This is a genomic window from Sinorhizobium sp. BG8, assembly GCF_016864555.1.
GTDB lineage: Bacteria > Pseudomonadota > Alphaproteobacteria > Rhizobiales > Rhizobiaceae > BG8.
Map to the genome: position 1 here is coordinate 3776871 of NZ_CP044011.1, position 56682 is coordinate 3833552.

General features: G+C 61.5%; 52 protein-coding genes, 1 tRNA gene and 3 pseudogenes (2 of these 56 running past the window's edge). 17 read left to right on the plus strand and 39 right to left on the minus strand.

Annotated elements, in window-relative coordinates; translation table 11 throughout:
• From F3Y30_RS17700 to F3Y30_RS17720, 5 genes and pseudogenes are all read right to left on the minus strand, one after another.
• A pseudogene (locus tag F3Y30_RS17700) lies at positions 1 to 1396 on the minus strand (sulfatase) (it extends 124 nt beyond the left edge of the window).
• Between the two features lie 2 nt (positions 1397 to 1398).
• Positions 1399 to 2469: a sn-glycerol-3-phosphate ABC transporter ATP-binding protein UgpC gene (gene ugpC / locus F3Y30_RS17705; RefSeq protein ID WP_203424010.1), complete on the minus strand. Its 1071-nt coding sequence runs from the start codon at positions 2467 to 2469 to the stop codon at positions 1399 to 1401.
• 8 nt (positions 2470 to 2477) lie between these two features.
• A complete protein-coding gene (locus F3Y30_RS17710; protein ID WP_203424011.1) occupies positions 2478 to 3308 on the minus strand; it encodes a carbohydrate ABC transporter permease in 831 nt (276 codons plus the stop codon).
• Positions 3301 to 4230 (minus strand): sugar ABC transporter permease, encoded by a 930-nt coding sequence (locus F3Y30_RS17715; RefSeq protein WP_203424012.1) that lies wholly within the window; start codon positions 4228 to 4230, stop codon positions 3301 to 3303. Before F3Y30_RS17715 ends, F3Y30_RS17710 begins: the two co-directional genes overlap by 8 nt.
• 14 nt (positions 4231 to 4244) lie before the next feature.
• Positions 4245 to 5612 (minus strand): extracellular solute-binding protein, encoded by a 1368-nt coding sequence (locus F3Y30_RS17720; protein WP_203424013.1) that lies wholly within the window; start codon positions 5610 to 5612, stop codon positions 4245 to 4247.
• A gap of 126 nt (positions 5613 to 5738) precedes the next feature.
• Here F3Y30_RS17720 and F3Y30_RS17725 point away from each other — a divergent pair, with 126 nt between their 5' ends.
• From F3Y30_RS17725 to F3Y30_RS17735, 3 genes are all read left to right on the plus strand, one after another.
• Positions 5739 to 6647, plus strand: coding sequence for a LysR family transcriptional regulator (locus F3Y30_RS17725; protein ID WP_203424014.1), 909 nt, complete (start codon positions 5739 to 5741; stop codon positions 6645 to 6647).
• An 80-nt stretch (positions 6648 to 6727) separates the two neighbouring features.
• Positions 6728 to 8110, plus strand: coding sequence for a sulfatase-like hydrolase/transferase (locus F3Y30_RS17730; RefSeq protein ID WP_246752782.1), 1383 nt, complete (start codon positions 6728 to 6730; stop codon positions 8108 to 8110).
• A complete protein-coding gene (locus tag F3Y30_RS17735; protein WP_348649850.1) occupies positions 8097 to 9104 on the plus strand; it encodes a formylglycine-generating enzyme family protein in 1008 nt (335 codons plus the stop codon). The genes F3Y30_RS17730 and F3Y30_RS17735 overlap by 14 nt, the downstream gene beginning before the upstream one ends.
• 142 nt (positions 9105 to 9246) lie before the next feature.
• Here the strand turns inward: F3Y30_RS17735 and F3Y30_RS17740 are convergent, their stop codons facing one another.
• Positions 9247 to 10167, minus strand: a complete 921-nt coding sequence (locus F3Y30_RS17740) for a fatty acid desaturase (RefSeq protein WP_246752783.1) — start codon at positions 10165 to 10167, stop codon at positions 9247 to 9249.
• A gap of 335 nt (positions 10168 to 10502) precedes the next feature.
• Here F3Y30_RS17740 and F3Y30_RS17745 point away from each other — a divergent pair, with 335 nt between their 5' ends.
• Genes F3Y30_RS17745 through F3Y30_RS17765 form a run of 5 tightly spaced genes read left to right on the plus strand, consistent with a single transcriptional unit; the run spans position 10503 to position 15864 of the window.
• On the plus strand, positions 10503 to 12065 hold the full coding sequence (locus tag F3Y30_RS17745; protein WP_203424016.1) for an ABC transporter substrate-binding protein: 1563 nt from the start codon (positions 10503 to 10505) through the stop codon (positions 12063 to 12065).
• A 42-nt stretch (positions 12066 to 12107) separates the two neighbouring features.
• The gene (locus F3Y30_RS17750; RefSeq protein WP_203424017.1) at positions 12108 to 13085 is read left to right on the plus strand and encodes an ABC transporter permease; all 978 of its coding nucleotides are present in this window, start codon (positions 12108 to 12110) and stop codon (positions 13083 to 13085) included.
• A 3-nt stretch (positions 13086 to 13088) separates the two neighbouring features.
• Positions 13089 to 13922 (plus strand): ABC transporter permease, encoded by an 834-nt coding sequence (locus tag F3Y30_RS17755; protein ID WP_203424018.1) that lies wholly within the window; start codon positions 13089 to 13091, stop codon positions 13920 to 13922.
• Positions 13919 to 14896 (plus strand): ABC transporter ATP-binding protein, encoded by a 978-nt coding sequence (locus tag F3Y30_RS17760; RefSeq protein ID WP_203424019.1) that lies wholly within the window; start codon positions 13919 to 13921, stop codon positions 14894 to 14896. Before F3Y30_RS17755 ends, F3Y30_RS17760 begins: the two co-directional genes overlap by 4 nt.
• Entirely contained in the window at positions 14893 to 15864 is a 972-nt protein-coding gene (locus F3Y30_RS17765; RefSeq protein WP_203424020.1) for an oligopeptide/dipeptide ABC transporter ATP-binding protein, read from the plus strand. The genes F3Y30_RS17760 and F3Y30_RS17765 overlap by 4 nt, the downstream gene beginning before the upstream one ends.
• Here the strand turns inward: F3Y30_RS17765 and F3Y30_RS17770 are convergent.
• Both F3Y30_RS17770 and F3Y30_RS26745 read right to left on the minus strand, forming a co-directional pair.
• Positions 15846 to 16376 carry a PhnD/SsuA/transferrin family substrate-binding protein gene (locus tag F3Y30_RS17770; protein WP_348649851.1) on the minus strand — a complete coding sequence of 177 codons (531 nt, stop codon included), beginning with the start codon at positions 16374 to 16376 and terminating at the stop codon, positions 15846 to 15848. The two genes, F3Y30_RS17765 and F3Y30_RS17770, sit on opposite strands and share 19 nt — an antisense overlap.
• Positions 16259 to 16675, minus strand: a pseudogene (locus F3Y30_RS26745) (hypothetical protein); the annotation flags it as partial. The gene F3Y30_RS17770 and the pseudogene F3Y30_RS26745, both read right to left, overlap by 118 nt.
• A 69-nt stretch (positions 16676 to 16744) precedes the next feature.
• On the opposite strand from F3Y30_RS26745, the gene F3Y30_RS17775 reads away from it, so the two are divergent.
• Together F3Y30_RS17775 and F3Y30_RS17780 are read left to right on the plus strand one after the other, a co-directional pair.
• Positions 16745 to 18355 carry an FAD-binding protein gene (locus tag F3Y30_RS17775; protein ID WP_203424021.1) on the plus strand — a complete coding sequence of 537 codons (1611 nt, stop codon included), beginning with the start codon at positions 16745 to 16747 and terminating at the stop codon, positions 18353 to 18355.
• A complete protein-coding gene (locus tag F3Y30_RS17780) occupies positions 18355 to 18675 on the plus strand; it encodes a ferredoxin family protein (protein ID WP_203424022.1) in 321 nt (106 codons plus the stop codon). Before F3Y30_RS17775 ends, F3Y30_RS17780 begins: the two co-directional genes overlap by 1 nt.
• 97 nt (positions 18676 to 18772) lie before the next feature.
• On the opposite strand, the gene F3Y30_RS17785 is transcribed toward F3Y30_RS17780, so the two are convergent.
• The 13 genes from F3Y30_RS17785 to F3Y30_RS17845 all read right to left on the minus strand — a co-directional run bounded on the left by F3Y30_RS17785 (position 18773) and on the right by F3Y30_RS17845 (position 30435).
• On the minus strand, positions 18773 to 19774 hold the full coding sequence (locus tag F3Y30_RS17785; protein ID WP_203424023.1) for a helix-turn-helix domain-containing protein: 1002 nt from the start codon (positions 19772 to 19774) through the stop codon (positions 18773 to 18775).
• Positions 19771 to 20334 carry an isochorismatase family protein gene (locus tag F3Y30_RS17790; RefSeq protein ID WP_203424024.1) on the minus strand — a complete coding sequence of 188 codons (564 nt, stop codon included), beginning with the start codon at positions 20332 to 20334 and terminating at the stop codon, positions 19771 to 19773. The genes F3Y30_RS17785 and F3Y30_RS17790 overlap by 4 nt, the downstream gene beginning before the upstream one ends.
• Before the next feature lie 126 nt (positions 20335 to 20460).
• Entirely contained in the window at positions 20461 to 20649 is a 189-nt protein-coding gene (locus F3Y30_RS17795; protein WP_203424025.1) for a hypothetical protein, read from the minus strand.
• Positions 20650 to 21038: 389 nt separating this feature from the next.
• A complete protein-coding gene (locus tag F3Y30_RS17800; RefSeq protein ID WP_203424026.1) occupies positions 21039 to 22088 on the minus strand; it encodes an AbrB family transcriptional regulator in 1050 nt (349 codons plus the stop codon).
• A 2-nt stretch (positions 22089 to 22090) separates the two neighbouring features.
• Positions 22091 to 22390, minus strand: coding sequence for an antibiotic biosynthesis monooxygenase family protein (locus F3Y30_RS17805; protein ID WP_203424027.1), 300 nt, complete (start codon positions 22388 to 22390; stop codon positions 22091 to 22093).
• The gene (locus F3Y30_RS17810) at positions 22387 to 22815 is read right to left on the minus strand and encodes a cupin domain-containing protein (RefSeq protein WP_203424028.1); all 429 of its coding nucleotides are present in this window, start codon (positions 22813 to 22815) and stop codon (positions 22387 to 22389) included. The genes F3Y30_RS17805 and F3Y30_RS17810 overlap by 4 nt, the downstream gene beginning before the upstream one ends.
• Positions 22816 to 22827: 12 nt before the next feature.
• Positions 22828 to 24198, minus strand: a complete 1371-nt coding sequence (locus F3Y30_RS17815; protein ID WP_203424029.1) for an NAD-dependent succinate-semialdehyde dehydrogenase — start codon at positions 24196 to 24198, stop codon at positions 22828 to 22830.
• Complete coding sequence (locus F3Y30_RS17820; RefSeq protein WP_203424030.1) at positions 24195 to 25025, minus strand: TIM barrel protein; 831 nt, start codon at positions 25023 to 25025, stop codon at positions 24195 to 24197. The genes F3Y30_RS17815 and F3Y30_RS17820 overlap by 4 nt, the downstream gene beginning before the upstream one ends.
• Positions 25025 to 26101, minus strand: a complete 1077-nt coding sequence (locus tag F3Y30_RS17825) for an Ldh family oxidoreductase (protein WP_203424031.1) — start codon at positions 26099 to 26101, stop codon at positions 25025 to 25027. Before F3Y30_RS17825 ends, F3Y30_RS17820 begins: the two co-directional genes overlap by 1 nt.
• 36 nt (positions 26102 to 26137) lie before the next feature.
• A complete protein-coding gene (locus tag F3Y30_RS17830) occupies positions 26138 to 27649 on the minus strand; it encodes a tripartite tricarboxylate transporter permease (protein ID WP_203424032.1) in 1512 nt (503 codons plus the stop codon).
• A gap of 64 nt (positions 27650 to 27713) precedes the next feature.
• Positions 27714 to 28211: a tripartite tricarboxylate transporter TctB family protein gene (locus F3Y30_RS17835; protein ID WP_203424033.1), complete on the minus strand. Its 498-nt coding sequence runs from the start codon at positions 28209 to 28211 to the stop codon at positions 27714 to 27716.
• Between the two features lie 29 nt (positions 28212 to 28240).
• Positions 28241 to 29104, minus strand: a complete 864-nt coding sequence (locus tag F3Y30_RS17840) for a tripartite tricarboxylate transporter substrate-binding protein (protein WP_246752784.1) — start codon at positions 29102 to 29104, stop codon at positions 28241 to 28243.
• Between the two features lie 239 nt (positions 29105 to 29343).
• Positions 29344 to 30435 carry an isocitrate/isopropylmalate dehydrogenase family protein gene (locus F3Y30_RS17845; protein WP_203424035.1) on the minus strand — a complete coding sequence of 364 codons (1092 nt, stop codon included), beginning with the start codon at positions 30433 to 30435 and terminating at the stop codon, positions 29344 to 29346.
• A gap of 235 nt (positions 30436 to 30670) precedes the next feature.
• On the opposite strand from F3Y30_RS17845, the gene F3Y30_RS17850 reads away from it, so the two are divergent.
• Complete coding sequence (locus tag F3Y30_RS17850) at positions 30671 to 31561, plus strand: GntR family transcriptional regulator (protein ID WP_246752785.1); 891 nt, start codon at positions 30671 to 30673, stop codon at positions 31559 to 31561.
• Between the two features lie 22 nt (positions 31562 to 31583).
• Here the strand turns inward: F3Y30_RS17850 and rraA are convergent, their stop codons facing one another.
• The 9 genes from rraA to F3Y30_RS17895 all read right to left on the minus strand — a co-directional run bounded on the left by rraA (position 31584) and on the right by F3Y30_RS17895 (position 40958).
• Positions 31584 to 32057 (minus strand): ribonuclease E activity regulator RraA, encoded by a 474-nt coding sequence (rraA, locus tag F3Y30_RS17855; protein ID WP_203424036.1) that lies wholly within the window; start codon positions 32055 to 32057, stop codon positions 31584 to 31586.
• A gap of 10 nt (positions 32058 to 32067) precedes the next feature.
• Positions 32068 to 32706 carry a 3-oxo-tetronate 4-phosphate decarboxylase gene (gene otnC, locus F3Y30_RS17860; protein ID WP_203424037.1) on the minus strand — a complete coding sequence of 213 codons (639 nt, stop codon included), beginning with the start codon at positions 32704 to 32706 and terminating at the stop codon, positions 32068 to 32070.
• A complete protein-coding gene (otnK, locus tag F3Y30_RS17865) occupies positions 32703 to 33974 on the minus strand; it encodes a 3-oxo-tetronate kinase (protein WP_203424038.1) in 1272 nt (423 codons plus the stop codon). Before otnK ends, otnC begins: the two co-directional genes overlap by 4 nt.
• A gap of 1 nt (position 33975) precedes the next feature.
• The gene (locus F3Y30_RS17870) at positions 33976 to 34665 is read right to left on the minus strand and encodes an arylsulfatase (RefSeq protein ID WP_203424039.1); all 690 of its coding nucleotides are present in this window, start codon (positions 34663 to 34665) and stop codon (positions 33976 to 33978) included.
• Between the two features lie 63 nt (positions 34666 to 34728).
• Positions 34729 to 35805: an ABC transporter ATP-binding protein gene (locus tag F3Y30_RS17875; RefSeq protein WP_203424040.1), complete on the minus strand. Its 1077-nt coding sequence runs from the start codon at positions 35803 to 35805 to the stop codon at positions 34729 to 34731.
• Positions 35798 to 37558: an iron ABC transporter permease gene (locus F3Y30_RS17880; protein ID WP_203424041.1), complete on the minus strand. Its 1761-nt coding sequence runs from the start codon at positions 37556 to 37558 to the stop codon at positions 35798 to 35800. The genes F3Y30_RS17875 and F3Y30_RS17880 overlap by 8 nt, the downstream gene beginning before the upstream one ends.
• A gap of 61 nt (positions 37559 to 37619) precedes the next feature.
• Positions 37620 to 38726 (minus strand): ABC transporter substrate-binding protein, encoded by a 1107-nt coding sequence (locus F3Y30_RS17885; protein ID WP_203424042.1) that lies wholly within the window; start codon positions 38724 to 38726, stop codon positions 37620 to 37622.
• A 124-nt stretch (positions 38727 to 38850) separates the two neighbouring features.
• On the minus strand, positions 38851 to 39945 hold the full coding sequence (locus F3Y30_RS17890; RefSeq protein WP_203424043.1) for an isocitrate/isopropylmalate dehydrogenase family protein: 1095 nt from the start codon (positions 39943 to 39945) through the stop codon (positions 38851 to 38853).
• A 92-nt stretch (positions 39946 to 40037) separates the two neighbouring features.
• A complete protein-coding gene (locus F3Y30_RS17895) occupies positions 40038 to 40958 on the minus strand; it encodes a GntR family transcriptional regulator (protein ID WP_203424044.1) in 921 nt (306 codons plus the stop codon).
• A 198-nt stretch (positions 40959 to 41156) separates the two neighbouring features.
• On the opposite strand from F3Y30_RS17895, the gene acnA reads away from it, so the two are divergent.
• Positions 41157 to 43733 (plus strand): aconitate hydratase AcnA, encoded by a 2577-nt coding sequence (gene acnA / locus F3Y30_RS17900; protein ID WP_203426668.1) that lies wholly within the window; start codon positions 41157 to 41159, stop codon positions 43731 to 43733.
• Between the two features lie 106 nt (positions 43734 to 43839).
• Here the strand turns inward: acnA and F3Y30_RS17905 are convergent.
• A tRNA-Ile gene (locus F3Y30_RS17905) sits at positions 43840 to 43915 on the minus strand.
• 165 nt (positions 43916 to 44080) lie between these two features.
• Here F3Y30_RS17905 and F3Y30_RS17910 point away from each other — a divergent pair.
• A pseudogene (locus F3Y30_RS17910) lies at positions 44081 to 44823 on the plus strand (SIMPL domain-containing protein).
• 328 nt (positions 44824 to 45151) lie between these two features.
• Here F3Y30_RS17910 and F3Y30_RS17915 read toward each other — a convergent pair.
• The 3 genes from F3Y30_RS17915 to F3Y30_RS17925 all read right to left on the minus strand — a co-directional run bounded on the left by F3Y30_RS17915 (position 45152) and on the right by F3Y30_RS17925 (position 46557).
• Complete coding sequence (locus F3Y30_RS17915) at positions 45152 to 45556, minus strand: ester cyclase (protein ID WP_203424045.1); 405 nt, start codon at positions 45554 to 45556, stop codon at positions 45152 to 45154.
• A 77-nt stretch (positions 45557 to 45633) separates the two neighbouring features.
• Positions 45634 to 46056 carry a secondary thiamine-phosphate synthase enzyme YjbQ gene (locus F3Y30_RS17920; RefSeq protein ID WP_203424046.1) on the minus strand — a complete coding sequence of 141 codons (423 nt, stop codon included), beginning with the start codon at positions 46054 to 46056 and terminating at the stop codon, positions 45634 to 45636.
• Between the two features lie 147 nt (positions 46057 to 46203).
• On the minus strand, positions 46204 to 46557 hold the full coding sequence (locus F3Y30_RS17925; RefSeq protein WP_203424047.1) for a DUF1428 family protein: 354 nt from the start codon (positions 46555 to 46557) through the stop codon (positions 46204 to 46206).
• Between the two features lie 364 nt (positions 46558 to 46921).
• Between F3Y30_RS17925 and F3Y30_RS17930 the strand changes: the two genes are divergently transcribed.
• Entirely contained in the window at positions 46922 to 47866 is a 945-nt protein-coding gene (locus F3Y30_RS17930; protein WP_203424048.1) for an acyltransferase, read from the plus strand.
• A 27-nt stretch (positions 47867 to 47893) separates the two neighbouring features.
• On the opposite strand, the gene F3Y30_RS17935 is transcribed toward F3Y30_RS17930, so the two are convergent.
• Both F3Y30_RS17935 and F3Y30_RS17940 read right to left on the minus strand, forming a co-directional pair.
• Entirely contained in the window at positions 47894 to 49651 is a 1758-nt protein-coding gene (locus tag F3Y30_RS17935) for an adenylate/guanylate cyclase domain-containing protein (protein ID WP_203424049.1), read from the minus strand.
• Positions 49652 to 49802: 151 nt separating this feature from the next.
• Positions 49803 to 50312, minus strand: coding sequence for an L-2-amino-thiazoline-4-carboxylic acid hydrolase (locus tag F3Y30_RS17940; RefSeq protein ID WP_203424050.1), 510 nt, complete (start codon positions 50310 to 50312; stop codon positions 49803 to 49805).
• Positions 50313 to 50581: 269 nt separating this feature from the next.
• Between F3Y30_RS17940 and F3Y30_RS17945 the strand changes: the two genes are divergently transcribed.
• The 3 genes from F3Y30_RS17945 to greA all read left to right on the plus strand — a co-directional run bounded on the left by F3Y30_RS17945 (position 50582) and on the right by greA (position 55064).
• Positions 50582 to 52804 carry an adenylate/guanylate cyclase domain-containing protein gene (locus F3Y30_RS17945; RefSeq protein ID WP_203424051.1) on the plus strand — a complete coding sequence of 741 codons (2223 nt, stop codon included), beginning with the start codon at positions 50582 to 50584 and terminating at the stop codon, positions 52802 to 52804.
• 245 nt (positions 52805 to 53049) lie between these two features.
• Positions 53050 to 54462, plus strand: a complete 1413-nt coding sequence (locus F3Y30_RS17950; protein ID WP_203424052.1) for a DUF1254 domain-containing protein — start codon at positions 53050 to 53052, stop codon at positions 54460 to 54462.
• A 119-nt stretch (positions 54463 to 54581) separates the two neighbouring features.
• Positions 54582 to 55064 carry a transcription elongation factor GreA gene (greA, locus tag F3Y30_RS17955; protein WP_203424053.1) on the plus strand — a complete coding sequence of 161 codons (483 nt, stop codon included), beginning with the start codon at positions 54582 to 54584 and terminating at the stop codon, positions 55062 to 55064.
• Between the two features lie 77 nt (positions 55065 to 55141).
• On the opposite strand, the gene F3Y30_RS17960 is transcribed toward greA, so the two are convergent.
• From F3Y30_RS17960 to F3Y30_RS17970, 3 genes are all read right to left on the minus strand, one after another.
• Entirely contained in the window at positions 55142 to 55483 is a 342-nt protein-coding gene (locus F3Y30_RS17960; RefSeq protein ID WP_203424054.1) for a hypothetical protein, read from the minus strand.
• A 271-nt stretch (positions 55484 to 55754) separates the two neighbouring features.
• Positions 55755 to 56276 (minus strand): YHS domain-containing (seleno)protein, encoded by a 522-nt coding sequence (locus F3Y30_RS17965; protein WP_203424055.1) that lies wholly within the window; start codon positions 56274 to 56276, stop codon positions 55755 to 55757.
• 40 nt (positions 56277 to 56316) lie between these two features.
• Positions 56317 to 56682: the 3' portion of an ankyrin repeat domain-containing protein gene (locus tag F3Y30_RS17970; RefSeq protein WP_203426669.1), read on the minus strand. It continues 189 nt past the right edge of the window; the window shows 366 of its 555 coding nt (coding positions 190-555); its start codon lies beyond the right edge, outside the window; its stop codon occupies positions 56317 to 56319.

Below are 56682 nucleotides of genomic sequence, written 5' to 3' on the forward strand. Positions count from 1 at the left end.
GGGTCATCCAGCGCGTGCGCCTGTTGGGGATCGACAGCAGCATTGTAGAGCCGCGTATCGCTCTCGATAAGGCTGCCGGGGCCGTAGTTCATGTAGAACGGCGAGCGCGTCTGCACCGGGATCTGAAGCAATGGCACGTCCTTGGTCCAGTCGAACGGCGGATGCAGCCTGGCTTCGCACAATTCCTCCGGCGTGAAGCGCGTCTTCAGATGGGTCGGCATCAGCGTGTACTGATATATCTCCTGCGTGCGGATATCCTCGGGGTAACGGTGATAAGTGTAGACGCCGTCTGTGATGTTCACGGCACCGCCGAAGTAACCGAATATCACTGCGTCATGGTGCGTCTCGCCGACGAGCGCCCGCCCCTTCATCTCCTCGGCCGGAGGGAGACCGAACAACGCCAGCAACGTAGGGGCGATGTCGATGGATTGGGTCACCTCGCCGATACGGACAGAGCGCGGCGCGCGCGGGTCGTGGATGAACAGCGGGATGTTGGCGATCTCCTGGTACATCGTCATCCGGTTCTTCGCCCACAGGTCATGCTCCCCGAGAAGAAAGCCGTGGTCGGTGGTCAGGATGAGCGCCGTGTCCTCCCAGAGGCCGTATTCGTCGAAAGCGTCGAGCAGCTTGCCGAGCAGATGGTCGCAATGCGCGAGGGTGGCGCGATAGTTGGCGCGAAGCTCATCCCCCTCGCCCGGTTCGTCGTTGCCCCTGCCATATGTCGGCCAGTCCCTGATAGGTCCGTTCCACCCGGTTCTGAAAGCCTCCTTGAAGCGGTCGGGGGCATGGAAGGGTTCATGAGGGTCGAAGGTCTCGATCTGAAGCAGCCAGTTGTCCGCCGCGTGGTTCTTCGCAAGGAAATCGAGACCGTGCGCGAATGTCTTGTAGGAGGGGAAATCCTCCTCCGCGTTGACGAATTCGCGGTTGACGATATAGGGCTCGAAGACGTGCTTGATCCCGCCGCCCCGTTGCTTGGGGTGGTACTTTTCGCTGAGCTCGGCAAGGTCCTTGGACTTGTCGACCTTCCACGGATCGGCCTCCTGGCCGCGGACGAATTCGAACGTGGTGTAGCGATTGTGATAGGTGGCCCCGCCGTCCTCCCAATAGTGATAGTGATCTGTCACCAGGTGGGAATGGACGCCCGAGTTGTGCAGGATCTCCGGGAAGGCGTTGTCGAAGGGTTCGAGCGGCCCCAGCTTCGATGCAGGAACGATAGCCGCCCGGTCATCATGTCACGCCGCGCGGGCATGCAGGGCATCGATCCGACATAGTGCTTGTCGAAGACCACCGAACGAGCCGCCAACCGGTCGAAGTTCGGCGTCGACACGGCGGTTCCGCCGTAGGGCCCGAGAAGATGACGGTTGAGACTGTCGAATAGCAGGAAGACGGCTTTCATAATCAGGGAGCTCCGGTAAGCTGCGGCAGGGTGCTGCCGGTGGACTTGGCAAAGAGATGGACGCGGCCCGGTTCTGGCCGCAACCAGACCGTCTCGCCGGCTCGCCCCTGCGAACCGGGCCTGCGCCAGCAGATCTGCCGACCATCGCGGTTGCCGAAGACGTAAGTCTCCGCGCCGAGGTGCTCGACGATGTCGAAGGTCAGCGGCAGGGTGTCGGGTGCGTTCGGCTCGCCGGGAACAAGGTCTTCCGGACGGATGCCGATATCTACCGGTCCGGGCGCCGCGGAACTCCGGCCAAGGACGAGGCGACCTGCGCGGACGGTCCCGTCCACGGCAATCTCCCCATCCAGGATGTTGATCCCCGGCGCACCGATGAACTCGGCCACGAAGCGGCTTGCCGGGTTCGCGTAGACCTCGAGCGGTGTTCCGATCTGGACGATCTGCCCGCGGTCCAGCACCACGATACGATCGGCCATCGTCATGGCCTCCACCTGGTCATGCGTCACGTAGATAGAAGTGGCGCCGAGACGCTCGTGCAGCGCCCGTATCTCGGTCCGCATCTGGACGCGCAGCTTCGCATCCAGATTGGAAAGTGGCTCGTCGAACAGGAAAAGTGCGGGCTTGCGCACAATCGCCCGGCCCATCGCGACGCGTTGTCGTTGTCCACCAGAGAGCTGGCGCGGCTTGCGATCAAGAAGCGCCCCGAGGCCGAGAAGACGCGCCGCATCCTCCACGGCCGCATCGATCTCGGCTTTCGGCCGACCCGAGAGCGTCAGGCTGAACCCGATATTCTGGCGAACGGTCATGTGTGGATAGAGCGCATAGGACTGGAACACCATCGCGACATCGCGTTCACGGGGCTCAAGACCATCAACGTCTCGTCCGTCTATGCGCACGGTACCCGCGTCTGCGTCTTCGAGGCCCGCAATCACCCGCAGCAGCGTTGATTTTCCGCAACCCGAGGGCCCGACGAGAACGAGAAACTCCCCGTCCCTGATATCGAGGGTGATTTGGGAGAGCACTTGCGACTTCCCGAACGTCTTGACGATTCCTTTAAGGTCAACTCTTGCCATTGCTTCCTCTATTTCAAGGCACCGCCGGTGAGACCCTGGACCACGAAGCGCTGGCCAAAGATCATCAGGACCAGCGCCGGCAGGATTGCGATCATGGAGGCGGCGGCCATGGGGCCGTTTTGGATTTCAAATTGCTGGGCAAACTGCGCAATCCCGATCGGCACGGTTGCCGCAGCCCGCGAAGCGAGGGTCAGGGCGACCGAAAACTCGTTCCAGCTGAACACGAAGGCGAGTACCCCGGCCGCGATGAGCCCCGGCGTCACGAGCGGCAGGACCACCTTCCGAAAGACCTGGAACGGCGTACAGCCGTCAACACGGGCAGCGTCCTCCAGTTCGACGGGGATGTCGCGGATGAAGCCCATGAGCAGCCAGACGGTCAGCGGCAGGTTCAGTACCACATGGACCAGAACGAGTGCCGTCAGCGTGTTGTAGAGATCGAGCCAGCGGAAGATCAGATACCACGGCCCTATCAGGGTGAGCGTGGGCACGACGTGGAAGACGAGCGTCCACCCCAGAAACAGCCGCGAGATCAGCCGGGAATGCTGCTGGCGTTCCAGCGCGTAGGCCGCGAGCAGCCCGATAGCAAGCGTGATGACGGTACTGACCGCGGCCACGGTGACGCTGTTGAACAGGTTGCGGACAAAATTCGAGCGGCGCCCGAAAAGCACCTGCTGATAGTTGCCCAACGTCGGATCGAACAGGATGTCGCCCGTGGCGATCGATATTTCCGTCTTGAACGACGTCGCCAGGATGTAGAGGAACGGCGTCAGCGTGAAGACAACCGAGAGCGCCAGGAGCACATGGCCGAGAACAAGACTGCGGCCTCTCAATTCAAGCATTTCGCGCCTCCAGCCAGCGCAGTCCGAACCGTGCCGTCAACAGAAAAGCCAGGACCATCGCAATGGTGACAACCGACAGAAGCGCGCCGTAACCCATCACATTCTGCTCGAAGAAAACCTTGTAGAGCCTCAGGCTGAGCACTTCGGTCGACGTGCCGGGTCCGCCGCCGGTCAAGAGCACGATCTGGTCGAATACCTTGAAGGCAGCAATGGTACGGAAGATGAAGGCCACCGCGATGGCCGGTGCCAGCAGCGGCAGGACGATATGGCGCATAAGCTGGCGGCGATTGGCTCCGTCGATCCTTGCAGCCTCGATCACCTCGCGCGGCAATCCCTCGACGCCGGCAAAGAGGATGAGGAACACCAGAGGCGTCCAATGCCAGACGTCGACCACGACGACCGACAGCAAGGCGATCGAGGTTTCAGAGAGCCAACCCACCTTGGCGAAGCCGAGCGCCTCGAGGATCTGGTTGAGCGGACCAAAATCGTAGCTGTAGATCAATCTCCACATTGCTCCGATAGCGACCGGGGAAACGAGGATAGGCAGGATCGTGACTGTCCGGATCAATCCCTTGCCACGACGAACCGAGGCGGCAAGAAGCGCGAGGCCGATGCCCAGCACGAGCTCCACGGAAACCGAAAGAACCGTGAAGACAAGGGTATTCAGCGTAGCCGTCAGGAACAGGGTGTCATCCAGAAGCAGGCTCAGATTGGCCAACGGCTTGAACGCCCATTCCGTTTGTCCGCGCGAGATCGAGATCTCGGCCAGTGCCATGGCGAACAGATTGAGCATAGGCACGACAGTGAGCAGGACCAGCAAGATCACCGCGGGCCAGAGTGCGACCCGACGAAAGAGCTGCTTGCGACGGAGCGCCCTTGCGGGGCGCTCCGCTTCGTCCAGAATGGCTGAGCTTGCAGTCATCGTTCCCGCTCGGTTCATTCCGCGAGGTCAGGCAGGCGACCGGTCTTGCGACCTGACTTGCGGAAGATCGCCTCGATTTCGGCGGCCGCGGTATTCAGCGCGGCGGCAGGGGTGAGTTCCCCGATCAGCGCCTGGTTCAGCCGGAGCCCCAGCACCTCGTTGACCTCGGCCGCTTCGGAATAGCCGAACAGGCTCACCGCTCCGTCGAGGTTCGACAGATAGGCCTTCACCCAGAAGTAGTCCTGCTCGTCCGCAAGCGGTTCCAGCACGTCTCCCCGGATGGGCACACCACCCGCTTCGACATAGGCCTCCTGGGCCGGCTTCGACACAAACCATTTCAGGAAAGCCAGAGCCGCTTCCTTCTGTTCCTTCGAGATATTCTGCGGGATCGCCGAGACCCAGTTGCCGATGGGCGACGGAAGCTTCTTCCCGTCGACGATAGGGTTCGGCACCGCGCCGAGCTTGCCGGCAACGACGGACTTGGCGGGATCTGTCAGGCTCGACATGGCCGCAACGACGACCTGGATCTCGGCAGCCTTGCCGGCAGCCATGAGCTGGATAACGTCGTTCTGCGTGAGGGCGGCAACGTTGTCCGGTCCGCATCCCTTCAGGATCGCAAGGAACTTGGTGAGGGCGGTCAACGCCTCGGGGCTGTTCACGGTCACGGTGTAGTCACCGTTCTCCATGTCTGCCGCGATATCGGCGCCGTGCGCCAGGAGATAGGGAGACCACTCGAAGCGGATCGAGCCTCGCTCGCCGCGGGTGACGTAACCATAAAGTCCCGAAGCTTCCTGGACGGCCTTGCAGTTCCCCGCAACGTCGTCCACCGAAACCGGCGGCGTAAGCTTGGCCTGTTCGTAGATGTCCGTGCGATAGACCTGCATGTGCGTGTTGCAGTTCGGCGGTACACCGTATAGCGCGCCCCCTTCGGGCGTGCGCCAGCGCTTCTCGGCGTTCCACCAGTGCGTGAGACCGCAGGCAAAGACCTCTTGCGGGAGTTTGAACTCCGGATCGATTTCGTTGAGCGGCGTCAGCGTGCCGGCCTCGTAGAATTCGACCGTCCAGCCGCCGTCGATGTTCAGCAACTGGTGTGTGCTCTCCGCGCCGCGTACCGCGTTGCGGGCCTTTTCCAGCATGCCGGAGTAAGGTGTGACATCCAGCTCCACCACATTCCCGGTCTGCTCCTCGTAAAGGGCGACCGCCGCTTCGTAGCCCGAGAACCAGGGCGATGCGTTGATCAGAACTGTGATCGGCACCTGCTCGCCGACATCAGGAAAGTCTTCCTGCGCCAGAACGGGTGTCGCCGCAAAACCCACGGCGAGCAGCGCCGCGCTCAGTTTCAGCCGCCAGCGCTGGCAGGCCCAGCCGGGTGTCTTTTTCATCGCTTCATACCTCCGTTCGTATGCCGAACAGACGACATACTTTATAGACTTTATTGACAAAACAACCGGCGGGATGATGATGTAAAATGAATTCACTGGGCACGAGCGATAACCTGACGGAATGACATGGATAGAAATCTTCGAGCCTTCCTTTCCGTAGCAAGAAAGGGCAATTTGACCGCCGCTTCGGAGGAAATTGGTCTCACTCAGCCCGCTGTTACGAAAACGATCCGCCGACTCGAATCCGAGCTCGGAGCGGAACTTTTCATGCGGACCGCCCGTGGCATGTTCCTGAACGACACCGGAAAGCGGTTCCTGCAGCGCGCCGAAGCGATTGAAAATCAGTATCGCTTCGCGGTCGAAGAAATGGCCGCGGAGCGGCGGCAGGAAAAGGCAATCCTGCGGATAGTGGCGGGCGTTGCCTATCAAAGCGGACTGGCCGCCCGCCTGGTCAGCCAGCTTCACAGCGAGTTTCCGCACACGATGATCGAGCTGCGCGCGGATCTCCTGGCGCCCACGCGCCCGGAGTTGATGCGGGGCGAGATCGACCTGATCCTCGGCGCTCTGGTGGGGGCACCGCCGGAGGGGATCGTCACCCATCCCCTCCTCTCCGCGAACGTCGTCGTCTTTGCAGGGCCACTCAGTCCTCTCTACGAAAGACAGAACGTAACGCTGGCGGACACCGCGCCGTGCCCCTGGGTGACCCTTCACCGCGACGACCACACGGCAGGTCGCCTCAGGCGTGCCTATGATGACCTTCGCCTGCAGCCGCCAAGGATTGGACTGACGGCACATGCAATCGAAGCCTGCCTCGACATCGTCGCCAACTCCACGGCGTTGACGGCAGCGGCCGACCCCGTCCGGTCACTGGCCCACGAGCGCGGATTGCGCCAGCTGCCTTTGGCGGCGCCATTGTGGTCCTTCGAATCCGGTCTCTGGATCAGGAAGTCATCGCTGGGCTACCCCATCATCCAGCGTGCGATAGAGATACTAGAAGAGCTCTGCTCACCATTGCGCGATGAAAATTGGTCATGACCAACGGTCTCTATTTTCATTTCCCGGGTGGTCAGGGCACCGCTACGTTCCCTCTCCTTTGACAAGCATTGGAGCAGGTGGTGGCCAAACGACCAAACGTGATCGTCTTCTTCACAGATCAGCAGCGGTTCGACACAACCGGAGTGCACGGCAATCCCATGGGACTGACGCCAAACTTCGACCGGATCGCGCAGATGGGCACCCACGTGGCCAATGCATTTGCGTGCCAGCCGCTCTGCGGCCCTTCGCGTGCCGCCCTGCAGACAGGACGCTACGCGACGGCAGCCGGCGTGTTCCGCAACGAGATACCGCTGGACCCGCAACTGCCGACACTGGCGCGCGTCTTTTCCGAGAACGGCTATCGCACAGGCTATATCGGGAAATGGCATCTGGCCGGACAGGATCCGGTTCCCGCCGGCCTGCGCGGCGGCTATGACGAGTGGCTGGCAGCAAACCATCTCGAGTTCGTCTCGGACGCCTACGATACGCGGCTCACCGATGGTGACGGGACAGAGCACAGATTGCCGGGCTACCGCGTTGATGCGATGACGGATGCAGCCATCCGCTACGTTGACGCCCACAAGGAAGAGCCGTTCCTGCTGTTCCTCTCCTTCCTGGAACCGCATCACCAGAACAATACCGACGACTATCCGGCACCCACGGGCTGTCGGGAGGAACTGCAGAAGCGCTTGTGGGTGCCGGCAGACCTTCAAGCGCTGCAGGGCACGTCAAGCTGGCATCTCGCCGGCTACTACGGAATGGTAAAGCGTCTCGACGAAGCCTTTGGCAGGCTGCTGGACGCGCTCAAGAGCCTGAACCTGGAGGAGGACACCATCGTCCTCTTCACCTCGGACCATGGCTGCCACTTCAAGACTCGAAACGACGAATACAAGCGCTCCTGCCATGAATCATCCATCCGCGTTCCGATGGCATTCACGGGACCGGGCTTCGACAGCGGCGGGCGGATGCGCGCGTTGGTCAACACGACAGACATTGCGCCGACGCTGATTGATGCAGCAGGTCTGCCGATACCCGAGACGATGCAGGGCCGGTCAATCCTGCCGCTCCTGCGCGATCCGAAATCCGACTGGCGGCAGGAAAGCTTTGTCCAGATTTCCGAAACGGAGACCGGGCGTGCGATCCGGACCGCGCGCTGGAAGTATGCGGTCACTGCCCCCTACGACGCAGCACAGTCCGAGGCTGCCGAATACGACGAGTTTGCCCTCTATGACCTCGAAAGCGACCCGTACGAGTTGGTGAACCTGATCGGAATGCCTGCGTTTGCCGAAGTCACGGCTGACCTTCGGTCTCGACTTCTGAAGTGGATTTTCGACATCGAAGGAAGCACCCCTCGCATAAACATGCATCCCGAACGGTACCAGCGCCAGCATCGGCTCAGCGCCCTGGACCTCCTGCAAGACTACCGTGATGGGCAGGTTGGACGTGGTCATGGAGGAGCATAACCGCAAGACATGCTGCGTTCCGCGCGGGGAAGTTCGTGTGCCGCAAGCCCCGCAGGCTTCTGCCCAGTCCGGTGAAGGCGCGAGCTTCGACCAAGGGGACATGGCATTGATCCCCTCGGGACTGTTTCGGATGGGCGACGACGGCCCCGATGGCTTTCCGGCCGATGGCGAGGGACCGGCGCGATCGGTCCACGTCGATGCGTTCCTGATCGACAGGACCGCGGTAACCAATGCCGCGTTCGAGCGCTTCGTCGCGGAGACCGGACATGAAACCGATGCGGAACACTTTGGGTGGTCCTATGTCTTTCATGCCGCCCTGCATCCCGCAGCCGCTGGCGCGATCATGGATGCCGGCGTTCCGGCCGTTCCCTGGTGGCTCGCCGTGCGCGGCGCGAACTGGCGTGCACCTGACGGGCCGGGTTTGGGGCTAGCCGGTCGCGAGGACCATCCGGTCGTCCATCTGTCCTGGCGTGATGCTTCCGCCTATGCGTTGTGGGCAGGCAAGCGGCTGCCGACCGAGGCGGAATGGGAAAAGGCCGCCCGCGGCGGCCTGGATGGAGAGCGGTTCCCGTGGGGGGACGAACTTGAGCCGGCAGGCGAACACCGCTGCAACATCTGGCAGGGTGAATTTCCGACGCGGAACACTGCGGAGGATGGCTTTCTCGCGACGGCACCCGTGCGCAGCTTCCAACCCAACGCCTACGGCCTTTGGAACACTTCGGGAAATGTCTGGGAATGGACAGCGGACCGGTGGAGCGCGTCCTGGCATGCGGCGGAGCGGACGGAAACACGCAACAATCCGCGCGGTCCCGATACAGGAGTGGCCCGTGTGATAAAGGGTGGCTCCTACCTCTGCCACGCCTCCTACTGCAACCGCTACCGCAATGCCGCGCGCAGCTTCAACGACGAAGACACGTCGACCGGACACATGGGCTTTCGCTGTGCCAGCGACGTGCCCGGTTCCAACCGAGGTTCGGCAGTTCCCGTTCGCTGACAGAGCGACAACGGCTACCTTGGGCAGCGGTTCAGAAAACCAGACCGCGAACTGTGTCACCGCGGTCCTTCGCACGTTCTGAAAAGCCTGCAGATCGACCTGGTCATCCTTGATGCGGACCGGAATGTTCCCGCACGCAATCTTATTGCAGTGCCACCGACGCGCCGTTCTCACCAGGCGCCAGATGTCTTGGATGGCGCGGATCGTCGTGTGCGTTCAGGAAATAGCGGCGGGCAACATCCGTGTAGCCATCATAGACCAAGCCACCGTTCAATCCGACGAGCGCGTCCCTGTCCTGGCGATAGAGAGCAGGAATCCGGTACCATGGGACCGCAGGCCTTTGGTGATGCAGAACATGCAGGTTGTTGTAGAGAAACAGGAGGCCGAAGAGCGGGCTGTTCTCGACGATTGCCGTGCGTTCTTCATGGTTGTCGGCATAGCGGTGCTCGGCGTAGGAGCGCAATCTGCTGAGGGCGGCACCGAGATAGACGAATCCGAGAAGGTAGAGCCAGATAGGCATGTCGCAGACCACCAGCACCCAGGTCAGCACGACCACCACGCCGACCCCGTGTCTCAGCCAGATAGCAGCGCGCCTACGGTCGCCGGACAAAATCTGCCGCCCCTCTTGTACGAGAAAATTGAGGATCATCACCGCGGGGCCGATCATCAGCCGTCCGAGTAGGGTCGTGTTCCATTGCGCCAGCAGACGTCCGATCGGTCCGAGCTGCGTCCAGGCAGCCTGGGTGAAGTAGGACGATTCGGGATCTTCGATCGGATCGGTCAGGTGCTCGTCGCGGTGATGCGTGAGGTGCCCTTCCCTGTAGATCGCATAGGGCAGCCACAGGGACAAAGGCGGCCAGCCGATCGCGTCGTTGATCCAGCGTTTGCGCGTCGGATGGCCATGCATCACCTCGTGCTGAAGGGATCCGTGCCAGGCAACGACCCAGCCGCCGGCGACAAACACGAACACAAGAGGCAGCGTATCCCAGAACCACGTTAGCGCCAGGAAGCACGAGTAGATCGTGACCGCCAGGACGATCGTCTGCCATTCGACCGCCGGCACATTTGGGCCGCGTGGTCTCGATAAAGGTGAACTTCTTGACAAGGGTGTGCTCCTGAATGGATATGCCGCTTACCTACTATTAATATAATCTATTGATTTAGTAGTCTATCGCCTTACGATGGTATCTGACCGTCGCTGACCGGGGATGTGCCCAGGAAGGCAGCTCACTGCGATGGCTTTGCGGCACCCCGCGAAAAAAGAAAATCCCTTTGCGCAAAGCGGCGTCTTATTGAATATATAAATTCTATGTATTTAATAATTTATTGGCTGTAATTGCCGACATCGAAACGAAACGGCGACCCAAGCGGTTGGGACCGATTACCGGAGGACACCTCATGACGTTCAATCCAACCCGACGGCAAGTACTGCTCGGTGGCGCGTCCCTTGCCACAGCAGTCGCGCTCGGCGGCGTGCATCCCGCCTTTGCCAACGCCGATCGCACGAAAATCGTCGTGCGAGTGGAGAAGGATCTGGTCAACCTCGATCCTGCCAATCGCTCCGGCCCGATCGACCTCAACGTCATCTGGTCGGTGCAACAGGGGCTCATTTCATTCAAGCCCGGTTCGACAGAATGGGAACTCGACGCTGCCGAGGAACTGGAACAGGTCAGCGACACGGAAATCCGCTTCAAGCTGCATAAAGGGATCGCCTTCACCGGCGGCTACGGAGAGCTGACAGCGGAGGATGTAAAGTTCTCCTTTGAGCGCTTCATCGAGCCGGACGCGGAAGGAAAGCCCGTCACTTATGCAAAGGACTGGTCTGCGCTAGATCGCGTCGAGGTCACCGCTCCGCTCGAGGGCCGCATCATCCTCAAGAATCCCGCTCCGGCGCTCTACACCATTGCGCTGGCAGACGGGTCCGGACGCATCGTTTCGAGGAAGGCCTTCGAGGCGCTCGGCAAGGACATCGCCACCAAGCTGATCGGCAGCGGTCCCTATGTCCTGAAAGAATGGACTCCGCGCGAGCAGTTCGTTCTGGAGATCAACCCCGACTACAAGGGCCCGATCAAGCCGCATTTCCAGCAGATCGTTGGAAAGCCGATCGGCGAACAGAAGACCGCCGAAATCGCCTTCAAGTCCGGCGAGATCGACTTCACTGCGATCGATCCCGAAAGCGGAAGAGGTCTTGCCGACCTGCCGGACGCAAGCGTTACGGAAATTCCCGCGATCGACTACGTGTGGTTCGGTCCCAATGTCGAAAAGGCGCCGTTCGACGACATCCGCGTCCGCCAGGCGGTCCGCTATGCGGTCGATATCGACGCGATCCTTCAGGGAGCCTATTCCGGCATCTATCCCCGCGCGAACGCGTTGCTGGCACCGAGCCTCCTCGGCTACTGGAAGGACGCGCCGGTGCATGCCCGCGATCTCGAGAAGGCGCAGGCACTGCTTGCCGAAGCCGGCCATCCGAGCGGTTTCAAGACAAAACTGACCATCGAGGCGAATGCGCGATACGAGGCGATCGCCCAGATCATTCAGGCGAACCTTGCGGAAGTAGGAATCGAAGTCGAGATCGAGGCCCTGGAATCCGCGGCCTACTGGGCGCTCGGCGAAAACGACGCCAGCAAGGATCTGGAGCTGTCGCTGATCAAGTACAACGGGAAGTTCGACCCCGGCTTCCAGACCCAATGGTTCACCTCGGCCCAGGTCGGTCAATGGAACTGGCAGCGCTGGAAGAACACCGAATTCGATGCCCTTCACGAGAAAGGCGCCGTCACCGTCCATCCGGCCGAACGGGAGAAGATCTATATCGAGGCTCAGAAGCTGCTCGACGAGTCTGCCGCCTTTGTCTGGATCACGCACAACCTCAATGCCTTCGCCTCGCGCAAGTGGCTGAAGCCCGGTGTCCTGCCAAACGGCAACAACTGGCTCTACACCGCATTCACCGAAGCCACGGCCTGAGCCTGTGTCTGCCCGTAGCATGCTTGGAGGGCACACGCCGCGATGACGAGCGCGTCCTTCCAGATCCACCTTGCTTTCAAGCTGGCAACGGCACTTCTCGCCGTTGCCGGCTCGGTGGTGATTCTCATGGCGCTGACGCGCCTCATCCCCGGCGATCCGGCCACAGTTATCCTCGGCTCGCGGGCAACGCCGGAGGCCGTCGCCGCCCTTAATGCCCGGATCGGGCTCGACAAGCCCTTGGCGGGACAGGTACTCGCCTTCTTCGGCCGGCTTGTGTCCGGCGACCTCGGCGAGGACGTCTTCAACGGCCGGCCGGTCCTGACCCTCGTCGCCGCGGCCCTGCCGAACACTGTGGCCCTCGCCATATCCGCCATGCTCTGTGCGATCGCCATCGGCGTTCCGCTGGCGCTGCTGTCGGCACGCTGGCCCGGAGGGAAGACAGACCGCCTGATCGCCTTCCTGAGCGTCGGCTTCATCTCGACGCCGAGCTTCGTCGTCTCGGTTTTCCTGCTGATGGTGTTTTCAGTGACGCTGCGGTGGTTCCCCGTGCTTGGTGCCGGAGATGCCGGCGACATCGGCGACCAGCTGTGGCACCTGGTGCTCCCGACCGCGGCCCTTGCCATTGGCTGGATCGGCTATATCGCGCGGCTGCTTCGCTCCTCGCTCCTCGAGGTGCTGGGCGAGAGCCACATCCGCACGCTGCGCGCTTACGGTGTCAGTGAAGCCAAGATCCTGATGAAATACGCCCTGAAGCCCGCAATTTTGCCGACTGTCGCCGTACTCGGCATGGGCTTCGGGGAGCTTCTGGGCGGGGCCGTTTTCGCGGAAGTGATCTTCAACCGTCCGGGCCTCGGCTCCCTCATCTACGACGCGATCCGTACCCGCAACTACCCCGTGGTCCAGGGTGGCGTCTTCATCATCGTGCTCCTCTATGTGCTGACAAATCTCGCCGCCGACCTGGCGCAGAGCTTGATCGATCCGCGAGAGCGGGCCCGCCTCGCCTCCCGGAAGGAGGCCTGATCGATGACGGCTCTATCCGATCTGACGCGGCGGCCGGGCGGTACGTTCTCACTCGCCGTGGTCATTCTCATCTGTCTCCTTGCGATCGCCGCACCGCTGATCGCACCCCACAACCCCAATGCGATTGCGCCGGCGCAGCGGTTGGCGGATCCGTCGCTGCAACACCTCCTCGGCACTGACCATCTCGGGCGCGACATTTTCAGCCGCCTCATCTTTGGCGCGCGCGTCGCGCTCGGCGTCTCACTCGCGGTCATCGCCATTTCATTGACCACCGGCGTGGCGCTCGGCATCGCTGCTGCGCTTTCGCCCCGCGCGATCGACCTTTTCATCGCCGGCATGTTCGATATCGTCACCTCCTTTCCGAGCGTCATCCTCGCGCTTGCGCTCGTCGCCGTCTTCGGGCCGGGACTGGGCAACGTGGTGCTGCTCGTCAGCATCGTTTTCATTCCGCACTTCGGCCGCGTTGCCCGCGCTCAGACGATAACGCTGCGCAACAGCCCCTTCATCGAGGCCGAGAAAGTACTGGGAGCCGAGCCCTGGCGGGTGATACTGCATCACATCACGCCCAACATCATCGGCCCGATCTTCGTGCTCGCCTGCATGGACATTCCGGTCGTCATCACCATCGAAGCGGGCCTCAGCTTCCTCGGTCTTGGCGTTCGTCCGCCGCTCGCAAGTTGGGGAAACTTGCTCAACGACGGTTACACCTATCTCGACCAGTCGATCTGGCTTGCGACCTTTTCCGGCACAGCCCTCATTGTCGCCACCCTCGGCTTTTCGCTGCTGGGAGAGGCATTGCGAGACACTCTCGACCCAAAGCTGAGGAATGCCCTGTGAGCGAGGCCCTCGTCGCCATCGAAAACCTCAATGTGACCTACCGGGGATCCGGACCGCCCGCGCACATTCTCAATTCAGTCGATCTTTCCATCGGCCGCGGGCAGGCAGTGGGCCTCGTCGGCGAGAGCGGCAGCGGCAAATCGACTGTGGCCTTCGCATTGGTGGGGTTGCTCGCAAACAATGCCGAGGTCTCGGCCAGCCGCGCCGCCTTCGACGGCCACGAGAACATCTTCGCCACGAAGACTGCCGAAACCCTTCGCGGCACCGATGTCGCGATGATTTTCCAGGACCCCATGACGGCGCTCAATCCGATGTTCACCATCGGCACCCAACTCGTCGACATCCAGCGGCGCCGGCGCCCGGGCGAAAGCCGGAAAAGCCTCTGGGCCCGCGCCGAGGCTGTGCTTGCCGATGTGGGCGTGCCGGACGCGCCGAAGCGCATGCACCGTTATCCGCATGAATTCTCCGGCGGCATGCGGCAGCGCGTGGTGATAGCAATGGCGCTCCTCGTCGAGCCAAAGCTCCTCATCGCCGACGAGCCGACGACGGCCCTCGATGCGACGATCGAGGCCCAGGTGGTCGAAGTCCTGAAGCGTCTGAGGCAAAAGACTGCGTCATCGATGCTCGTCGTCAGTCACAGCATGGGGCTGATCGCCGAACTCTGCGACAACGTCGTCGTGATGTACGCCGGTACCGTCGTCGAGTCCGGTCCGGTCGAGGAGGTGCTGCATCGTCCGAGGCACCCCTACACCCGTGCGCTTCTTGCTTGCGAAATCGACCCCTACGCTGCCTTCGACCCCTCGCAGGATCTTGCGACAATCGCCGGCACGGTACCCGATCCAGCCAGGCGACCCGCCGGTTGCGTCTTCGCCCCACGCTGTTCGTCCCGTCATGAGCGGTGCAACGGCACGCCTCCGCGTCGGCAGGCTGGAAGCCGCCACGCATTTTCCTGCTGGCAGGAGGCGACGCGATGACCACTCCCGTCCTTGTTCTGAAGCATGCCGTGGTCAGGTACAATCGGCTCACGGCCGTTGACGGGGTCTCGCTCGAACTGCGCGGCGGTGAAACGCTCGGTCTCGTCGGCGAAAGCGGTTGCGGGAAATCGTCGGTGGCTCGAGCGATCGCCGGGCTCCAGCCGCTTGCTTCGGGTACCTTGTCAGTCGGCGGCGAGGTGCTCGTCGAAAGCACGGCAGCAAGGCGGCGCGAGCTTCAGCGAAGGATCCAGCTCCTGTTCCAGGATCCGGTGGCCTCGCTCTCCCCTCGCCTGACCGTGAGCGCGCTCCTGGCCGAGCCTCTGAAGATACGAAGGGTCCACTCCCCGGAAAGCTGGGGCCGGATCCTTGAGCTTGCGGAGGGATTAGGCCTCGGCCAGCAACTGCTGTCGCGCTATCCGCACCAGCTGAGCGGTGGACAGGCCCGGCGCGTGGCACTTGTCCGGGCGCTTGCCGCCGCCCCCTCGATCATCGTCGCCGACGAGCCGACCGCCGGGCTCGACATTTCCGTTCAGGGCGAACTGCTCAACCTGTTGCGGTCGCTGCGGAACCGTCTGGGCCTCAGCTACCTGTTGATCTCCCACAACCTGAATGTCGTTGGCCGGGTGACCGATCGGGTGGCGGTCATGTATCTCGGACAGATCGTCGAAAGCGGGCTGACCGCCGCTCTCTTCCGGGCTCCGGCGCATCCCTACACGCAGGCGCTGCTATCGGCCAATCTCACGCTCGACGGGAGCAGCCGGCGCGAGCGCATCGTGCTTTCCGGCGAGCTGCCGAGCCCAAGCAATCCGCCGTCGGGATGCCGCTTCCACAAGCGATGTCCCCTCGCCCAGCCGCTTTGCTCAAACGAAGCTCCGGAACTCAAGCCTGGCGCGGCAGGACGCGTCGTCGCCTGCCATTTCCCCCTCGCCGAGGCGGCGGCGATCATCCCTCAGGCGATCACGGGGTAGCCATGGCGCGCAGCATCCCGATCCAGCGCTGCGAGCGCCTCGTAATCCTTGTCGCCCAGCACATGGATGCCGCGAAGCGAGAGCACGTCGCAAACCGTGGCCAGCGCCGGGTCTGCGACCACCTCGGCAAGCGCGCGGCGCAGGGTCGCCAGTTGTTCCGGCGAAGTCGTCATCGACGTGATGAACGGAAGGCCGGGTCCGCTGGCTGTTTCCATGAGCACGCGGACGCCTGCGACACGCTCGGGATCGAAGCGCAACGTGTTGCCAAAGGTGACGCAATCGATCGCGGCGACGTCGGCCTTGCCGCTTGCAACCGCATCGATGCTCGCCCGGTGCCCCCTGTTTCCAGTACGGACGAAAAGAAGCGCCCCTCGATCGCATGCGGGGCGATGAGCGCGCGAAACAGGTTGTAGCCCGAATTGCTCCCGGGCTCGTTGATCGCCGCACGCATTCCCCTGAGATCCGTGAGGGAGGCAGCCTGAGAGCCGGCGCGAACAATGACGAAGCTGCATTTCAGCGGCCCGTCGCAGCCGGGCAGCCCGTAGGCCGGCGTCGCCACCAGCTGCACCTTGCCGCGCAACTGGCGGACATAGGGATAGCCGCAGGTTTGGCCGAAGAGCAGATCGGGCCGATGCCACGCCTCGTCATAGCGAACCCCTTCGTCAAGGGCAGCCGGGGCCCCTCGATACCGTAGCCGCGCAGACGTGCGCTCAAGGCCGTCCAGAACTCCCGGGTTGCCTCCAAGACCGGCGGCGGACTGACGTACATGGCGAGGCTGGCGAGGGACATGATCGAGGCTCCGTAGCGGCACGCATAAAGTCTATGCATTACATGGTTTTAAATCGCAATGCGGCATCTTTGCCAAGACAGGAGCGACTGGATGACGCGAGAACAGGAACAACACCCTTCCACCACCGAAACTCATCTTCGTTGCGATGTACTCGTCATCGGTGGCGGACCTGCCGGCTGCTGGGCAGCACTCGAAGCGGCAGCGGCGAAGGTGAAGGTCGTCCTCGTCGACAAGGGCTATTGCGGAAGCTCGGGTGCCACCGCATCGGCGGGCACGCAGATCTGGTACGTGCCCCCGCGGCCGAATGAACGGGAGGCGGCCATGGCGAGCCGCGAAGCCATGGGTGGCTATCTCTCCGATCGCTCCTGGATGGTGCCCGTGCTCGATAAGACCTTTGAAAGCGTCAATCGGCTCGCCGACTGGGGCTACCCCTTCCCGCGCGATGAAAACGGCGAGCAGCAGCGCATCTCGGCGCAGGGGCCGGAATACATGCGACTGATGCGCCGGAAGGTGAAAAATGCCGGTGTCGTCATTCTGGATCATCACCCGGCAACGGAACTGCTGATGGATGGTGAAACAGTCGTCGGCGCGACGGGCGTGCGGAGACAGAAGAGCGGTCGCTGGACGGTGCATGCCGGCGCTGTTGTCCTTGCCGCGGGCGGGTGCGCTTTCATGAGCAAGGCGCTCGGTTGCGACGTTCTCACCGGAGACGGCTACCTCATGGGTGCCGAAGCGGGTGCCGAACTCTCCGGCATGGAGTTCTCCTCGGCATACGCAATATCGCCGGCCTTCGCATCGATCACCAAGACTGCGCTTTACCGGTTTGCGCGCTTCTACCGCAAGGATCACACTCTCATTGAAGGCGCGGGCTCGGCCCGGGGTCGCTCGATCATCGCCCGTACATTGCTCTCCGAGCCGGTCTTTGCGCGTCTCGACCTTGCCGAGACGGCGGAGCTTCGAGAAATTCTGCGCCGCGCCCAGCCGAACTTCTTCGTCCCCTTCGACCGGCGCGGGATCGATCCCTTCACCGAATTCTTCGAGGTCAAGCTGAGGCTGGAGGGCACGGTCCGCGGCACCGGATGGTTACGCCTGACGGGGCTCGATTGCGCCACAGCCGTTCCAGGGCTGTTCGCTGCGGGCGATAACGCCACGCGCGAGCCAATCTGCGGCGGGTTCACCGGAGGCGGCAGCCACAATGCCGCGTGGGCGATAGCGACCGGTGCCTTCGCCGGCACTGCAGCGGCAAATTTCTCCCGGAAAGCCAGCCGGAGCGATGTTCGCACACCACCAAGGACGACCGCACCACGTCATGCGGACGGCAAGGCGCTCGACCCTCGCGCCGTCGTCGAGGCGGTTCAGGCGGAAGTCTTTCCGCTGGAGGTCAACTACTTCCGCACCCATGCGGGCCTTTCGGCCTCCCTGGAAAGGCTCGAAAGCCTCTGGGCGGCATTTCCGGCTTTGCCGCGCGACGACGACGACCAAGCGCTGCAATGGCGCGAGGCCCAGGCCATGCTAGCGACGGCACGCTTCATGTACCGCGCCGCGCTGGCGCGAACCGAGACGCGCGGCATGCACCGCCGCGACGACTTTCCGGACCAGGACGACGCCCAGCATCACCGCCTGATCGCAAGCGGCCTTGACCAGATAGCGATAAGAACGGAACCGGTCCGACCGGGCGTCTACAGGGAGGCTGCAGAATAATGATCGAAGTTATCGACCCGGACACCTGTACCGATTGCAATCTCTGCGTTCAGGTCTGCCCGACCAATGTCTTCGAAGCCGTTCCCGAAGGTCCGCCCCGCATCGCGCGGCAGGAGTCCTGCCAGACCTGCTTCATGTGCGAACTCTATTGCCCGGTCGATGCGATGTACGTCGAACCGGATGCCGAGCGGGTTCATCACGTCCACGTCGAGGACGTCCGCGCAAAGGGATTTTTCGGCAGTTATCGCAAGGCGATAGGCTGGCACAAGGACACCCGCCATCGTCGACATATCGACGATCATTTCCGGCTTCCGCAGTGAAGCCAGGTGAACGTGTTGTCTCCTCGCAGGGCAGTGACCGACTGACGTGGCATATGCAAACCACTCCGGCCCCTCCCCATAGGTACCGTTCGACATTTCAGGCAGCGCTGGCGCGCAGGCGAGCGGGCGTCGCGTCATGAATGCGGTTCCACGCCCTTCGGAACTGGCGCGTCGAGGAAAAGCCGGCGCGTTCGGCGACACTGTCCATGTCGAGCCTTGAACCGACGACAAGTTCCCGCGCGAAGGCTACACGCATGCGGTTCACATAGTCGGTAACGCTCATCCCGACATGCTCGTTGAACAGTCGTGAAAGGTTGCGCGGGCTGGTCGACGTAACCGTCGCAAGGGATGCAAGCGACCAGCTGCGGGCCGGCTCTGCCGCAACGGCATCCTGCGCCCGATGAATGGCGGGATGAATGTGGTTCCGCCCTTCAAGCCAGGGCGAGAGCTGAGGATCCGCTCCCGCCCTGCGGAGATAAAGGACCAGGTTGCGTGCGACGGCCAACGCTGTGGCATGACCTGCCTCCCGCGTGACGATTGCAAGCATGAGATCAATGCCGGCAGTCACACCGGCACTGGTCAGCCGTTCCCGATCCTCCACGTAAAGACGGTTGTCACGTACGTTCGCCGTCGGCGCTAGCCGGGCAAGCGCTGAAAGCATCGAATGATGTGTCGTGCACTCATAACCTTCGAGCAGGCCCGCGCGGGCAGCAAGCAGTGCGCCCGAGCAGATTGTCGCAATCCGGATCCCCGAGCGGATACTCCGCTGCAGCCAGTCGACGATCTCTGCTTCGAGCGGCGCATCCGTATCCCGCGCATCGGCTACCGTCCCGAGCGGCTGGTCGACGGCGCCGGAGACGACGACCAGCGCGCCGTCCGGCAGCCGTGCGGGAAGCGGGACGACACCCGTCAGCCCGAGGCCGACGGAACTCAGGACATCCGACGATGGTCCGACATAGGTCACCTGAAAATGAACGGCCGCCTGTTCCATGTTCGCCCGACGCAGAACTTCCATCGGGCCTGCGATATCCAGCAGCAGGGCACGTGGAGGAACGACGAGAAAGACGGGAACCTGTCTCGGCCGGATGTCCATGATCATGCGGCAGCCGCCTCAGGTGCGCCCGCAAGCGCCTGCTCGACGGTTGCGATGCGGGCAAATCGTCCCGCCAGAACCAGTTCCGTGCGGGCACGGATTTCCGCAGCGCTCCATTCCCGTCCGGATGCATCGACCATCGGGAATGTCAGCGTCGCCTCCCCGACATAGTCGACGGCATAACCCAGATCGGACGCGTGCCGCGTCGTGGTTTCACAGCACTGCTCGGTGCGAATGCCCGAAACGATGACACGACGGATACCGTGCTCGGTGAGCCATACTTCCAGACCGCTGCCGACGAGCGCACTGTGGCGCCGCTTGCGGAACATCGCGTCCGGTTCGATCCGCAGTGGCGCGAGCGTCCTGACCAGCCCTGACGCCTCGCTGAAGATACCGCTGTCGTCGATGTGAAAGATCTGGATCACGGGGATGCCAGCTGCCCGTGCGCCATCGATGAGGGCCTGCTGGCGGGAGACGTAGAGCCCAAGTCCCTCTTCGCTGAAATAGGAGCGGTGGCGGAACGATTCCTGCGCGTCGATAACAAGAAGTGCGGTTGTCTCGGACATTTCGGTTTCTCCATTTCGGTTGATGGAGAAAACTCTACCTGAGCAAAGGCAATCGGTAAGACCCGTCCGGGACGAATTCAGGACAAAGCGCGCCAACGGCACTACACCCTGCGACCACTCCGTCCTTCAAGCCGCAAGTGGCTGGCTCGACGATAAATGGGACTGGACCGCGCCATTCAACTGGCCAAGCGTCGGAAACTGGCGCTGATCGAGATCGAAGACGTTGAACTTGACCGCAATGAAGCGCAGCTGACCTTCCTCGGTCACCGCTATCCCCACGGGTACACCCGCATATTCAATAACTTGCTTGCTCATAACCTTGCACTACCCTGGCTCGATTGCCGAAAACTTGACCTGAGGTCACTGCGTGTGACCAGCGGGTCACCCTCAACGCAGAGCAAGTCACGACACGAAAGTCGCAGGGCGCGTTCGATATCGACCATCGTGGTCAAAGCGGAATTCATCATTCTGTTTGCTCCTTCCGGTCGAGCCAATAATCTATAAATTATGTGTACTATTATTCACTGATGCGCTCAAGCGAAATGGCGCGCACCGAAGAAGAAAAATCTAATTTTCTCCATGACGGACTATTTTATAGGAAGATATTTTCGCCATCGCCGCGCCACCGCAGCTTTTGTCGCGGCCTAGTCCGATGTTTGAGGTGCCCTGCTAGCGGCCAAGTCCTGCGTCCATCGACGATACGTTCATCTGTGCTCTTTCAGATAGCGAAACGTCAGTGCCGAGCCGGCAACGACCACCAGCACCCGCACGATATGATGCAGGACGACGAAAGGCACTTCGATGCCGAGCGACAGAGCCATGATGCTCATCTCCGCAACACCGCCTGGCGAATATGCCAGCACGAGTGCAATGAAGCGGTCGCCGGTGAAATAGGCGAGCAGCCCCGCAAAGCCCAACGAGATGCAAAGCAGCACGAGAGTGGATCCGGTCGAGAGACCGACAACCCTCAGAATCTCCTTGGGTGACGCCATCGCGAAACGGCAGCCGACCGTAGCTCCAATCACCACCTGAGCGGCCGCAAGCGCCGCACTCGGCATCTCGAAGTCCGCAACGCCGGTGACATGTAGAAGGGCGCTCACCGCCATCGGCCCCATGAGAAAGCGGGCGGGAAAGCGCAGCAGGGTGCCTGCTCCAATGCCAACAGCAATGGCCGCGGCGAACCACCAAAGATCAGCCAGATCAACGGTGGACAAGGGCACATGGCTGCTCCCGGACCGGCTGACGGCAACTCCCGTGAACAGCTGGATCAGGAACGGCAGGCAAAGGACGACGAGGAAGATTCGCGACGCATGGATGAGTGCAATGGTCTTCTCGTCGCCACCCCGCTCGGCACCCAGGGTCACCATTTCGACCAGGCCACCCGGCATCGCTGAGAAAAACGCGGTCGGGTGGTCCAGTCCTGCGACGAGACGGAAGTAGCAGTAGACCGTTGCGCCGGCCGCCACGATGAAGACGATGAGCCCGGAAAGAGACAGAAGCCATAAGCCCACGTGTTCGAACACTGCGGGCGAGAAGGATGTTCCGAGCATCGCTCCGATCAGGGCCGTCATCGGCGGCCTGGCAAGGCGAGGCATCGCGAGTGGCAGGCGGACAAGCGCACCAAGGCCCGTTGCAATCATCGCACCAAGGAGCCAGGCGAGCGGCATATGGAAATGCCACATCACCCAGCCGCCAACAGAGGCAATCGACAGGGTCAGGACAAAGCGTGCGATCGCAGCAGGCTTGCTACGCATGATCAGCCATAAGAAGCGACGCCTTGCGAATGGGTGACGCGCGGAGCGCCATCAAAGAAAGGACCTACGAGCTCCCGCCACTCCTGGAAATCGTCGGAATTGCGGAAGTCGACCATGTGATCGTCCACCGTCTCCCATTTCACCACGAGGCGATAGACCGTCGGGTTCTCGACGACCCGGTGCAGCGACAGGCCATGGCATCCCTTGGCGCGGAGGAACAGGGGAGCAGCCTTTTCGACACCCTCCTCGAACGCCGGTTCGCTGCCCGCCTTCACCGTGATCTCTGCGACTTCGAGGATCATTGGCCCACCCCGACCTGGTGGCCATGTTCGGCATCGATCGCGCGCTCCTCCCCTGTCGCGATCATCGTGCGCGTGGCATCGATCGAGGCGTAGATCCAGAAAATGCGCATTGGTTCCGTCTGCGAGGCATTGATGAAGCGATGCGGCACGTTCGCAGGAATCCACGTCGTGTCGTTGGTATCGAGATGATGCCGGACGCCATCGATCTCGGCGATCGCCTGGCCCTCAATGACCATAACGCTCTCTTCGCAATTGTGCTTGTGCAGGCCGATCGCGGCACCGGGGTCGAATGCAGTGATGCCGTTGATCATGCTGGTCGAGCCGCACTTGCGGGTGACGAGCGGGGTCGTGCGCGCGCCACCGCCGCGGTCGTTCGTCTTGAGTTCACGCGGACGGAGTATCGCCGGCTGGGCAGTTGAGGTCATGATCTTCATTCCTTACTTTGCGGGACCGATCCAGATGGTCTTGATGTTCACAAATTCGCGGATGCCGTAGACGCCGAGCTCGCGGCCGTACCCGGAACGCTTGATTCCACCGAAGGGATAGCGGGGATCGGAAGCCACCATACCGTTGATAAAGACCGCGCCTGCGTCAAGTTGTCGGGCAAGTTCACGGGCACGCGTCACGTCTTTGCTCCAGATCGCCGACCCGAGACCGAATTCCGTCTGATTGGCGAGGCGGATCGCCTCTTCAGCATTCTTAACCCGGATGATGGCCGCCACCGGCCCGAAGGTTTCTTCGCAAAATGCAGTCATCCCGGGCGTCACACGGTCGAGAACGGTCGGTGGATAGTAGAAACCGTCGCCCTCGAGCGGCCTGCCGCCCATCTTCAGCACCGCGCCGGCGGCAACAGTCTTTTCCACCTGGGCGTGAAGACCGCTCATCAGGTTGGCGCGCGCCATCGGACCAATGTTGGTATCGCGCTGCATGGGATCGCCGATCTTCAGTTTCGCCACACCGGCGCAGAACAGTTCGACGAAGCGATCCGCGATACTCTCCTCGACGATGAAGCGCTTGGCGTTAACGCACGACTGGCCGACATTGATGTAGCGCGCCTTGACCGCGACCGATGCCGCTTCCTCGAGGTCCGCATCGGCAAGGACGATGAACGGGTCCGAACCGCCGAGCTCGAGCACCTGCTTCTTCAGCGCCTTTCCTGCCTGTGCGGCAACGATCGCGCCGACCTCCGTCGAGCCGGTCAGCGTGACGGCAGCAATGCGGTCGTCGTCGATCAGGCCCGCCACCTTCTGCGGCTCGATCAGCAGCGTGCGGAAAAGCCCTGCCGGGCACCCCGCCTCCGCCATCACCTCTTCGATCGCCAGCGCACATTGCGGCACGTTGTTGGCATGCTTCAGGATTGCCCCGTTGCCGGCGGCGAAGGTGGGTGCGGCAAAGCGGAAGAACTGCCAGAACGGATAGTTCCAGGGCATGATGGCAAGCACGACGCCGAGCGGATCGAAAGCCACGATACTTTCGGAGGCATTGGATCGCACCGGTTCGTCGGCAAGATATTGCGGGGCGTGCTCCGCGTAGAAGTCACAGTTGTAGGCGCACTTCTCGATTTCGCCCTCGGCCTCGACGATCGGTTTTCCCATCTCGAGCGTGATCATCTGCGCATAGCGCGCCTTGTTGGCGCGAAGAACCTTCGCCATTGCGTGCAGAAGGCGGACGCGTTCATTGACGGAAACCTTCCGCCAGGTCTTCTGCGCCTCTGCTGCGGCGGAAAGCGCAGCTTCGACAAAGGCGTCGTCGTGGAGTTCGTAGCGCGCCAGTTCGCTTCCGTCCGTGGGATTGATCGCCGTTATCATGCTGGCCTCCTGTCTTGCCGTTCCTGCCTGGCATTCGTTGCCATGAATTGCTTCCAGCGCGGCAGGAAGGCGGCGCTGTCGATCGTGGTTTTCGATGGGATGTATTCGAAGCCGATTGCGCCCTCGTAGGCGTGGGACTGCAGGACCGCGAGCAGCGGTTCGAAGGCGATCGTCCCGGTTCCCGGCTCATGCCTGCCGGGATGGTCGGCGATATGGATGTGGCCGATCCTGTGATGGTTCGCGGCAATCCAGCCTTCGAGCGCAACACCGTTCGCCCGCGCGTGATAGGTATCGACGAGAAGCGCGACATTGCCCGGCCCGTACAGGTCCTGAATTTTTGCTGCATGATCGAGCGTCGACATCGCATAGCCCGGCACCGCCGCTTCGCTGATCGCCTCGATCAACACCTTGACCGGAGTGCCCGCCGAGCGCTCCACCGCATAGCTCAGGTTGCGGTGGTAGGTTTCAGCTATGGCGGCACCGTCCCTTGTCGAGGGAACGCCCGCCATCGGGTGCACGAAGGGGCAATCCACCGCGACGGCATAATCCAGCGCGCGATTGAATTCTTCCTGGAAGTCCGCTTCCCGTCCCGGAAGCGCTGCGAGCCCCTTCTCGCCCTTGTCGGCATTGCCGACGGCACCGGCAATCTGCGAGATCGCAAGTCCGAAACGCTCGAGTTCCGCCCGCATGTCCGCGGCCGAAATCTCAAACGGCTGCGGATGCTCGATCGCGGTGAACCCGGCCTCCGCCGCCGCTGCAATCCTTTCGAACAGCGGCAGTTCTTTGAACAGATAGCCAATGTGGGCTGACAGTCGGTTGGGCAGCATCAGGAGACCTCGCCTTCCGATCGGCCCTGCGGAAGCGCGATGCCGAAGCGCTCCCCTTCGTTGGTCAGGTCGGAAACTACATTTGCGGTGATTGGAACGCCCGTCTTGAGACGCTCCTCTTCCCGGCGCTGTTCCGGCTCTCCCGGCATCATGATCTCGGTGACACCTGCGGCCGCAGGAAGCGCCTTGATGCGCTCGTAGTACTCGTCCATGCGCGCTTCGAAGTTCTCGAGCGACATGAAGAGGTCGGGCTTTATCGCGAAGAACAGGTGCCCGACGTTCTGCGGCTCGCTGTGATCGAAGTAGAGGCTCTTGACGTCCCCGCCGAAATTCGCGCCCGTGAGAACGCCGGACATGAGATCCATCAGTGTTGCGAGCACAGAACCCTTCACGCCGCCGAAGGGAAGGCAAACCCCCTCGAAGGCCTTGGCGGCGTCGGTGGTCGGATTGCCCTCAATGTCGAGCGCAAGGCCCTCGGGGATGGCTTCTCCCTTCATCGCCGCAAGACGTATCTTGCCTCGGGCGATCACCGTCATCGCCATGTCCATGACGTAGGGCGCGTGTTTGCCGCCGGGAATGCCCGCCGCAATCGGACTTGCACCGAGAAACGTGGTGCGGCCGCCCCACATCGGGATGGCAGGCGACGAATTGGTAAAGATCATGGAGATGTAACCGGCTTCTATTGCCTGGAGTGCGTAGAGCGCGCCCATGCCGAAATGTGTGCTGCGGTGAACCCCGACGAGACCGATGCCGTTCTGACTGGCAAGTGAGACCGCTTCGTCCATCGCCTTGTGAGAAGCAATGAACCCCATTCCATTGTCGCCATCGACGATGGACACGGCGCCCGCCACCTTCTCGACGCCGACGTTCGGCCGTGGATTGACGAGACCGCGCTGAAGTCGTTCGACGTACATTGGAATACGCGAAACGCCGTGTGAATCGATGCCTCGCAGGTTCGCTTTCACGAGGTCCCGGGCGATGACGGCCGCATCTGCATCCGTCATTCCTGTCCCGGTGAAGATCCTCGTCGCAAAGGCTGTGAGTTCGTCCGCAGGGAAGTATTTGAGTGTCGTCATGGCGAGCTTCCTGTGCTGATGGCTGGCGATGTTCGCTCAGACGTGTGGGGTGATTTCCCGCTCATGGCGCGCAGCACGCCAGCGATAGATGGTCGGGAGAATGACGAGCGTTGCGGCGATGATCAGCAATGCCAGCGAAATCGGGTGGGTGAAGAAGACGCTTACGTCCCCCTGGCTGATCGTCAGTGCGCGGCGGAACTGCTGCTCGGCGAGCGGGCCGAGGATCAGGCCGACGATGCACGGAGCAACAGGCACGTTCAGGACCCGCATGCCGAACCCCATCAGGCCGATGATCCAGAGGATGGCGACATCGACGATGTTGTTGTTGAGCGTGTAGGCTCCCATCGTCGCGAAGAGCAGGATGCCTGAATAGAGCCAGGGACGCGGTATAGTCAGCAGCTTAACCCATACGCCTGCAAGTGGGAGATTGAGCAGGAGCAACATCACGTTGCCGATGTAGAGGCTTGCGATCAGCCCCCAGACAAGGTCCGGATTGCTGTCGAAGAGGAGCGGGCCAGGCTGAATTCCATACTGTTGGAAAGCGGCAAGCATGATCGCCGCGGTCGCGGATGTCGGCAGTCCCAGAGCCAGCAGAGGAGCAAGGACACCCGCAGCCGATGCATTGTTGGCGGCCTCGGGTCCGGCTACAGCTTCGATGGCGCCATGCCCAAACTCTTCCGGATTCTTGGAAAGGCGCTTCTCCGTCAGATAGGACAGGAAGGTGGGTATTTCGCTGCCACCTGCGGGCAGTGCCCCAATGGGAAAACCGAGTGCGGTGCCGCGCAGCCACGGCTTCCATGAGCGCCGCCAGTCTTCGCGGCTCATCCACTTCGAACCCTTGAGCTGGTAGATCTCCTCGGTTTCGAAACAGTGGCGAGCGACGGTGAAAAGTGTCTCGCCGACTGCAAACAGCCCGACGGCAACCACGACGACGTCGATGCCATCCAGAAGTTCCGAAATTCCGAGGGTGAAGCGCGCCTGGCCCGTTTGCAGGTCGATGCCGACCAGTCCAAGTGCGAGACCAAACAGAAGGCTCGCCAGACCACGAGAGAGTGAATCGCCCAACACCGCTGTTACAGTGGTGAGTGCGAGCACCATCAGGGCAAAATACTCCGTCGGACCGAAGAGAAGCGCCAGCTTGACCATCAGTGGAGCGACGAATGTCAGTGCGATCGTGGCAATCGTTCCCGCAACGAACGATCCGATCGCGGCCGTTGCCAGGGCCTGTGCGCCCCGACCTTTTCGTGCCATCGCATGGCCGTCCAGTGCCGTCACGATCGACGCGGATTCGCCTGGCGTGTTCAGCAGGATCGATGTGGTGGAGCCACCGTACATCGCACCGTAGTAGATACCCGCAAACATGATGAATGCGCTTGTCGGCTCAAGGCCGTAGGTGACCGGCAACAGCAGGGCCACCGTCAGTGCAGGTCCGATACCGGGCAGAACACCGATGGCCGTGCCAAGCGTCACGCCGACGAGGGACCAGAACAGGTTGTAGGGCGTTACCGCGACGGCAAAGCCGTGGAAGAGTGCTGCGATTGTATCCATGATCAGTCCGCCCTTCAGGCATGAGGCCGCGTTGATGGGGTTCCGCCAGGCTTCAGGCCCGGCATCACAGCGTCCCGCCAAATACGATGATGACGTCCTCGACGAGGCTGCCTGTGGGCAAATCGAGATCGAGCCCGTAGTCGAAGACCACGTAGGTGATCGAACTCAGCATGACGCCGATCACGATGTTCCAGACATAGGTTCGGCTACCGAATGCCATCGCCGACACGGCAAAGAGAAACGCTCCCGAGATAATCCAGCCAAGACGCTCCAGGATCACCAACTGCGAGGCGAAGGCCGCCGCCACGATGATGACGGCCCTCCAGTCGAGTTCCGGATACTCCTCGGCCTCAAGGCGGTGGATGACAGCTTCATAGAGCAGCTGTGCACCAACGAGGATGAGACCGCCTGCAATTAGGGCTGGGAACAGTCCGGGCCCGATGACCGCTTGGGCCGCGATGGGAGGCGTCATCCACGTTTCAATCGCGATGAACAGTCCCAGGCTCAACGTGGCAAGCCCAAGGATCGTTTCACCGATACGGAAATTGGCCGATTTCAACATGATGATGCCTCCCGATGCACAGGCGCTCGTCAGAGCAGCCCAACCTCCTTCAGAGCACTCTCGACGCGCTTCTGCTCCTCAGCCAGAAACGCGCCGAATTCCTTGGCCGGCAGGTAGGTGTCGATCCAGCCACGCTTCTGGAGCGCCGCCTTCCACTCTTCGGTCTTCACCAACGCGGCAATCGCCTCGTCCAGACCCTGCCGGTCCTCGTCGGAAAGCTTGGGATGCGCCATGATTCCGCGCCAGTTCATCACGGCCAGATCCACCCCTGCCTCCTTCAGCGTGGGCACATCGACGCCGGGGATGCGGGTGTCGCCGGTGACCGCGAGCGCACGAAGCTCTCCGGCATCGACCTGGGCACGGAACTCTTCGTAACCGCTGATGCCGACGGTCGCATGCCCCCCGAGCGTCGACGCCAGTACTTCACCGCCGCCGGCGTGCACGACGTAGTTGATCTTCTTGGGATCGACTCCGACGGTCTTGGCGATCAGGCCAGCTGCAACGTGGTCAATGCCTCCGATGGAACCACCGGCCCATGACACCTTGCCCGGATCGGCCTTCAGGCGGGCGACGAGATCATCCATCGTCTTGATGTCGGAATTGGCCGGCACCACGATGGCATCTGCCTCGCCCATCAGTCTGGCAACAGGAACCGTCTGATCAAGCGTCACTGCCGACTTGGTGGTGAGCACGCCGCCAACGAGAGCGAAGCCGATCACCATGGCGCTGGGGTGGCGGGGCTTGGACGTCACGAACTGCGCAAGGCCGACCGTGCCACCGCCGCCTGCAACGTTCTGTACCTCGACCGGACCTGTCAGTTTCTGATCCTGAAGGATCGTCTGGATCGTGCGGGCAAGCTGATCGTAACCGCTGCCGGGACTGCTCGGAGCCATTATGTGAAGAGACTCGAGCGGCTCCGCCGCAAAGGCGGGCACAGCCGCTTGATGAACGAGCACCGTTGTTGCAGCGGCCGCAAGTAATGTCGAGAAAGCGCGTCTGGTAACAGTCCTCATGGAAGATCCTCCAATCCATGGTTTGTGCAATTCGATCCCAGGGACTGCCAATCAGCCCCTCCTCCAGGATCACCGGCACACATTCCGGCCAGCCCCTTTCGGGAATTCATGCGCAACCGCTAGGCCGCGGTGCTGGCTGTCGCTTCAGCCCGGATCGCTTCGACGACCTTCGTTGTGAACGCATCGGTGTCGAGCGACCCGCCGACGTCGCGGGTGCGCATGACGGGACGGCTCAAGACCGCCTCCACCGCATTCTCGATCACCGCGGATGCGCGCATGAGCTTCGGGGCATCCTTCCTGCGCCCGATCCAGTCGAGCATCATGGCCGCCGACAGAATGAGGGAGGTCGGATTGGCGACGTTCTTGCCTGCGATGTCGGGTGCGGAGCCGTGCTGGGCCTGAGCGACGCAGATGTCATCTCCCGCATTGATCGAACCACCGAGTCCCAGACTGCCGGAAAGTTCGGACGCCTCGTCAGACAGGATGTCGCCGAACATATTGGTCGTCACGATGACGTCGAACTTGTCCGGGGAACGGATCAGATGAGCGGCAGCCGCATCGACGATCAACTCTTCAAGCGTGACGTCCGGGTAGGATTCGGCAACTTTCCGAACCTCACGAAGGAACAGCCCGTCGGAGAGTTTCACGACATTGGCCTTGTGAACGGCCGTAACTTTCTTTCGACGCTTCCGCGCAATTTCGAATGCTGCCTTCGCCACGCGGGAGGATGCCTTCGCAGTCACCTTGCGGATTGAGAAAGCCATGTCGGGATCCGGCATGAACTCGCCCGTGCCGGCGAACATGTTCCGGTCGGAGTAGAAGCCTTCCGTATTCTCCCGCACGATGACCAAATCCATCGGCTTGCGCAGGATCGACAGGCCCTCACGGGAACGGCAGGGGCGGACATTGGCAAATAGCTCGAATTTTGTCCTGAGCTCGCCCGACGGGTTGATTCCGCCCTTGTCCCGTGCGGGATACTCATAGTGAGACACCGGACCGAGAATGACGCCGTCCGCCTTCGGAACCTCGGCCAGGACGGTGTCAGGCAGGGTCGTGCCCCGCTCGGCGAGCGACTTGAGGCCGATATCGAGTTCACGAAACTCCAGATCGAGGCCGAGCAACGCATCGGCGACCTTCAACACGTCTAAAGTCGCGGCGGTAATCTCCGGCCCGATCCCATCGCCTGGCAGTACTAGAAGCTTGAGCGTCATGTCTTTCCTCATCCGTTCAGGAGACACCAGATGCCATGCGAGTCCGTTCGCCGGCTTTGCGTCCGACGTTGAAAAGCAGCGATCTGGCTGAAGTCCTCCAGACCAACAAATGGTCTTTTTCTCCTCGTAAATACCAAATAGCGAAGGTTATGGTATTTTGCAAGCGATAAATACCAAGATATCTTGGCGAGATCGCCGCCCTGTGGCATAGATCAGCAAAATCGGGAGTTTAGCCGTGCAGACCACACCATTGATCGCCACCCTGGCAGACCAGATCGTCGATCACATCCGCACCGACAAGCTTGCCGAAGGTGATCGCCTCATCGAAAGGAAGCTCGCCGAACAATTCCGCGTATCGAGATCTCCCGTGCGCAATGCCATGAAGTTGCTGCACGACATCGGCGTCCTGAAGCAGAGCGACGGCGGGGGCTACATGATCGCGGACGTCAGGGCGGCCGAGAAGCTCTCGCTGGAATCGCCTTCCGCTGAAGAAGACGAGCAGATCTATCTGACGATTGCGGACGACCGCCTGCATGACCGTCTGCCGGAAAGGATCACCGAAAGCGAGTTTCTGCGCCGCTACGACCTTACCAAGGGCCGCCTTTCGAAGATCCTCCTTCGCATGGCCAATGAGGGCTGGATCGAGCGCCTCCCGGGGAATGGCTGGGCCTTCCTGCCTGTGTTGACCTCGCTTCAGGCCTACGAGGACAGCTATCGCTTTCGCCTTCTGATCGAGCCGGCCGCACTTCTGGAGCCAACTTTCAAGCTGAACCGCGCCGCACTCCTTCGCCGCCGCGAGGAGCAGGAATGGCTCGTGAACGGCGGCATCTGGACCGTGTCCGACGCCAAGCTGTTCGAGTTGAACAGCGGCATGCATGAGGCGATCATCGAGTGCTGCAGAAACAGCTTCTTCATCGACTCATTGAAGCGGCTGGACCGCTTGCGCCGCCTGATCGACTATCGCCAGATGCTGGACCGAGAGAACGCCCGTGAGAGGAGCCGTGAGCACTTGCAACTGCTCGACCTCATTCTCGCCGGGAAAAACGCGGAGGCATCCCGTTTCATGGCCCAGCACCTTCAGGAGTTGAGCCGATTGAAGACAGTTGCTCGGGAGCAACGAGCATAGTCTTCCGCCTCATTTGGCTATTTCAGCGATAGTCCTCCGCGCTCACCAGCACCCCGTCGGCGTCGGCATAGACGAAGTGACCCGGCACGAAGGTGATGCCGCCAAAGCTGAGACTGACGCCCTGCTTGCCCGCGCCATCCTTGCTGGATTTCTTGGGTGTGATCGACAGGCAGAACACGCCGGCATCCATCTCATCGATTTCGGCGCTGTCGCGGACGGAGCCGTTGATGATGATTCCTGCCCAGCCATTGTCACGCAGGATCATGGCGATCTGGTCACCCAAGAGGGCAAACCGGGTCGATGCGCCGCCATCTACGACCATGACCCGACCGTTGCCGGGCTTCTGTAGTTCGGCCTTCAGGAGCGCGTTGTCTTCGAAGCACTTCACGGTCGCGATCGGACCCGAGAACGATTTGCGTCGCCCGAGCTTGATGAAGGGCAGATTGCAGAAATGGACGTCGTCGCCGTGGGCATCAACGAGATCAGCGGTTTTCATTGTTTCTCCGTCAATAGGCGCCGAAAACGGCCCTGAGTTCGTCAACGTTCTCGGCCGTCAGCATGCGCTTCGGCGAATTGCGCAAAAGCACCAGCAACTTGGCCGTTTCCTCGAGTTCTTCTGCCGCATAGACGGCCGATGCGAGATCCCGTCCGGTCACGACCGGCCCGTGGTTCGCAAGCAGCACCGCGGCATAGCGGCCTTCCAGTTCCCGGATCAGGTCCCCGGCTCGTTCGTCGCCCGGCCTGACATATGGAACCAGCTTTACCGGCCCCACGCGCATGACGACGTACGGGGTCAGTGGCGGAATGAAGTCATCCGCGTCCGTGTCGCTCAGGCACGACAATGCCGTTGCGAAGGTGGAGTGAAGGTGGACGACGGCCCCTGTCTGGGGCCGCGTCTCATAGAAGGCGCGGTGAAGGAAGATTTCCTTCGATGGCTTGTCACCCGAAACGTGATTTCCGTTGCCGTCGAGCTTGGTGATCCGCGCTGGGTCGAGAAAACCAAGGCACGAATTGGTGGGCGTGATCAGCAGCCCGTCCTCGACGGCCGCGCTGATGTTCCCCGCCGATCCGACCGAGAAGCCGCGATCGAACAGTGATTTCGAGAGTTGCACCATCTGCTCTCTTAGAGCGCCTTCCATGTTCATTGACCAACGAGCCTTTCCAGCGCTTTCGTGAAGAAGTCGGGCGATCCGAAGTTTCCTGACTTGAGCGCCAGTGCCACGGGTTCCGGTCCGTCCGAAACCAGGACCGGCACACCCGGATCGATCTCGGGACCAATGGCCAACGCACCCAGATCAAGAGCGGAAACGACAGCACCGGACGTTTCGCCTCCGGCAACCACGAGACGCCGAACTCCCGATCTGACCAATTCCCTGGCCGTGTCGGCAAAAAACTGGTCCAAGGCGTGCGCGACCTTCTCGCGTCCATATTTCTCCTGAAGGGCACGCACCGCGTCGGGTGCGCCCGATGAATAGGCAAGCGGTGCCTGACCTTCGTGGCGAAGCAGGAACGCGGCAATATCGCCCGGCCTCGTCCTGCCCTCCATGACGGAGTCGACATCGATCGCCATAGTGGGATGGCGTGCCTTGTGAAGCTCGACCTGCTCGCGCGTCGCTCCCGAGCAACTTCCGGCCAGGATGGCGTCCGGCCCTCGCACGCCAATCCCAGCGGAGCTGTTGCCCTTCGCAAGTCCCCGATTGATGAAGTTGGCAGGCAGGCCGATCGCGATCCCGGATCCGCCCGTAATCAACCGGTGCCCGGCCACCGCCTCCCCGATGGACACCAGGTCGTTGTCGCTGATGGCATCGACAATCACGAGGGTCTGCTGCGCATTTGCAGCGGCTTCCAGCGCAGTCGCCGTGGCCTTTGGCCCATCGCGGACGACGTCGACGCTGACGTGGCCCACCTCGGATCGCGTCTGCTGCCTCAACCACCGGCGGATATCGGCGTCCGTCATCGGATTGAGAGGATGGTTCTGCAGGCCGGACTCGTTGAGGAGCTTGTCCTTCACGAACAGGTGGCCCTGATAGACGGTGCGGCCGGCGCCAGGGAACGCCGGGCATGCAACCACGCCCTTGACACCGAGAGCATCGGCAAGCGCTTCGCCGACCTGTCCAATATTGCCTGCCGGCGTGGAGTCAAAGGTCGAGCAATATTTGAAGACGATCTGCCGGCATCCCTGCCTCAGCAGCCAATCGAGGGCCGAAAGCGATTGTTCGACAGCATCTGCCGCCGCGATCGAACGGCTCTTCAACGCGATGACGCCTGCGTCCACGTCTGCTGCAGCATCTTCGACCGGTATGCCGAGATATTGGACCGTCCTGAGACCGCCCTGCCCCGGCAGGCCCTTGGCGAGCGTATTGGCGATGTCGCTCGCGCCCGTGAAATCATCAGCAATGACACCTATCAGCATTTCACCATGCACCTCGCGTTGTCTGGTCAGCCCTGGCGAGCAAGCGACGGAGTTTCGCAACCGCAGCGTCGGGGCTCGTCAGAACAGGAATGTCGGTAACGGCCTGGACTGCCTTCAAAGCCCGTGCCGTCGAGAAATGGGCCAGGGTGATCGCATCAAATCCTTGGAGCTTGGCCGCGGCTTCCGCCACGAGCGTATTGTGTGTTTGCGCGTCGCCGGCCCGAACAGCTTCGATGGCACCCTTCACCAGAAAGCTCTCGATCTCTGCAGAGGGATTGAGGCGCTCGGCTTCCTCGCGGAACTCGACCTCCATTCCTTCGCGAGCGGGCGGAAAGGTGTAAAGCATGGCCGTGCGTCCGCCCTTCTGGATTGCGGCCACGAACATGGCCTCGTTCGGCTTGAGCACCGGAATGTCGACGGTCGTCGCGGCCCGCTCTATGGCGCGCCCAAAGGCCGAGCATGTGAAGAGAACCGCATCGCTTCCGATCATGCGGGCATAGTTGGTGAGGGCGACGATCCTGTCCGCCAGCTCATCCGTGATGTCGGCCTGCCTGGCCCGATCGGGGGAAAGGCTATCTTCGAGAATGTTGACAGTATCGGCCTCTGGCCATGCTCGCTCAAAAGCCTGTTTTATCGGATCCATAGCGATCGTCGTCGCATGGACAAGCGCGATTCTCGGTTGCGTTTTCACTGCTGTCATCCCTGGAAAAAGGCGGCCGCATAGGAGGATCAGCGGCCGCCAAAGGAGGCACGGTTACTTCGTGCCTGCCGAGAACACCCAGACGCTTTCGGGCGGGATCCGCGCCCAGACCTTGCCAGAAGCAAGCTGTTTTGCGCCGTGCGCCTTGGCGATGAAATCACCGCGCCGCAGGCGATACTCCCAGCGGTCGCCCAGATAGATGCTGTCGTCGAGGTTCATTTCCAGGCCGTCTGCGGCCGGGCTGTCCGTCACGCTGATCTGTTCGACACGGATGACGGCGCGCGCATCCTCGGCTGCGTTCAGCCCGTCCGCTTCACGGACAGTCCCGTTAAGCGTCCAGTTGTCACCGCCGATGACCGTGGCCTTCCCATCGATCGTCTTGATCTTGGCCTTGACGATGTTGTTCGCGCCCAGGAAGTCCGCGGAATAGAAGCTGTTCGGGTTCGAATAGATCTCCTGCGGTCCCCCTTGCTGAACGATACGTCCGTCCTGAAGCAGGAGAATGTTGTCGGCAGCCGCCAGGGCCTCGCTCTGGTCGTGCGTCACCAGGATCGCGCAGATCTCGAGATCGAGGATGAGCTTGCGGATCCAGTAACGCGCCTCTTCGCGAAGCTTCGCGTCGAGGTTCGAGAGCGGCTCGTCGAGGAGAAGAACGCGGGGCTCGTAAACGAGTGCCCGGCAGATGGCGACACGCTGCTGTTGCCCGCCGGAAAGCTGGGACGGGAACCTGTCCGCCAGGTGACCGAGGCCCATGCGATCCAGGATCCCCTGCACGCGCTTCTCGATATCGGCCTGGGCAACATTACGCAGTTTCAAGCCGTAGCCCACGTTTTCCTTCACAGTCCGATGCGGCCAGAGGGCGTAGGACTGGAAGACAAGGCCGATGTTTCGCTGTTCCGGTGGAAGCGCCAGCTTCTTTTCCCCGTCCAGCACGGTCTTGCCGCCGATGACGATCTGCCCGATTTCCGGCTGCTCAAGCCCGGCGACACAACGCAGCAACGTTGTCTTCCCGCTTCCGGAGGCTCCCAGCAGGGCGACGATCGAGCCGCGCTCGGCCGTAAACGAGGCCCCCTTCAAGATCTGCAATCCGCCAAGCCACTTCTGGACATTGCTTACAACGAGTTCAGTCATGGATTTTAGCTCCCAAACGAAGGGCGAGTGCGAGGCCCGCGCCGGTCAATACGATGCTGATAAGAGAAAGGGCGGCGATGGTGTTCATGGCACCCGTCTGGAGAAGCGAAACCATGAGCGAACCGATGACTTCCGTGCCGGCGCCCATCAGGTAGACACCCGTCGCATACTCGCGAAGGAAGATGATCATGATGAGGGCCCAGGCGCCGGCCAGACCCGGACGCACGATCGGAATGACGACGTCCTTCCAGGTCCGTCCGATTGTTGCACCCGTGGTGCGGGCGGATTCCTCGAGCTCCGGGGCGACCTGGATCAGTGTTCCCTGAAGAAGGCGCAGACCATAGGACAGGCCGACGACGACATAGGCGACAAACAGGCTGACCAGGGTCGGGCGCAGCGGGGTCAGGAACGGCACGAACAGGAACACCCAGAAGAAGGCCAGACCGATAACCAGGCCGGGAAGCGCCCGCGGCAGGAGAACGATGTAGTCCAGCACCGTGTTGGACATGCCCCAGTTGCGGTGGCCTGCGAGGCCGACGAGCAGATAGATACCGACGGCAAGCGCCCCACCGAAGACCGAGAGCACGACCGTATTGATAATGCCGCGAACGAGGCTGGGCACTTCAAGCATGCGGTCGAAGTTTGCGAAAGTGAGTTGATCCCAGAGGCTGACCCCCTCGCCCCACGCATCGACGAAGGCTCGAACGGCGATCCCGCCAATCGGAAGCACGACGGAGACGAAGAGCCAGAAGCCGATGGTCGAAAGGGCGATCAACTGGCCGCTCTTGCCGAGCTTGAGCGTGGAGACGCGTGCACCCTTGCCACCCATGGCCGCATATTTGCGGGCATTGCGGAGCAGCTTCCTCTGCATCCAGACGAGCGGCAGTGTGATGAGGATCAGGACGACTGCAACGACGGCCATGAGCTGATAGGTCGGTGTGCCGAAGAGTGTCGTGAGCTTGTAGATGTAGGTGGTCAGCACCATGATGCCGTTGGGATCGCCGAGAACGAGCGGAATGCCGAAGGTCTCGAAGCCCAGCAGGATGTTGAGGGCGGCCGCGAAAATCAGCGCGGGCAGCACCATCGGCAGCGTCACGTCGCGGGAGACCTGCCAGATGGATGCACCGGTGGTGCGGGCCGCCTCTTCGAGGTCCGACGGAAGATTGCGCATCGCCGAAGACACATAGAGATAGACGTGAGGCACGTGGCTGAGGCCGGCGATCAGGATCATCCCAGGCAGGCTGTAGATGTTCCACGGAACGACACCGACCAGGTCGCGAACGAACAGCGAAACGAAGCCGGTTGGTCCAACGGAGACGGTGTAGCCGAAGGCCAGAACGATCGACGAAATGAACATAGGTACCAGCACGAGGATCTCGAGCAAGCGCTTGGCCTTGATGTCCGTGCGGGTGATCAGGAATGCCAGGAGGCCGCCAAGGGGAACGGCGATCGCCACCATCCCAAAGGAGAATATGGCGGTCGTGCCAAGCGCCCGGTAGAAATTCTTGTCTGTGAAGACGTAGCGATAGGCATCAAGGCCGAACTTGGCGCGCGGGCTGAAGAATGCAGCCGTCAGAAAGCTCTGATAGATAATCAAGCCGACGGGTGCGAGAACCGCGATCGCAAGCAAGCCGATGACAATTCGGCGATAGGCATTCGCGTTGCCGTTTCGTGGCATCTTCGCGGGATACTTCTTCTCGGCTGCCGCTTTCGTCAATACGGGCGCAGCCGACGCTGGTGCATGGGTAGACATCGTTGCCTCTCACAAAGAAATTGGGAGCTGCGGCGCTTTGGTGCGCCGCAGCCGGAGCGGCTTAGCGACCGAGTGCAGCCTTCCAGTCGTTCAGGAACTGAACGCGCTTCATCTGGTCCATGTACTCGAGCACGCCTTCATCGACGACGATCGGCTTCAGCCCGCCCCCGACACGCTCGTTCAGCGTCTTGACGTTCAGACCGGCTGTGACGTCTTCGCGCACTGCCGGAAGACCACCTTCGGCGAGCAGCGACTGGCCTTCCTGGGAAAGCATGAAGTCGATGAACAGCTTGGCGGCATTCGGATGCGGCGCATCCTTCGTCATCAGGATCAAGCGCGAGAAAGCAGGCGTGTAGTCGGCCGCGAAATGAACGCCGAGGTTCGGGCTTTCCTTGACCCAGTCGAGGGCATAGGAGCCGATAATGTTGATTGCGATGACGTTTTCGCCAGATACGACGGTCTCTTTCATGCCGCCGGAGCTGGAATAGATCTTCGCTCCGTCATCACCCATTGCCTTGGCAAGGTCCCAGAAGTCGGGGCGGTTGCGGGCATCGTTCGAATGATGAAGGAAACCGGAACCGCTCTTTTCCGGGTCGAAGGTCGCAACCTTCCCCTGCAGCTCCGTCTTGTTATCCTTCAGGAAGGTGATCATGTCGGCGTAGGTCTTCGGCAGACGATCTTCCGAAAGCGCCTTGGTGTTGTAGATCACGCCGACCGGCTCGACGGTCGAACCGAAGAGCGTGTTCTTGTAGACCGCCCAGCTCGGCAGATTGGCCGCTTCCGGAGAGGTATACTCGGACGCGTAACCGTCCTGGACCAACGTCATCTGCAGGTCCATTGCGGAACTCCAGACAACGTCCGCGGTCGTCTGTCCGGCTGCTGCCTCGGAGATCACCTGGTTATAGGCACCATTGGTCCCGAGGTCGTTATAGGCGATGCTGATGCCGTACTTCTTCGTGAATGCGTCCTGCAGCCTCTGCGACTGGGCAGCGTCGGTCGACGTATAGACCGAAACCGTCCCCTCCTTCTTCGCCGCCTCGATGACCGAGGCATAGTCCGCGGGATAACCAGCGGGAATGTCCTGAGCAAACACTGCTGTACCGAAAGTGACCATCAATGCCGTGGCAGCAACAAAGCGTGCGGAACGGCCCGATACCTTCATGTCCATTTTCTCTTCTCCCAACAAAACGTGCCCGCGCTCCAAGCTCCTCCGGGCGGTGACACGAGGGCTAGCTCGCCCCCGTAATTTGATGACATTGCAAATTGGCTTTTGCAATACATAAATGCAAATTTTACGCGGTGGCCGACTTCCGGGCGGTGGCATCGTTGCGCACGGCCTTGGCTACGAGCGAGCCGAAGATGTCCGTGTTGACACTTCCACCGAGATCGCGGGTACGAGATGCCGGATCGGCAAGAACCTCGTCGACAGCCCGCTCTATCTCCGCGCCGGCAGCTTCAAACTGCGGCAATCCGCGCTGCTCACCCAACCAGCTCAGCATCATGGCTGCCGAGAGAATGAGCGACGTCGGGTTCGCGATATTCTGGTCCTGGATGTCCGGAGCCGATCCGTGCTGCGCCTGGGCGCATACGAGGCCCAGCTCGGCATTGGCATTGATCGAACCAGCCAGGCCGAGGCTGCCCGACAACTCGCTCGCAAGGTCCGAGAGGATGTCGGCATAGAAGTTGGTCGTGACGATCACGTCGAAGCGCGAAGGATCGCGAACGAGATGAGCCGCCATGGCGTCGATGATGAAATCGTTGACTTTCACTTCCGGGAATTCGGCGGCGACCTTTCGTACCTGCTGCAGGAACAATCCGTCAGTCAGGATGAAGTTGTTCGCCTTGTGGACGGCGGTTACCCGCTTGTCGCGCTTCATGGCCAGGATGAATGCCTGGCGAGCAATGCGCTCGCAGGCCGATGCCGTGATCTTGCGCACCGAGAGCGCAACATCAGGCGTCGGCATGAATTCACCCGTTCCCGCAAACATGTTGCGATCCGGATAGAAGCCTTCCGTCGCCTCGCGCATGATGACGAGGTCCATCTTCTTCGAATTGTTCAGGAAGCTGCGCGAGCGTGCAGGCCGGACGTTCGCATAGAGGTCGAGCTTGACGCGAAAGCCCGCCGAAACGTTCACACCGCCTTTGTCGCGGGCCGGATAGTCCATGTGCGACTGGGGCCCGAGAATGATGCCGTCAAAGGTGCGGGCCCGTTCGAGCGTCTCGTCCCGCAGAGTGGTCCCATACTTCTCAAGGCTCGCAAATCCCGTCTCCTCGAAGTGATATTCGAGCCCGAGAGAGAATGCAGCATCCGCGGCCTTCAGCACCTCCATGGTTGCCGCAGTGATCTCCGGACCAATTCCGTCACAGGGCGTAACAAAAATTTTCATCAGACAGTCTCCCATGAGGCGGCGAGCAAGTTCACCGCACAACGTCACGAGAGACTATTGGCTTTTTTGATCCAAAAATGCAATCGAAAAATTCAGGCGTCGATTTTTTCCTGCGCCTGACTGAGCCATTCCCATGCAATCGGCGACTTCTTGGACAGTGCGCCGCCGAGGTGCCGGCGCATGGCATAGGAGGCCTCGACGACCTCGCCGCGTTCAAGCAAATCAAGGATATCGAGATGCTCCTGGCACTGCCGGACAGTCCGGCTGCGGTCGACACGCGAGCGATATTCCAACAGGCGGCGCATGCGGTTCACACGAACGAGGGAGAGATGGAAGAATGGATTGTTCGACATCTTGATGAGCTCTTCGTGGAAAAGCGCTCCATTGTGCAGCAACCGCTCCGCTGGTAGCCGCTCGATGTCCGTCTCCAGCATCCGGGACTGAATCCGGCGCTGCTCATCAATGATCTTGCGATCAAGCTGAAATTCCGGCTCGAGCATCGCCGCTGGCTCTATCAGCATGCGGAAACGGTAGATCTGCTCGAATGCTTCCGGCGTCTTGGCCACCGGCAGGAAGCGCCAACCATATCCCTGTTTGCGCTCCGCCCAGCCTTCGCGGACCGCGCGCATGAGAATGTCGTTCAATTGCGCCTTCGTCAGATCGTAGCGCTCCCGCAGCATCTGCTCGGTGACTTCGGCCGCTATCCGGTCCGTAAGCCAGTCCTCCGCAAGCCGCTGGTAGTCGTTCGCAACCTCGAACGGCTGGGCTTCGTCGCTGATCGGCTCGGCGATCGCGCCGGTAGAACTCTTGACGAAGTAGCCTCTGTTTTCCTTCTGCTCCAGGACATCCTGGTCGGCGAGGATCTGTAGCGCCTCGCGGACGGGAGAGCGCGAGACACCGAAACGATCAGCAAGATGCTGCGTCCTCAGATGCTCGCCGATGGCGAGTTCCCCTGATGTGACCAGCAAAGTGATTTCGTTTGCAATGTTCTGTGCGAGTTGGCTTGAGCGCATGTTTGTCCGCCTTCGTTCGACGCAATGCCGCGTCGGATGTGCCTCAAACTTAAGCGAGCGCGATTCCAAATGGAACACCCAAGCCCAAAATTTTGGATCGGCCTACACCAGAAAGCCAATATCGGGGGAATTCTAGCTTGACACCATCCATAATTTGGTTTTTTAGAATAATAAATGCAATTTGGAGTGCGCCGCATGATGGAACTGAGCATCACGACCAGCACAGGTCCATTGAAAGCCATTGACCTTCACCGCTCCTTCGGTCCGGAACTCGCACGACTTCCCTGGCTTATGCGGATCTTTCTCGAGAATGCATTACGGACCGGCTCGATGACCGAGGCGGCCGCACGGCAGACCTTCGCCGGATGGCTCCGGAACGGGCAAAGCGATGTCGAAATACCCTTCCATCCCACCCGCGTGCTTATGCATGACACGACTTGTGTGCCGGCGCTCGTCGATATCGCCGCCATGCGCGATGCCGTCGCTGAAGCCGGTGGCGACCCATCCACTCTCAATCCCGTTCTTCCGGTCGACGTTTCCGTCGACCACAGCGTCGCGGTTGACCGGTATGGTCGACCCGGCGCTCGCGATTTCAACATGCAGCGAGAAATGGAGCGGAACAGCGAGCGCTACCGCCTGATGAAATGGGCCACAAATGCCCTTCCCGGAGTACGAGTCCATCCTCCTGGAACGGGCATCATGCACACGATGAACCTCGAACAGCTCGCAACCGTGATCTCGGTTCAGGAAATCAAGGGAGAGCGTTGGGCCCTGCCCGACACGTTGATCGGAACCGACAGCCATACGCCCATGATCAACGGTATCGGCGTGCTGGCCTGGGGGGTGGGCGGGCTGGAAGCGGAAAGCGTGTTTTTCGGCATGCCCGTCATGCTGCGCCTGCCCGATGTCATCGGAGTTCACCTGAGGGGAACGCTTCGCCCCGGCGTCCTCTCGACCGATCTGGCGCTGGAGGTCACTCACCTTCTGCGGAAGCACCAGGTTTCGGGAGAATTCGTCGAATTCTTTGGCGAAGGAGTGAGCGGTCTTTCATGTGGCGACCGCGCCGTGGTCGCCAACATGGCACCGGAATATGGTGCATCCAGCGGATACTTTCCGATCGACCGCCAGACGATCCGCTATCTGCGCGAAACCGGGCGTTCGGAACAGCAATGCGAAATCGTAGAAAGCGTCGCCAAAGCACAGGGTCTCTGGTTTGATCCCGAAGCGCGGCCACGCTACACGCGCGTCCTGGAACTCGATCTGTCGGCACTGTCGCCAATCGTGGCCGGCCCCAGGCGTCCGCAGGATCGCCTCCCGCTTCACAAGGCACGCCAGGCACTGGAAGAAGCATCCGGTCGCGCTCTTGAACAGCCTGCAGGTCAGATTCCCGACGGATCCGTCGCCATTGCGGCGATCACAAGCTGCACCAATACGTCCGATCCCAAATTGCTGATCGCCGCCGGATTGGTCGCCCGAAAGGCACGTAAGTTCGGCCTTCTGCCCCCGCACTGGGTCAAGACATCGCTCGCACCCGGATCGCCCGCAGCAGAGAGACTGTTGCGCCGCGCCGGATTGCTCGACGATCTGGAGGCTGTGGGATTCGGCATCGTCGGATTCGGTTGCACCACCTGTATTGGCAACTCCGGCCCCCTGCATCCCGACATGGAGCAGGCGCTGCTCAACGGGACGGTCGCCGCAGCCGTCCTTTCCGGCAATCGCAATTTTCCCGGACGTGTCCATCCGGCACTTCAATACGGCTTCATTGCGTCGCCGCCACTCGTTGTCGCATTCGCCCTTTGCGGCCGGATCGTCGCAGACATCGCCAGCCAGCAGTTCGGCACCGCGCCAGATGGAACCCCGATTGTCCTGAAGGATCTGTGGCCTTCCGAAGATGAAATCGAAGCGACGCTCCGCACCGGCGCATGCGCATCCGACTTCGCAGACGCCTTTGCGGAAGCTGAACAAAACGAGGCTTGGAGCGCCTTGGCAGCGCCGCGATCGGTTCTATTCCCTTGGGACGAACATTCCACCTACATCCGCCGCCCGCCCTTCGCGTCCAAGAACATGAAAAGCCGCCTTGGAAAATACTGTGCCTCACCCCTGATCGTGCTGGACGACGACATGACCACGGACCACATTTCGCCCGCGGGTCAGATCGATCCCTCGAGCTATGCCGGACGCCATCTCATCGAAAACGGTGATCCGGCGGGCGACCTCAACGTTTACGCCGCACGGCGTGGAAACTGGCAGGCGATGGTGCGAGGCCTCTTCGACAATCGCGCTGCCGCAAACCTGCTCGTGGATAGAAGGCCTGCCGCAACCACGGTTCACTGGCCAAGCGGCGAAGAGTGCCCCCTCTGGGACATCGCAGAAAAATATCACCACGAAGGAAAATCAGTCGTCATTGTTGCAGGAGAGCGCTATGGCGCTGGCTCCTCGAGAGACTGGGCCGCCAAGGGCGTAGCCCTCCTCGGCGTCAGGGCAGTGCTTGCTCGCAGCTTTGAAAGGATCCACCGGTCCAACCTGATCAATATGGGCGTGTTGCCGATTCTGCTTCCGGAAGAGGCACACCCTCGATCCCTGGTGATAGCGCCGGACACCACATTCCATGTCGACGCCGTCGATCTGACGCCCCGCTGTGCGTTGACGGTTGCCCTCGAAAACGCGTCGAACCTGCGTAGCTTTGATTGCAGGGCAGCGATCGAAACAGAACTCGAGCTGCAGGTTCTCCAAGCCGGGGGAATGATTCCGTTTATTCTCGCCCGATCCTTGTAAGTGGGCTCTCCGACAGCCTCAAAGAAGGTAGCGATGCTTGGTGGGTGGCCAGTTCGGGCCCGAAAATGCGCCGGTCTGGGCTTGCTGCCTAAGTCATTGAAAAAAATGGTGGGCCCGGAGGGACTCGAACCCCCAACCAAGCGGTTATGAGCCGCCGGCTCTAACCATTGAGCTACAGGCCCTTACCGGAAAGTCCGGCGCCGTGCGGGTCAATGGTTGCCCGCCCAGCCTGCTCCCTCTAGACGAATTCCGAAGCTCTCACAAGCGCCGCCGCAATGCTTACACAATCAAAGCACAAGAACGGCGCGAGGGACGGCCACGAGACAACCCAAAGGGAGATACCATTCATGACGATCAGCATACTCAACCGCCGCGCCGGCGTTGGTGCGATTGCCCTGTCGCTCGCGCTTGCAGCAGCGGGTACGGCCAGCGCCCAGGAGACGCGCCAACGGGACCCCGTCATCAACGTCACGGGTGAAGGCCGTGCGGCGATCGCGCCGGATATGGCCGTTCTCGAGCTCGGCGTCGTCAAGGAGGCCAAGACCGCCCGGGAGGCGCTGGACGCCAACAACGCCGCCATGGCCGAGGTGATGAAGGCGTTGCGGGACGCCGGCATCGCCGAACGCGACATCCAGACCTCGGGTTTCAACATCAATCCCCAGTACCAGTTCCCGCAGAATGCCAACGGCGAGAACCAGCCCCCGTCCTGGTCGGGTTCCAGGTGGCCAACACGCTGTCCTTGCGCGTTCGCGACCTCTCCAAGCTCGGGCAGATCCTCGACCAGACGGTGACGCTCGGCATCAACCAGACAGGCGGCATACGCTTCACCAACGACAAGCCGGACGCGGCGGTGAGCGAGGCGCGCAAGAATGCCGTCGCCGACGCGATTGCCAAGGCGAAGGAACTGACAACGGCCGCAGGCGTCGACCTCGGGCGCGTGATCGAGATCTCGGAGACCTCCTACAGGCCTGAGCCCGTCCCGGTCATGCGGACCATGGCCAAGGACATGGCTGCAGAGGCCGTGCCGATCGCGGGCGGAGAGAACAACTACTTCGTCACCGTCAACGTCACCTTCGCCCTGGGGAAGTGAGCCCGAAGTTCCGACGGTTTACGGCAAGCCTGCGACAGGACACCGGCTCGAAGTCGAGAGGCAGCATGTGTCGAGGCAGGCGCCGGATTGCCGGCACCTTTCCAGTGGACACCTAGCAGAGCCGAGAGCGGCGCCAGCCCATGGCGCCGCTGACGCGGGAAGCGGCGGGGGCAAACACTGGCTTGCCGACTGCTTCCTGTGAGGCGTGCGGCCAAACGCGCCTCGGTCCTCTGCCGTGCTCAGAAAATCGCGTGCCGCTGGAGACGGCGGCCAGCAGAGGGCTGGCGAAGACAAGGCCTCAACGCGCTCGTTCACGTGGGTTGCGTGTTCACTTTGAAAGCTGCCGCGCAAGTTCCCCCGTATCCGAAAAGAGCGCCAGCCGGGCGATGCGGCCCTCGGCAAGCTCGATCAGCATCAGCTTCTCGACGGAATAGCTCTGGCCGGCAGCGGCAGAGAGACCGGGCGCTCCGCCGCCATACCGGCCGCGTGCCGTCAGGCGAACCGAAATCGGGCTGCCGCCTTCGGCCGTCATGACGAGAGCATCCCCATAGGTCTCGTCGAACAGCTGGAAATGCCGCGCCAGCCTTTCGCGCAACGCCTCGCGGCCATTGTCTGCGCCCTCGCCTATGCCCGACACGGCCACGTCCTCGTCGCACATGTCGGCGACTGCCGCAAAGTCGCGGCTGTTCAGCGCCTCTACCAGGCGTTCGACCATGATGTTCTGCTCCGCCATGAGGTTTCCTCCCATGAAGTTTGCCATCCCCTAAGGGCCAGCGTGGAAACGCCGAAGGACCGGTCGCGGTTCCGGCGTCATGCGCCGAGATGCAGCACGACTTCGCGCCGGTGCGGCCGGTCGCGGTGTTCGAACAGGTAGAGACCCTGCCAGGTACCGAGGGCAAGCTTACCGCCGATGACCGGTATGCCGATCGACACCTGGGTCAGCGCCGCCTTGATATGGGCGGGCATGTCGTCCGGCCCCTCCAGGGTGTGGACGACCCAGCGCATGGAGGGATCGTCAGCGGGCGGAACGAGGCGGCGGAAGAACTGGTCGAGGTCCCGCCGAACATCCGGATCCGCATTTTCCTGGATGAGGAGCGAGCAGGAGGTGTGGCGCACGAAGACTGTCAGGAGGCCCTCGCCCGCGCCCGCCCCCGAAACGAAGGCGCGTGCCTCCGTCGTGAATTCGTAGAGACCCTGTCCGCGCGTCGCGACGGTGATCAGGCTTTGCGGCATTGCAGCTCCTTGCTGTGCCGGGGCGTGCGATCCGGCCACCGCGATCGCGCCGGACGGCCAGCCGGGCCGCGCCGCCCCACTTCATTGCCAGCAACGATAGCAGAGCAGGATGCGATGCGAAAACCGGCCACCGCTACCGGCATCACGCTAGAGGCGCATGAAAAGTTCGAAACCGCCATAGATCATGCGCTTGCCGTCAAAAGGCATTTCCCATTTGTCCGGCGAAAGGCGGGGATCCGCCATAACCTTCGCGAGGATCTCGTCGCGTCTGGCGCGGGATTCGTAGGTGATCCACGAGAACACCACGACTTCGTCGTCGCTGGCCATCACTGCCCGTGGGAAGGAAGTCAGCTCTCCGTAGGGCACGTCATCGCCGATGCATTCGACATAATCGAGTGCGCCATATTCCTTCCATACGGCACCGGCCACGGTGGCCATCGCCTTGTAGGCTTCGATGTTCTCTTTCGGCACGGGAACGACAAACCCATCCACATAGGGCATGACAACCTCCTCTTGGCTCTTGCCTCCACGACAAAGGACGAACGATGCCGATTTGTTCCGACATCGAACGCCCGCGAGTATTTTCAGGGCGCGCGATGTTCATCTTCGCATCCGCCCACCGGGAGCACCAGCAGGGCGATCCGGCGAGATTCATCTCCCGGTGCGAACTTGTGAACGGTCGTTACATGTACGGGGCGGAGCGGTGCGTTGACCGCAACCGCTGCGTACCGATGGCAGATATTACAGAGGCTTGAGAGGAGCCCTCGACGGAGGGATATCACCAGCGCTTGCAGCTCCCGTGGCACTTCCCCCGAAGTTTGATAGAGTTGGTACCATTCCCGGTGGAGCCGATGAGGGTACGAGAGTGCCGGACAGATCGCAGATTGTTGCGCTTGCCAAGGACGTGATCGCCGGGTTCAGCCTGGCGGATGATCCCCAGGTGCTCGGTTTCAGGCAGGTCTACGCCGAGGGAAGCAACCGGGTCTTTGCCAGGGACGACAGCTACCAGGCGGTGACCGTTACCTTCGGGACGAGGTCCAGGGGGTGCACGGTGTACGTGTGCGAAAACTTCAGGGGCCATGCTTCCGTGCGCTTCGACGAGAGCAACTCGGTCGTCTACATCGGCGCGTCGTGCCGTTTGCGAAAGACCGTCATGCGGGCGAGAAGCCACAACTCCTACCTTCTCGTCGGCAACGGCGTCACGACGACGGGACGCAACACCTGGGCCTGTACGGCAGCGTCCGATACCTCCCCCAATGTCCTGATCATCGGCGACGATTGCATGTTCGCGGCAGAGGTTACCGTGAGGACGACGGATGGGCATCCGGTCTATGACGTCCGTTCCGGACGTATTCGCAATACGCCCCTGGCCCCGGTGGTCATCGAGCCGCACGTCTGGATCGGCAAGCAGGTCACCATCCTGAAGTCAGTACGAGTGGGCGCGTGCTCGATTGTTGCGCTGCGGGCCGTGGTCACCCGCGACGTGCCGCGAGGCTCCCTTGCGACAGGCATTCCCGCACAGTCGAAACCGCTCGAGGGCAAGGTCTGGGCACGAACGCCGACGATGGGGGACCGGAGGAAAGCGATGCACTTCTACGATCGCTATTGTGAAGGCGACCAGGCCATCACCCCTGACGTGGGCCAGAAGAATGGCGCTGCCCCCCGGCCCCACTCCGTCTTCGGATCGCATGCGGACACCTCGCGCAAAACGCGAAACCGTATCGCACTTTTCGTCGCGGGGATTGCACTCGCCGGTCTCCAGCTGCTGACGCTGGGAGCGACATTCTGGAACGAGGCGATGGTGCCCTGAACGACAGGATGATGGCGCTCCCTGCGCTCAGGATCCGACGGAGACACCGGCTTTCTCGAGGCCTTCGAGAAAGTTGCGATGATGCTCGGGGTCGACATAGGCCATGAATATGTCCCAGTAGCCCGCCATGTCCGGCGGCGGGCTGACGGCGAACTCCGAAATCATCTTGCGGGCCTCCTCCTTGCGACCAAGCTGGCCGAGGCTTGCGAGAAGAACCACCAGGTTGGAGTAGGCCGGGCGTAGCGAAAGCGCGCGCTGCGAATAGTGAATCGCTTCCTCGTAGTTGCCGAGATGATAGTGCGCGAGCGAGACGCGGTTGAGGAACAGGTAGGTCAGCGGATCGTGTGGACTGAGCCTCAATGCCATGTTCAGCGGATCGAGCACTTCGGCGAAATGTCCGGTGAAGATCCGCGCCCAGCCGAGCGCCATGTGGGCAAGCGCGAGGTTCGGGTTGAGATCGATCGCGCGCTGTGCGGCCGCCAGCGCCGCCGGCGCCCGCTTGGCGGCGAAATGGGCAAGGCACATGACATAGTGCGAATAGGGATCCCTCTCGTCCAAGGATATGGCACGCTCGGCGGCAGCGCAGAGCTCGGCGCAATCTCGCGCGACGTCGTCGCTGTAGCCGTGGAAGGACCGGGCATAGAGAGAGCGGGCAAGCATCATGTAGGCCCGTCCGAATTTGGGATCGAGCTCGATTGCGCGGCGATGCCACTTGATCGCCATGGCGAAGTGCTCCGCGCTGTCCTGGGCATTGTGAAGCCAGGTCCCTCGCATGTGACATTCATAGGCATCCAGATTGTCGGTCGCCCTGAGCGACGCCCGGCGGCTCTCTCCGATCTGTATCTCCGGCTCGATGGCGCCGACCACGTTCTGCGTCAACTCGTCCTGGATGGCAAAAATGTCGGTGAGCTCCCGGTCGTACCGCTGCGCCCAAAGATGGACCCCCGTCTCCGCCTCGATCAGCTGGCCGGTGACGCGAAGGCGCGAGCCGGCCCTGCGAACGCTGCCCTCGATGATGTAGCGCACGCCAAGTTCGCGGCCGATCTGCTTCACGTCCACCGCGCGCCCCTTGTAGGAGAAGGACGAATTGCGAGCGATTACAAAGAACCAGCGGTAGAGGGAAAGCGCCGTTATGATGTCTTCCGTCAAACCGTCGGCGAAATACTCCTGCTCGGGGTCCCCGGACATGTTGATGAACGGCAGCACTGCGATCGAAGGCTTGTCGGGCAAGGCGAGAAGGCCACCCGTCTCCTCGACTTCGACAGGCGTTTCATTTCGCCATTCGACCCGGTAGACCGGTACCGGGCGCGGTATGTTCTTGAGATTGCGATCGCCCAGGCGGATCATCGGGAAGCCAAGCTTGCCCTCGATCTGTTCGTGGACGGAGCCGGAGATGCAGATGCCGGTCGGCAGCGCCACTTCCTGCAGACGCGCCGCGACGTTGACACCGTCGCCGAGCAGGTTGTCGCCCTCCACCACAACGTCGCCGAGATTGAGTCCGAGGCGAAATTCCATCCTCCGGTCCGGGGCGAGGTCGGCATTGTGGCGCTGCAGCGCCCGTTGGATCGCAACGGCGGCACGCACGCCGTGAACCGCACTGTGGAACTCCGCCACCACGCTGTCGCCAGAAGAGCCGAAGATCCTGCCTCCATGCTCGGTGATCAGGTCGCCGATCGTCGCACCGTAGATCGCGAGCGTCGAAAGAGCCTCCTCCTCGTTGTCAGCAACAAGGCGACTGTAGCCTGCGACATCGCCGGCCAGAATGACTGCGAGCTTCCGTTCCAAGGGCCGCTCCTGCGGCTTGTGGCCAGAACGAAACGTGAGCGTAGCTCAAAAGCAGAGTCCGGAGAAGCTCGAAGTTTCCTCCGGTTGCGCCGGCGCCACAGGCAGCGTTGCCATCGGTTGCCGCGATCACCGGCGAACCCCGGCAGTCCTGTCAGCTCTCCTTCGTGTCCTCCGGTCCTGCGGGGTTTTTGTAGCGGTAGCGGAAGGTGCAGCGCGGAGAGCCCGCCATGATCGTCTCCTTGCGCTCCAGCGCAATGCTCGGATCGTAGCCCTGGCAAAAGGTGCCGTCGCGGTTGCATGACATCAGATGGCCGATATGGCCGAGGCCCATCTCATGATAGGCCTCGGCATAACGACATCGCGTAACGTCGAAGTCGAAGGTGTCCTCCGTCGCCTCCAGCACCTCGATCTCCAGCGCATCGTCTACCGTCCACAGATCGTATAGCTTGATGAAGTGCGCCATCGACGTTTCGCCGCCCGGCGCACTTGCGGCAAAGGATCGTCCCTCCGCGATGGCAGCCTTGCGGATGGCGGAATCCAGGATGGCGTCGGCCTTCTCCTTGCCGAGGGCGGCGACCATCTCCGCGTGGATCGGCCCGATCACCTGAGCCTGCACCCTCCGCTTCAGGAGTACCGGAAGCTCCAGAGATCGCTTGTCCATAATCCATTACTCCTGTTTTTTCACCGCAGCCCGTGCTTCAGGGAAAGCTGGAATGCCAGCGAGGTAGCTGACGACCACTTTTCTCCGGCGCAGGCAGGAACGCAAGCACCAGTCCCCACGAACGCCCCTCGCCCCGCAGCTTCCTTGCTCTGTTTCGTGCCGGCCTCCGGGTTTCGCGGGTCCTTCGCGAAGGCTCCTCGCTGCAATGGCATCGGACGCCCACCTGCGCTAACATCCCGGCTCGAACCGTACGCCGGGGAAGATCGTGGATGGAGCGCCGTCTCGCAGCCGTTCTGATTGCCGATGTCGTCGGCTACAGCAGCCTGAGCCGGATTGACGAAGAGGGAACGCGAGTCCGCTTTCAATCCGACCTCAAAAATCTGTTCAATCCGAAGATTGCCGAGCATCACGGGCGGCTAGTCAAGACCATGGGCGATGGACTGCTGGTCGAATTCCACAGCGTGGTCGATGCGTTGCGCTGTGCCGTGGAAATTCAGCAGGAGAAGGCGGCCAAATCCGGAGAAGTGCCCCCCGACCTCAGGGTCCACTTCCGCATCGGCATCAATCTGGGCGATGTGATCGTCGAGGACGACGACATCCACGGAGATGGCGTCAACATCGCCGACAGGATGCAGACGCAGGCGCTGCCCGGCGGCATCGCAATGTCCGGAACCGCCTACGACCAGGTGAAACACAACATTCCGGTCGGCTACATCTCGCTCGGGGAGCAGAAGGTCAAGGGCATCGCCGAACCGGTCCGCGTCTACCGGGTCGTGCTCGATCCGGCGGCGGCCGGCAAGACGGTCAGCGTCCGGCGGGGCCTGCGCGATCCACGCCTCGCGGCAGCGGCTACGCTCCTTGCTGTCGTTCTGGCGGGAGCTGCCATGTGGTGGCAGCCCTGGACGCTGCTCAAGGCGCCGACATCCGTCGAGCGTGTCGCTTATCCCCTACCCGACAAGCCTTCGGTGGCCGTACTGCCCTTCATCAACGTCAGCGGAGACACCGAGCACGACCATCTCGCCGAGGGCCTGACGGATGATCTCATCACCGAGCTTTCCAAGGTGTCCGGCCTTTTCGTAATCGCCCGCCACTCGGTGTTTGCGGTGCGAAACTCGACTGCCACGGTGCAGGAGGTCGCTTCCGAGCTCGGCGTCCACTACGTTCTCGAAGGCACCCTGCAGCGCGCGGGCGCGAGGCTTCGGATAAACGTCAAGCTGATCGACGCCATGACGGGGCTCTCCCTCTGGGCCGAGCGCTACGACAGGCAATACGCGGATATATTTGCGGTCCAGGATGACGTCATCAACAAGATCATATCGGCGCTCGAGGTGAAGCTCAGCAAGGGAGAGCGCGATCAGCTCGCACGCATCCCGACGGAGAGCCTCGAGGCCTACGACTACTTCATGCGCGCGGAACAGGAAGGCACCGCGTTCAGCGACGTCGATACCGCGAGGCGCACGCTCTCCTATTACCAGCGGGCGATCGATCTCGACCCGCGGTTTGCGGACGCCCACGCCGGTATCGCGCGCGTTGCCGTCGACGTCTGGCGCAACGACTACAACTACCTCTGGTCGGCCGCCGTTGCGCGAAAGATCGCCTACGACGCGGCCGGACAGGCGCTCAAGCTCGATCCCAACAATGCCAGGGCCCTTGCCGTTCTGGCGCTCCTCCAGCTCGTCGACGGCCGGATCAAGGAGGCGCTGGAATCCGCCAATCGCGCGGTCGATGCGCAGCCGAGCGACGCCGAAGCCCATGCCAACCTCGCCCTCATCCTCGGTCATGCGGGCAACCACAGCGAGGCGATCGTGGCGATAGAGAGTGCGCTCCGGCTCGATCCGTCACCGCGTCCGAGCTTCCAGCTGCTTGCCGGGATTGTGTACTATACCGCCCACGACAGCGCCCGCTCGATCCCGCTCCTCACCGCAGCGCTCGACTCCCTGCCGAATGCCGAGCCCGCCCGCGAATACCTGGCCGCCGCCTACGCCGAACAGGGCGACATGGCAAAGGCACAGGAACAGGCCAAGAAGCTCCTGGAGCTCTTTCCCGACAGCAATCTCACCTATTACCGCTATCTCTACGACTACTGGCGCATGGACGATCTGGACTACCACCTGAAGGCTCTGGAGGCCGCCGGCATCCCCCAATGGCCATTCGACTTTCATGGCGCCGATGCTGACCGTGTTTCCGGAGCGGAACTGGCGGGCATCGTCAACAACAAGACATGGACCGGCAAGCACAGGAACGGCACGGAATTCATCCAGTTCTTCGACAATGCCGGCAACACCGCCTACCGCAGCGCCAACACCAGCATAACCGGCACCGTGGAAGTCAGCGACGACCGGCTCTGCGAAAAATTCAACGGCTATTTCCTCGACAGGCTGTTCTGCGGCTATGTCTTCCGAAACCGCGACAGGACCAGCCACGACGAGGAATTCGTGCACGTGTCGCCGCAGGCGGTGAAATACTTTACAGTGCGCGAGGCGACGCAGTGAGCAACGGATGCAGTCGGCTTCATGAGAGTTGGCGGTAGAATTTTTCTCAGCCTTGGCAGAAACCATCTGAGAGGTACAACTGCGTACTGAATGAAGCGCCGAGTATATTAGAGAGGCGAACGTCTATCCGTCGACGCCCCACGACAAACAGATCAACCAGAACGCCGCGCGCTACTGTAAAACACTTGCGCTTTTCTGCTTCAGTCGCATTATCTCTCATCAACGTTGTTTAGGGGATAACCTCCATGGACATAACGAAGCGGAACTTCACCAAGAGTCTGGTTCTGGCGGCAGGTTGTGCCGGACTTGGTCCCCTCCGAATCAACGCTGCGGAAGTCAGCGAAGCCGAGGCACGCGCCATCGCCAAGGAGGCCTACATCTACGGCTTCCCGATGATTGACAGCTATCGCATTCAGCATGCCTACTTCGTCGATACCAAGAACCCTGAATACAAGGGCCCGTGGAACCATCTGGCCAATATTGCGCGCGTCTACACGCCCGCCGATACCGCTGTTCAGACGCCAAACTCGGACACGCCATATTCGATGCTCGGCCTGGACCTTCGCGCCGAACCAATTGTTCTGACGGTGCCGCCGATCGAGAAGGATCGGTATTTCAGCATTCAGTTGATCGACGCGTACACCTTCAACTTCGATTACATCGGAAGTCGCGCGACCGGGAACGATGGTGGCAGTTTCCTCATCGCGGGGCCGCAGTGGAAGGGCGAGACGCCGAGCGGCGTGAAGAAGGTGATGCGGTCGGAGACCGAGCTGGCGCTCGCAGTCTACCGCACGCAGCTCTTCAATCCCGACGACCTCGACAACGTGAAGAAGATCCAGGACCACTACAAGGCGGAGCCACTATCGAAGTTCCTAGGACAGCCCACGCCACAAGCCGCCCCTTCGATCAATTTCATCGAGCCGTTGACCGCTGCGGATGAAAAGACTTCGCTCGATTTTTTCAGCATTCTCAATTTCATCCTGCAGTTCTGCCCGACCGATCCGTCCGAAACCGAACTGATGGCGCGCTTTTCCAAGATCGGTATCGGAGCAGGCAAGGCCTTTGACCCGGGCAAGCTCTCACCCGAACTGAAAAATGCCATAGAACTGGGAAGGGCCGACGCGTGGGCCGATCTCGACGCCTTGCGAAAACGTGTCGATACGGGCGAAGTGACGTCCGGCGACATGTTTGGCACGCGCTCCTACCTGAAGAACAATTACCTCTACCGCATGGGAGCCGCCGTGCTCGGCATCTACGGAAACTCCAAGCAGGAGGCGATGTATCCCGTCTATGCCATTGATTCCGAAGGCAACAAGCTCGACGGCGCCAACAAGTATACGGTCCGCTTCGCGCCCGGCCAGTTGCCCCCGGTCAACGCCTTCTGGTCGCTGACGATGTATGACTTGCCTCAAAGCCTGCTCGTCGCGAACCCCATCAACCGCTACCTGCTGAATTCACCGATGTTGCCGCAGTTTGTGAAGGATGGCGATGGAGGGCTGACGTTCTATGTTCAGAACCAATCCCCCGGCAAGGGCAAGGAGCCCAATTGGCTGCCTGCCCCGGAGGGGCCGTTCGTGATTGCGATGCGTCTCTACTGGCCGAAACCAGAAGCCCTCGATGGCAAGTGGAAGCAGCCGCCGTTGACGAAGACGGAGTGAACCTTCGGTAGCTCAGGATTGGCGGCTCGCCTATTGTCACTATATGCATGGTTCTGACAAATCGGGGGCAATCGCCCTGAGCGCACCGAGAGTGCGCCGCGTCTGAATGGAGTTTGAAATTGAGCGTTGCCTTCACCAAGGAAGAGAGTTCCGAAACGGCCTCGGAAACCCTGCTGCCTGACCGCGCAATTTCGCGTCACCCGAACCTTGTCACGGAAGCGGGATTGAGGGCGCTGGAGGTGCAACTCCAGCAGGCCCGCGAAGCCTACGATGCGACGAACGCGATCGAGGACGTGAATGAACGGCGGCGGCAGGCGGCAAGCCCGATGCGGGATCTGCGTTATTTTGCGGAACGGGTTCGCACGGCTCAGCTTGTCCCTGACCCGACTTCCACTGATACCGTTGCCTTTGGGAACACGGTGACCTTCAGCCGCGACGATGGGCGCGTGCAGAAGTATCGCATCGTCGGAGAGGACGAAGCTGACCCCAAGGCCGGATCAATTTCCTTTGTTTCCCCGGTCGCAAGAATCCTCATTGGCAAATCTGTCGGGGATGTAGCCGGCATTGGTGATCAGGAGCTCGAGATCATTGCCATCTCGTAGAGCAGTCCCTGTAGCGCTGCGGGAACGAGCGCGGGTCATTTTCTGACATGACGCTGTGGCAACAGGTGGCGTTCGCGCTATAGCAAGCTCGGTGGCGCAAAGAAGCAATTGAGATGCTCTTCACCGGGATGGAGACAAGCGTGATAGGCCCCATCGCCTGAAGGAATCTCGTCGCCATAGGGTACGAAGAACTGATGGTCGCGCGTGGCCTTGGGGTGGTCGCCGCGGCGGAGCAGGATGAAATACCCCCTCCTGCCCTGCATCACATCGCCATCGGGTATCGAGTGGCAGTCGCCGTCAACCTCTGATCCTCGGCAGCACGCAAGGGGATACTTCCAACCGTCGGGATCATGCGACATCGCAGTTGTCGCCAATGCCGGCAGCATGAGGAAGCACCCTGCAACCGCTCGCAGACACATGCAGGTTCTCCAGGAGAGATGGTCACTGGCGAGGAACCATTCTGGTGGCTCGAACCTGCAGGAAAATTCCAGTTGAACGTGCGTCGTTCTCGCCATCGCGCCCACCAAGGATGGTACTCCTCCCCAGATGAAGGGCAACTGTAAACGCGGAAAGAGTTCCGACCTGGTTCGGCAGAAGGTTACGAATACGCTCGGCCGGACGCTCCCCGCAGGGAACGACACCCCGCCACGATGCCGCAGCGGGGTGTTTCGAAAGTGCCGCCATTCGAGATCAAGGGGCGCTGTGCTGCCAGTCCTTGTCCAGCTTTTCAGTCACGAGCGTCTGTTGGACCTCGTTCCAGTGCTTCTTCGAGTCGACCACCTTGGCAGGGATCTTTTCAAACCCGTCGGCTGCCCCTGGATCATAGTTGATGTAGAGCTTGCCCTCGATGATGCGCCAGGCCTTGGGATCGATGTTGGTGGTCACCGTTCCGTAGGAAACGCCGTCGGCGCAGTACCCGCCATACTGCGGCGCGTACTTGGCGGGATCCTTTATGAAGAGGTCGCGATGTTCGGCGCTGGCGAAATGCCAGTTCGCACCCAGCCAGTGGTAGTTGAACTTGGGTGACCCCTCCACGGCCTCGTTCTGCGTGAAGTAGGCAACCGGATCGTAGCCCTTGATCGCTACATCGCCGAAGTAGCCGGTGTTGACCATATTGTCTGCCGCTGCGCTCTCCGTGGAGGCAAGCAGCAGCGCGACCGCAGCAACCGCCGCAGCCACCTGCATGATGTGCTTCAATCTGTAACGAGACATTCAATCCTCCGTTTTGCGGCAATCCGGCGGCTCGGCGGCGTCACTTTCGCTTCGTGCATTCGCCATAGAGCCATTCACCGACCAGATCCGCTTTCTGGCAGACGGCACCCGCCTTCAATAGAAGTTCCGCCGCCTCCCAATGCGAACGCCACCCCGCCTGCGTGAGCGGTGTATAGCCGTTCCTTTCCTTCACATCGACTTCCGCCTTGTTTGTCAGCAGGAATGCGACCACGTCCGCGTGGCCTTCTTCCGCTGCCGCATGCAGCGGAGACATATGATAGAAGTTGGCCGTGTCGTTGACGGCCGCCCCTTTGGAAACCAGAAGCTCGACGACTTCGAGATTGCCGCCGTAAGCGGCCGCATGAAGCGCCGTAAGCCCGCCCTTGTTGCGGATCTCGATATCGGC

Excerpts from the sequence above, each read along its gene's own strand:
- F3Y30_RS17840 (WP_246752784.1), bottom strand. The coding sequence starts at position 29,104 with ATGGCTCCGAGCAGTCCCGGCAGCGGTTACGATCAGCTTGCCCGCACG.
- F3Y30_RS17880 (WP_203424041.1), bottom strand. The coding sequence starts at position 37,558 with ATGTCTACCCATGCACCAGCGTCGGCTGCGCCCGTATTGACGAAAGCG.
- F3Y30_RS17920 (WP_203424046.1), bottom strand. The coding sequence starts at position 46,056 with ATGCCGCAAAGCCTGATCACCGTCGCGACGCGCGGACAGGGTCTCTAC.
- F3Y30_RS17725 (WP_203424014.1), top strand. The coding sequence starts at position 5,739 with ATGGATAGAAATCTTCGAGCCTTCCTTTCCGTAGCAAGAAAGGGCAAT.
- F3Y30_RS17965 (WP_203424055.1), bottom strand. The coding sequence starts at position 56,276 with ATGTCTCGTTACAGATTGAAGCACATCATGCAGGTGGCTGCGGCGGTT.
- F3Y30_RS17885 (WP_203424042.1), bottom strand. The coding sequence starts at position 38,726 with ATGGACATGAAGGTATCGGGCCGTTCCGCACGCTTTGTTGCTGCCACG.
- F3Y30_RS17790 (WP_203424024.1), bottom strand. The coding sequence starts at position 20,334 with ATGTCCGAGACAACCGCACTTCTTGTTATCGACGCGCAGGAATCGTTC.
- F3Y30_RS17945 (WP_203424051.1), top strand. The coding sequence starts at position 50,582 with ATGGAGCGCCGTCTCGCAGCCGTTCTGATTGCCGATGTCGTCGGCTAC.
- F3Y30_RS17825 (WP_203424031.1), bottom strand. The coding sequence starts at position 26,101 with ATGACGACACTCAAATACTTCCCTGCGGACGAACTCACAGCCTTTGCG.
- F3Y30_RS17745 (WP_203424016.1), top strand. The coding sequence starts at position 10,503 with ATGACGTTCAATCCAACCCGACGGCAAGTACTGCTCGGTGGCGCGTCC.
- F3Y30_RS17810 (WP_203424028.1), bottom strand. The coding sequence starts at position 22,815 with ATGACCTCAACTGCCCAGCCGGCGATACTCCGTCCGCGTGAACTCAAG.
- otnC (WP_203424037.1), bottom strand. The coding sequence starts at position 32,706 with ATGAACATGGAAGGCGCTCTAAGAGAGCAGATGGTGCAACTCTCGAAA.
- F3Y30_RS17830 (WP_203424032.1), bottom strand. The coding sequence starts at position 27,649 with ATGGATACAATCGCAGCACTCTTCCACGGCTTTGCCGTCGCGGTAACG.
- F3Y30_RS17715 (WP_203424012.1), bottom strand. The coding sequence starts at position 4,230 with ATGACTGCAAGCTCAGCCATTCTGGACGAAGCGGAGCGCCCCGCAAGG.
- F3Y30_RS17960 (WP_203424054.1), bottom strand. The coding sequence starts at position 55,483 with ATGTGTCTGCGAGCGGTTGCAGGGTGCTTCCTCATGCTGCCGGCATTG.
- F3Y30_RS17775 (WP_203424021.1), top strand. The coding sequence starts at position 16,745 with ATGACGCGAGAACAGGAACAACACCCTTCCACCACCGAAACTCATCTT.
- F3Y30_RS17875 (WP_203424040.1), bottom strand. The coding sequence starts at position 35,805 with ATGACTGAACTCGTTGTAAGCAATGTCCAGAAGTGGCTTGGCGGATTG.
- ugpC (WP_203424010.1), bottom strand. The coding sequence starts at position 2,469 with ATGGCAAGAGTTGACCTTAAAGGAATCGTCAAGACGTTCGGGAAGTCG.
- F3Y30_RS17800 (WP_203424026.1), bottom strand. The coding sequence starts at position 22,088 with ATGCGTAGCAAGCCTGCTGCGATCGCACGCTTTGTCCTGACCCTGTCG.
- F3Y30_RS17925 (WP_203424047.1), bottom strand. The coding sequence starts at position 46,557 with ATGCCCTATGTGGATGGGTTTGTCGTTCCCGTGCCGAAAGAGAACATC.
- F3Y30_RS17710 (WP_203424011.1), bottom strand. The coding sequence starts at position 3,308 with ATGCTTGAATTGAGAGGCCGCAGTCTTGTTCTCGGCCATGTGCTCCTG.
- F3Y30_RS17820 (WP_203424030.1), bottom strand. The coding sequence starts at position 25,025 with ATGCTGCCCAACCGACTGTCAGCCCACATTGGCTATCTGTTCAAAGAA.
- acnA (WP_203426668.1), top strand. The coding sequence starts at position 41,157 with ATGGAACTGAGCATCACGACCAGCACAGGTCCATTGAAAGCCATTGAC.
- rraA (WP_203424036.1), bottom strand. The coding sequence starts at position 32,057 with ATGAAAACCGCTGATCTCGTTGATGCCCACGGCGACGACGTCCATTTC.
- F3Y30_RS17765 (WP_203424020.1), top strand. The coding sequence starts at position 14,893 with ATGACCACTCCCGTCCTTGTTCTGAAGCATGCCGTGGTCAGGTACAAT.
- F3Y30_RS17720 (WP_203424013.1), bottom strand. The coding sequence starts at position 5,612 with ATGAAAAAGACACCCGGCTGGGCCTGCCAGCGCTGGCGGCTGAAACTG.
- otnK (WP_203424038.1), bottom strand. The coding sequence starts at position 33,974 with ATGCTGATAGGTGTCATTGCTGATGATTTCACGGGCGCGAGCGACATC.
- F3Y30_RS17735 (WP_348649850.1), top strand. The coding sequence starts at position 8,097 with ATGGAGGAGCATAACCGCAAGACATGCTGCGTTCCGCGCGGGGAAGTT.
- F3Y30_RS17895 (WP_203424044.1), bottom strand. The coding sequence starts at position 40,958 with ATGCGCTCAAGCCAACTCGCACAGAACATTGCAAACGAAATCACTTTG.
- F3Y30_RS17750 (WP_203424017.1), top strand. The coding sequence starts at position 12,108 with ATGACGAGCGCGTCCTTCCAGATCCACCTTGCTTTCAAGCTGGCAACG.
- F3Y30_RS17785 (WP_203424023.1), bottom strand. The coding sequence starts at position 19,774 with ATGATCATGGACATCCGGCCGAGACAGGTTCCCGTCTTTCTCGTCGTT.
- F3Y30_RS17835 (WP_203424033.1), bottom strand. The coding sequence starts at position 28,211 with ATGTTGAAATCGGCCAATTTCCGTATCGGTGAAACGATCCTTGGGCTT.
- F3Y30_RS17780 (WP_203424022.1), top strand. The coding sequence starts at position 18,355 with ATGATCGAAGTTATCGACCCGGACACCTGTACCGATTGCAATCTCTGC.
- F3Y30_RS17915 (WP_203424045.1), bottom strand. The coding sequence starts at position 45,556 with ATGGCGGAGCAGAACATCATGGTCGAACGCCTGGTAGAGGCGCTGAAC.
- F3Y30_RS17940 (WP_203424050.1), bottom strand. The coding sequence starts at position 50,312 with ATGGACAAGCGATCTCTGGAGCTTCCGGTACTCCTGAAGCGGAGGGTG.
- F3Y30_RS17890 (WP_203424043.1), bottom strand. The coding sequence starts at position 39,945 with ATGAAAATTTTTGTTACGCCCTGTGACGGAATTGGTCCGGAGATCACT.
- F3Y30_RS17845 (WP_203424035.1), bottom strand. The coding sequence starts at position 30,435 with ATGACGCTCAAGCTTCTAGTACTGCCAGGCGATGGGATCGGGCCGGAG.
- F3Y30_RS17770 (WP_348649851.1), bottom strand. The coding sequence starts at position 16,376 with ATGCAGCTTCGTCATTGTTCGCGCCGGCTCTCAGGCTGCCTCCCTCAC.
- F3Y30_RS17755 (WP_203424018.1), top strand. The coding sequence starts at position 13,089 with ATGACGGCTCTATCCGATCTGACGCGGCGGCCGGGCGGTACGTTCTCA.
- F3Y30_RS17950 (WP_203424052.1), top strand. The coding sequence starts at position 53,050 with ATGGACATAACGAAGCGGAACTTCACCAAGAGTCTGGTTCTGGCGGCA.
- F3Y30_RS17815 (WP_203424029.1), bottom strand. The coding sequence starts at position 24,198 with ATGATAACGGCGATCAATCCCACGGACGGAAGCGAACTGGCGCGCTAC.
- F3Y30_RS17795 (WP_203424025.1), bottom strand. The coding sequence starts at position 20,649 with ATGAGCAAGCAAGTTATTGAATATGCGGGTGTACCCGTGGGGATAGCG.
- F3Y30_RS17805 (WP_203424027.1), bottom strand. The coding sequence starts at position 22,390 with ATGATCCTCGAAGTCGCAGAGATCACGGTGAAGGCGGGCAGCGAACCG.